This is a genomic window from Rhizobiaceae bacterium (genome assembly GCA_023953845.1).
Classification (GTDB): Bacteria; Pseudomonadota; Alphaproteobacteria; order Rhizobiales; family Rhizobiaceae; genus Arvimicrobium.
Window position 1 is genome coordinate 2,552,501 of record JAMLJC010000001.1, and the last position, 57,671, is coordinate 2,610,171.

The 57,671-nt window shown below is 64.8% G+C and carries 47 protein-coding genes, 1 rRNA gene and 1 pseudogene (2 of these 49 running past the window's edge); 29 read left to right on the plus strand and 20 right to left on the minus strand.

The annotated features are described in order from the left end of the window. From M9955_12405 to cydX, 7 genes are all read left to right on the plus strand, one after another. Positions 1–2,231: ribosomal RNA gene (locus tag M9955_12405) — 23S ribosomal RNA — on the plus strand (it extends 483 nt beyond the left edge of the window). A gap of 1,017 nt (positions 2,232–3,248) precedes the next feature. Then, a complete protein-coding gene (locus M9955_12410; protein MCO5082443.1) occupies positions 3,249–3,821 on the plus strand; it encodes a GbsR/MarR family transcriptional regulator in 573 nt (190 codons plus the stop codon). A 2-nt stretch (positions 3,822–3,823) separates the two neighbouring features. Then, positions 3,824–5,602 (plus strand): thiol reductant ABC exporter subunit CydD, encoded by a 1,779-nt coding sequence (cydD, locus tag M9955_12415; GenBank protein ID MCO5082444.1) that lies wholly within the window; start codon positions 3,824–3,826, stop codon positions 5,600–5,602. Continuing rightward, a complete protein-coding gene (gene cydC / locus M9955_12420) occupies positions 5,599–7,290 on the plus strand; it encodes a thiol reductant ABC exporter subunit CydC (protein MCO5082445.1) in 1,692 nt (563 codons plus the stop codon). The genes cydD and cydC overlap by 4 nt, the downstream gene beginning before the upstream one ends. A gap of 64 nt (positions 7,291–7,354) precedes the next feature. Continuing rightward, positions 7,355–8,932: a cytochrome ubiquinol oxidase subunit I gene (locus M9955_12425; protein MCO5082446.1), complete on the plus strand. Its 1,578-nt coding sequence runs from the start codon at positions 7,355–7,357 to the stop codon at positions 8,930–8,932. Positions 8,933–8,937: 5 nt separating this feature from the next. Beyond that, positions 8,938–10,095, plus strand: coding sequence for a cytochrome d ubiquinol oxidase subunit II (cydB, locus tag M9955_12430; protein MCO5082447.1), 1,158 nt, complete (start codon positions 8,938–8,940; stop codon positions 10,093–10,095). Positions 10,096–10,114: 19 nt separating this feature from the next. Continuing rightward, entirely contained in the window at positions 10,115–10,267 is a 153-nt protein-coding gene (gene cydX / locus M9955_12435) for a cytochrome bd-I oxidase subunit CydX (GenBank protein MCO5082448.1), read from the plus strand. Between the two features lie 361 nt (positions 10,268–10,628). On the opposite strand, the gene M9955_12440 is transcribed toward cydX, so the two are convergent. From M9955_12440 to M9955_12465, 6 genes are all read right to left on the minus strand, one after another. Further along, the gene (locus M9955_12440) at positions 10,629–11,675 is read right to left on the minus strand and encodes a sulfate/molybdate ABC transporter ATP-binding protein (protein MCO5082449.1); all 1,047 of its coding nucleotides are present in this window, start codon (positions 11,673–11,675) and stop codon (positions 10,629–10,631) included. Positions 11,676–11,682: 7 nt separating this feature from the next. Further along, positions 11,683–12,528 carry a sulfate ABC transporter permease subunit CysW gene (gene cysW / locus M9955_12445; protein ID MCO5082450.1) on the minus strand — a complete coding sequence of 282 codons (846 nt, stop codon included), beginning with the start codon at positions 12,526–12,528 and terminating at the stop codon, positions 11,683–11,685. Positions 12,529–12,586: 58 nt separating this feature from the next. After that, entirely contained in the window at positions 12,587–13,450 is an 864-nt protein-coding gene (cysT, locus tag M9955_12450) for a sulfate ABC transporter permease subunit CysT (protein ID MCO5082451.1), read from the minus strand. Next, positions 13,450–14,484, minus strand: coding sequence for a sulfate ABC transporter substrate-binding protein (locus M9955_12455; protein ID MCO5082452.1), 1,035 nt, complete (start codon positions 14,482–14,484; stop codon positions 13,450–13,452). The genes cysT and M9955_12455 overlap by 1 nt, the downstream gene beginning before the upstream one ends. A gap of 253 nt (positions 14,485–14,737) precedes the next feature. Next, positions 14,738–15,901, minus strand: coding sequence for a diphosphate--fructose-6-phosphate 1-phosphotransferase (locus M9955_12460; GenBank protein MCO5082453.1), 1,164 nt, complete (start codon positions 15,899–15,901; stop codon positions 14,738–14,740). 111 nt (positions 15,902–16,012) lie between these two features. Beyond that, positions 16,013–16,753: a L,D-transpeptidase gene (locus M9955_12465; protein ID MCO5082454.1), complete on the minus strand. Its 741-nt coding sequence runs from the start codon at positions 16,751–16,753 to the stop codon at positions 16,013–16,015. A 446-nt stretch (positions 16,754–17,199) separates the two neighbouring features. On the opposite strand from M9955_12465, the gene M9955_12470 reads away from it, so the two are divergent. The 5 genes from M9955_12470 to M9955_12490 all read left to right on the plus strand — a co-directional run bounded on the left by M9955_12470 (position 17,200) and on the right by M9955_12490 (position 23,041). Continuing rightward, complete coding sequence (locus tag M9955_12470) at positions 17,200–17,913, plus strand: MBL fold metallo-hydrolase (GenBank protein ID MCO5082455.1); 714 nt, start codon at positions 17,200–17,202, stop codon at positions 17,911–17,913. 84 nt (positions 17,914–17,997) lie between these two features. Beyond that, positions 17,998–18,621: a LysE family translocator gene (locus tag M9955_12475; protein MCO5082456.1), complete on the plus strand. Its 624-nt coding sequence runs from the start codon at positions 17,998–18,000 to the stop codon at positions 18,619–18,621. Between the two features lie 2 nt (positions 18,622–18,623). Further along, positions 18,624–19,952 carry a tetratricopeptide repeat protein gene (locus M9955_12480; GenBank protein ID MCO5082457.1) on the plus strand — a complete coding sequence of 443 codons (1,329 nt, stop codon included), beginning with the start codon at positions 18,624–18,626 and terminating at the stop codon, positions 19,950–19,952. Between the two features lie 117 nt (positions 19,953–20,069). Further along, positions 20,070–21,524, plus strand: a complete 1,455-nt coding sequence (xylB, locus tag M9955_12485) for a xylulokinase (protein MCO5082458.1) — start codon at positions 20,070–20,072, stop codon at positions 21,522–21,524. 26 nt (positions 21,525–21,550) lie between these two features. After that, complete coding sequence (locus M9955_12490) at positions 21,551–23,041, plus strand: mannitol dehydrogenase family protein (GenBank protein MCO5082459.1); 1,491 nt, start codon at positions 21,551–21,553, stop codon at positions 23,039–23,041. Between the two features lie 15 nt (positions 23,042–23,056). On the opposite strand, the gene M9955_12495 is transcribed toward M9955_12490, so the two are convergent. Then, positions 23,057–24,037, minus strand: coding sequence for a GlxA family transcriptional regulator (locus M9955_12495; protein ID MCO5082460.1), 981 nt, complete (start codon positions 24,035–24,037; stop codon positions 23,057–23,059). 77 nt (positions 24,038–24,114) lie between these two features. Here M9955_12495 and M9955_12500 point away from each other — a divergent pair, with 77 nt between their 5' ends. The 7 genes from M9955_12500 (at position 24,115) to M9955_12530 (ending at position 32,277) form a co-directional block, all read left to right on the plus strand. Continuing rightward, a complete protein-coding gene (locus M9955_12500; GenBank protein MCO5082461.1) occupies positions 24,115–25,032 on the plus strand; it encodes a 3-keto-5-aminohexanoate cleavage protein in 918 nt (305 codons plus the stop codon). A 15-nt stretch (positions 25,033–25,047) separates the two neighbouring features. Beyond that, entirely contained in the window at positions 25,048–26,127 is a 1,080-nt protein-coding gene (locus tag M9955_12505; protein MCO5082462.1) for a carnitine 3-dehydrogenase, read from the plus strand. After that, the gene (locus tag M9955_12510; GenBank protein ID MCO5082463.1) at positions 26,124–27,116 is read left to right on the plus strand and encodes a PfkB family carbohydrate kinase; all 993 of its coding nucleotides are present in this window, start codon (positions 26,124–26,126) and stop codon (positions 27,114–27,116) included. The genes M9955_12505 and M9955_12510 overlap by 4 nt, the downstream gene beginning before the upstream one ends. Then, positions 27,097–28,272, plus strand: a complete 1,176-nt coding sequence (locus tag M9955_12515; GenBank protein ID MCO5082464.1) for an acyl-CoA dehydrogenase family protein — start codon at positions 27,097–27,099, stop codon at positions 28,270–28,272. Before M9955_12510 ends, M9955_12515 begins: the two co-directional genes overlap by 20 nt. Before the next feature lie 125 nt (positions 28,273–28,397). Next, positions 28,398–30,530 carry an acetate--CoA ligase family protein gene (locus tag M9955_12520; GenBank protein ID MCO5082465.1) on the plus strand — a complete coding sequence of 711 codons (2,133 nt, stop codon included), beginning with the start codon at positions 28,398–28,400 and terminating at the stop codon, positions 30,528–30,530. After that, positions 30,523–31,305: a carnitinyl-CoA dehydratase gene (locus tag M9955_12525; protein MCO5082466.1), complete on the plus strand. Its 783-nt coding sequence runs from the start codon at positions 30,523–30,525 to the stop codon at positions 31,303–31,305. Before M9955_12520 ends, M9955_12525 begins: the two co-directional genes overlap by 8 nt. Before the next feature lie 30 nt (positions 31,306–31,335). Beyond that, the gene (locus M9955_12530) at positions 31,336–32,277 is read left to right on the plus strand and encodes an alpha/beta hydrolase (GenBank protein MCO5082467.1); all 942 of its coding nucleotides are present in this window, start codon (positions 31,336–31,338) and stop codon (positions 32,275–32,277) included. A 74-nt stretch (positions 32,278–32,351) separates the two neighbouring features. On the opposite strand, the pseudogene M9955_12535 reads toward M9955_12530, so the two are convergent. The 6 genes and pseudogenes from M9955_12535 to M9955_12560 form a co-directional block, all read right to left on the minus strand. Further along, a pseudogene (locus M9955_12535) lies at positions 32,352–33,188 on the minus strand (alkaline phosphatase family protein). 10 nt (positions 33,189–33,198) lie between these two features. Beyond that, a complete protein-coding gene (locus M9955_12540) occupies positions 33,199–34,863 on the minus strand; it encodes an ABC transporter ATP-binding protein (protein MCO5082468.1) in 1,665 nt (554 codons plus the stop codon). Beyond that, positions 34,856–35,686: an ABC transporter permease gene (locus M9955_12545; GenBank protein ID MCO5082469.1), complete on the minus strand. Its 831-nt coding sequence runs from the start codon at positions 35,684–35,686 to the stop codon at positions 34,856–34,858. The genes M9955_12540 and M9955_12545 overlap by 8 nt, the downstream gene beginning before the upstream one ends. 13 nt (positions 35,687–35,699) lie before the next feature. Continuing rightward, complete coding sequence (locus tag M9955_12550) at positions 35,700–36,659, minus strand: ABC transporter permease (protein MCO5082470.1); 960 nt, start codon at positions 36,657–36,659, stop codon at positions 35,700–35,702. Positions 36,660–36,675: 16 nt separating this feature from the next. Further along, positions 36,676–38,259, minus strand: a complete 1,584-nt coding sequence (locus M9955_12555) for an ABC transporter substrate-binding protein (GenBank protein MCO5082471.1) — start codon at positions 38,257–38,259, stop codon at positions 36,676–36,678. Positions 38,260–38,471: 212 nt separating this feature from the next. Beyond that, a complete protein-coding gene (locus M9955_12560; protein MCO5082472.1) occupies positions 38,472–40,457 on the minus strand; it encodes a CocE/NonD family hydrolase in 1,986 nt (661 codons plus the stop codon). Positions 40,458–40,616: 159 nt separating this feature from the next. Here M9955_12560 and M9955_12565 point away from each other — a divergent pair, with 159 nt between their 5' ends. Continuing rightward, positions 40,617–40,865, plus strand: a complete 249-nt coding sequence (locus tag M9955_12565; protein ID MCO5082473.1) for a type II toxin-antitoxin system prevent-host-death family antitoxin — start codon at positions 40,617–40,619, stop codon at positions 40,863–40,865. Beyond that, positions 40,855–41,136, plus strand: a complete 282-nt coding sequence (locus M9955_12570) for a type II toxin-antitoxin system RelE/ParE family toxin (protein ID MCO5082474.1) — start codon at positions 40,855–40,857, stop codon at positions 41,134–41,136. Before M9955_12565 ends, M9955_12570 begins: the two co-directional genes overlap by 11 nt. A 3-nt stretch (positions 41,137–41,139) precedes the next feature. On the opposite strand, the gene M9955_12575 is transcribed toward M9955_12570, so the two are convergent. From M9955_12575 to puuE, 4 genes are read right to left on the minus strand one after another with little or no spacing between them, the layout of a single operon-like run. Then, on the minus strand, positions 41,140–41,733 hold the full coding sequence (locus M9955_12575) for a nucleoside deaminase (GenBank protein ID MCO5082475.1): 594 nt from the start codon (positions 41,731–41,733) through the stop codon (positions 41,140–41,142). Then, complete coding sequence (locus M9955_12580) at positions 41,730–42,239, minus strand: ureidoglycolate lyase (GenBank protein MCO5082476.1); 510 nt, start codon at positions 42,237–42,239, stop codon at positions 41,730–41,732. The genes M9955_12575 and M9955_12580 overlap by 4 nt, the downstream gene beginning before the upstream one ends. Further along, entirely contained in the window at positions 42,236–43,060 is an 825-nt protein-coding gene (locus tag M9955_12585; GenBank protein MCO5082477.1) for a bifunctional allantoicase/(S)-ureidoglycine aminohydrolase, read from the minus strand. The genes M9955_12580 and M9955_12585 overlap by 4 nt, the downstream gene beginning before the upstream one ends. A gap of 34 nt (positions 43,061–43,094) precedes the next feature. Continuing rightward, complete coding sequence (gene puuE / locus M9955_12590; GenBank protein MCO5082478.1) at positions 43,095–44,528, minus strand: allantoinase PuuE; 1,434 nt, start codon at positions 44,526–44,528, stop codon at positions 43,095–43,097. Positions 44,529–44,689: 161 nt separating this feature from the next. On the opposite strand from puuE, the gene uraH reads away from it, so the two are divergent. From uraH to xdhC, 4 genes are read left to right on the plus strand one after another with little or no spacing between them, the layout of a single operon-like run. After that, positions 44,690–45,055 (plus strand): hydroxyisourate hydrolase, encoded by a 366-nt coding sequence (gene uraH / locus M9955_12595; GenBank protein MCO5082479.1) that lies wholly within the window; start codon positions 44,690–44,692, stop codon positions 45,053–45,055. 1 nt (position 45,056) lies between these two features. After that, positions 45,057–46,538 (plus strand): xanthine dehydrogenase small subunit, encoded by a 1,482-nt coding sequence (gene xdhA, locus M9955_12600; protein ID MCO5082480.1) that lies wholly within the window; start codon positions 45,057–45,059, stop codon positions 46,536–46,538. Between the two features lie 4 nt (positions 46,539–46,542). Then, positions 46,543–48,906, plus strand: coding sequence for a xanthine dehydrogenase molybdopterin binding subunit (xdhB, locus tag M9955_12605; protein ID MCO5082481.1), 2,364 nt, complete (start codon positions 46,543–46,545; stop codon positions 48,904–48,906). Beyond that, positions 48,903–49,751, plus strand: coding sequence for a xanthine dehydrogenase accessory protein XdhC (gene xdhC / locus M9955_12610; protein MCO5082482.1), 849 nt, complete (start codon positions 48,903–48,905; stop codon positions 49,749–49,751). The genes xdhB and xdhC overlap by 4 nt, the downstream gene beginning before the upstream one ends. A 3-nt stretch (positions 49,752–49,754) precedes the next feature. Here xdhC and dps read toward each other — a convergent pair whose 3' ends face one another. Beyond that, positions 49,755–50,243, minus strand: a complete 489-nt coding sequence (gene dps, locus M9955_12615) for a DNA starvation/stationary phase protection protein Dps (GenBank protein ID MCO5082483.1) — start codon at positions 50,241–50,243, stop codon at positions 49,755–49,757. An 88-nt stretch (positions 50,244–50,331) separates the two neighbouring features. Next, positions 50,332–51,252, minus strand: coding sequence for a LysR family transcriptional regulator (locus M9955_12620; GenBank protein MCO5082484.1), 921 nt, complete (start codon positions 51,250–51,252; stop codon positions 50,332–50,334). Positions 51,253–51,538: 286 nt separating this feature from the next. Here M9955_12620 and M9955_12625 point away from each other — a divergent pair, with 286 nt between their 5' ends. From M9955_12625 to M9955_12640, 4 genes are all read left to right on the plus strand, one after another. Continuing rightward, complete coding sequence (locus M9955_12625; GenBank protein MCO5082485.1) at positions 51,539–52,756, plus strand: urate hydroxylase PuuD; 1,218 nt, start codon at positions 51,539–51,541, stop codon at positions 52,754–52,756. A gap of 171 nt (positions 52,757–52,927) precedes the next feature. Beyond that, complete coding sequence (gene guaD, locus M9955_12630) at positions 52,928–54,241, plus strand: guanine deaminase (protein ID MCO5082486.1); 1,314 nt, start codon at positions 52,928–52,930, stop codon at positions 54,239–54,241. Positions 54,242–54,312: 71 nt separating this feature from the next. After that, positions 54,313–54,813 carry a heme-degrading domain-containing protein gene (locus M9955_12635; GenBank protein MCO5082487.1) on the plus strand — a complete coding sequence of 167 codons (501 nt, stop codon included), beginning with the start codon at positions 54,313–54,315 and terminating at the stop codon, positions 54,811–54,813. A 13-nt stretch (positions 54,814–54,826) separates the two neighbouring features. Further along, complete coding sequence (locus M9955_12640) at positions 54,827–56,104, plus strand: glycerate kinase (protein MCO5082488.1); 1,278 nt, start codon at positions 54,827–54,829, stop codon at positions 56,102–56,104. 13 nt (positions 56,105–56,117) lie between these two features. Here M9955_12640 and M9955_12645 read toward each other — a convergent pair whose 3' ends face one another. Next, a protein-coding gene (locus tag M9955_12645; GenBank protein ID MCO5082489.1) for a long-chain fatty acid--CoA ligase crosses the window boundary here: on the minus strand, positions 56,118–57,671 show its 3' portion. 159 nt of this gene lie beyond the right edge of the window; only the last 1,554 of its 1,713 coding nucleotides appear in the window; its start codon lies off the right edge, out of view — the gene reads right to left on this strand; it ends in the stop codon at positions 56,118–56,120.

A 57,671-nucleotide genomic window follows, 5' to 3' on the forward strand; every position in this document is an offset into this window, starting at 1 on the left:
ACCGATAGCGAACTAGTACCGTGAGGGAAAGGTGAAAAGCACCCCGACAAGGGGAGTGAAAAAGTACCTGAAACCGGTTGCCTACAAACAGATGGAGCCCGCAAGGGTGACATCGTACCTTTTGTATAATGGGTCAGCGACTTAGTGTGACGAGCAAGCTTAAACCGATAGGTGTAGGCGCAGCGAAAGCGAGTCTGAACAGGGCGTTCAGTTCGTCGCATTAGACCCGAAACCGAGTGATCTAGCCATGAGCAGGTTGAAGGTAAGGTAACACTTACTGGAGGACCGAACCCATAACTGTTGCAATAGTTCGGGATGACTTGTGGCTAGGGGTGAAAGGCCAATCAAACTCGGAAATAGCTGGTTCTCCGCGAAATCTATTTAGGTAGAGCGTCGACCGAATACCCTGGGGGGTAAAGCACTGCATGGGCTAGGGGTCCTTACCGGATTACCAAACCTAAGCAAACTCTGAATACCCAGGAGTACTAGTCGGCAGACACACGGCGGGTGCTAACGTCCGTCGTGAAAAGGGAAACAACCCTGACCTACAGCTAAGGTCCCCAAGTTATGGCTAAGTGGGAAAGGATGTGAGGATCCCAAAACAACCAGGATGTTGGCTTAGAAGCAGCCATCATTTAAAGAAAGCGTAACAGCTCACTGGTCTAAATAAGGGTCTTTGCGCCGAAAATGTAACGGGGCTCAAGCCATACACCGAAGCTTAGGGTTCGCAGCAATGCGAGCGGTAGCGGAGCGTTCTGTAAGCCTGTGAAGCGGTACTCGTGAGAGGCCGTGGAGGTATCAGAAGTGCGAATGCTGACATGAGTAACGTAAGGGGTGTGAGAGACACCCCCGCCGAAAGTCCAAGGGTTCCTGCTTAAAGTTAATCTGAGCAGGGTTAGCCGGTCCCTAAGGCGAGGCCGAAAGGCGTAGTCGATGGGAATCACGTTAATATTCGTGAGCCTGTGGGTAGTGACGGATCGCATAAGTTGTCCAATCTTATCGGATTGAACGGGCAGCGAAGCGGTTCCAGGAAATAGCTCCCACTTATAGTCCGTACCCGAAACCGACACTGGTGGACTGGTAGAGTATACCAAGGCGCTTGAGAGAACTATGCTGAAGGAACTCGGCAAATTGCACGCGTAACTTCGGGATAAGCGTGACCCTTCTGTACGCAAGTATAGGGGGGTGGCACAGACCAGGGGGTAGCGACTGTTTATCAAAAACACAGGGCTCTGCGAAGCCGCAAGGCGACGTATAGGGTCTGACGCCTGCCCGGTGCTGGAAGGTTAAGAGGAGAGGTGCAAGCTTTGAATCGAAGCCCCAGTAAACGGCGGCCGTAACTATAACGGTCCTAAGGTAGCGAAATTCCTTGTCGGGTAAGTTCCGACCTGCACGAATGGCGTAACGACTTCCCCGCTGTCTCCAGCATAGACTCAGTGAAATTGAATTCCCCGTGAAGATGCGGGGTTCCTGCGGTTAGACGGAAAGACCCCGTGCACCTTTACTATAGCTTTACATTGGCATTCGTAGTGGCATGTGTAGGATAGGTGGTAGGCTTTGAAGCAGGGACGCCAGTTTCTGTGGAGCCTCCCTTGAAATACCACCCTTATCTCTATGGATGTCTAACCGCGGCCCGTTATCCGGGTCCGGGACAATGTATGGTGGGTAGTTTGACTGGGGCGGTCGCCTCCTAAAGAGTAACGGAGGCGCGCGATGGTGGGCTCAGAACGGTCGGAAATCGTTCGCTGAGTGCAATGGCATAAGCCTGCCTGACTGCGAGACTGACAAGTCGAGCAGAGACGAAAGTCGGTCATAGTGATCCGGTGGTCCCGCGTGGAAGGGCCATCGCTCAACGGATAAAAGGTACGCCGGGGATAACAGGCTGATGACCCCCAAGAGTCCATATCGACGGGGTTGTTTGGCACCTCGATGTCGACTCATCGCATCCTGGGGCTGGAGCAGGTCCCAAGGGTATGGCTGTTCGCCATTTAAAGCGGTACGTGAGTTGGGTTCAGAACGTCGTGAGACAGTTCGGTCCCTATCTGCCGTGGGTGTAGGAATATTGAGAGGATCTGTCCCTAGTACGAGAGGACCGGGATGGACGTATCTCTGGTGGACCTGTTGTGCGCCAGCACATAGGCGGCAGGCTGTGCCTCATAGCCGGTTCCGCGCACCGCCTCGACCAACGCTTCAACGCTCGATTGCGCGGGGTCTTGCTCGACCTCGATCTTGCCGGTGTTGAAGCGCACCTCGGCCTTTGCCACACCAGGAAGGGCGTTGAGCGCTTTCTCGATCTTCGGCACGCAGGAGGGGCACGAAAGTTCGTCGCTGCGAAGGATGGTTTTCTGGGTCATGATCGGGTTCCTTTCGATAGTGGGGAGGGGTGTCCCCTGCCTCATTGATCTAAGGGTTCGAACCCGCATTGCGATTGGCGAAACCGGCAAGCCAAGCTTGCACGAATACACAGGCCACTGCCTTGGTTCTGAATCATCGGGCGACCACTTTGGGGTCGGTTCCGGCCGAAGCCGAGGAACGCTATTACGCCATGCTGGAAGCCCAACCCATGGCCGCGTGACTCAAACTAAAACGCCTCCGGCAATCCCTGAGCGGTTCACTTCTTCTGGGGGATGACGAGTAGGTTGAGTTCCCCCGCATCCCTTGATCGGTATTTGACGCGAGCACGTACCAACGCATTCGAATCCGATCCAAGCTGCGGTCGCTTTCTACGCCGCTGTTCGGAATAAGGCTGAAAGAAAGTTACCTCCATCAGCGGCCGTATCCTCGGCGTCAGGTGCGGCGCCAAGAGGCAAATGTCCGCCACTTGATCGCAAGTAAAGATGGTTGCGCCCCCCCGCAACCAAGTTTCATGAAAACCCCGTCAACCGTCAGGTTGGCGGGGTTTTCTTTTGGCCAGAAGTTAGTGGGTCAGGGAAATCGGACATTCCGCATCGGAATGCTTCTCCTCGAAACTCAACTGGGACGAAGCGGGCATCAACGCCCGGCGGATGATGCGTGCCGAAATATTTTGTATGAATATCATATCGACCGCCAACTCGAATCCGCTGTGTGTCAGGCTGCGATTACCGCGTTATCGGTAAGGTTTAAATTACGCAACTTTGAAGCCGTGAGTCGCCGTCCCAACGCGGATCGGGCGTTGTGACCGAAGGCCGCAAGGGCCGCGCTTGTACGAGGCGATCTCCGTACATATAGAAGTTTCAGAAATTTCTGAAACAAGTGATGGACCTGAGATGGATCTCCCGCCTCTCATTCAGGCCTTCGTGCTGCATTTCGGCGAAATGGGCAGCCGGTGGGGTATCAACCGCACCGTCGGGCAGATCTATGCGCTGCTGTTCGTGTCGTCCGAGCCGCTCTGCGCCGAGCAGATAGTGGACTCGCTGGGCATTTCGCGGTCCAATGTGTCGATGAGCCTCAAGGAACTTCAGGCGTGGAACCTCGTCCTGCTGAAGCATCTGCCCGGCGACCGGCGTGATTTTTACACGACGCCGGAAGATGTCTGGCAGATTCTGCGGACGTTGGCCGAGGAGCGGAAAAAGCGGGAGGTCGATCCGACGCTGTCCGTCCTGCGCGAGATCCTGATGAAGACGCCGGACAGCGACAAGGAACGCTTCGCACAACAGCGCATGGGCGAAATGCAGGCTCTGATCGAACGCCTGACCAACTGGTACGATGAGGTGAAGCAGCTGGACACCGATCGGCTGGCCGGCTTGCTCGGCCTCGGTGCCCGCATCATCAAGGTTCTGGAAGCCAAGGACCGGATCGTTTCCATGGGCCGCCGCAAGTCCACCGCCGGGGAGGCGTGACCATGTCGGATGCGGCTGCTATCCCCGCAATTGCGAGCGATACCGGACGGACGCGCAAATCGCGGCGTGGCGCCACGACGGCCAACAGCGTCGACCCGGAAGAAGAGCGTCTGGCGCGTTCCCTCCCGATCTCCGGCAGGTCGTTGCGTCTGGCGACCGTTTTCCAGTCGATCGCGTCGCTTTTGTGGGTTCCGCAGGCGGCTCTGCTCGCCGTGTCGGTCGGCAATATCGCCGCCGAAGACTCCTTCATGAAGGTCGTTCTTTGCGCGATCGGCGTCCTTGCGCTGGGCATCGCGCGCTCCGTTCTGGATGCCTTCGGCAGCCGCATGGCTTTTCGCCACGCGCGGACAGTGCTGTCCGAGCGAAGGCGCGAGACGGTCGCGGCGCTCGCGGCGAGGTCGCCCTTCGATGCCGGCAGGCCGGCTTCCGGGGCGGCGGCCAGCGCGCTTGCCGAGCAGGCGGAAGCGATCGTGCCTTATCTGTCGCGATACCGTCCGACCCGCATGCGCGCTGTGCTCGTGCCTTTCGCCATTCTTCTCTGCGTGCTGGCCTATTCGTGGGCGGCGGCATTCGTCCTGCTTGTCGCCGCGCCGCTCATTCCGATCTTCATGGCGCTCGTCGGGATGCGGGCGAAGGCGGCCAGCGAGGCGCAACTCGTCGAACTCGGCAGCATGAATGCGTTCCTTCTGGACAGGCTGCGCGGGATGACGACGATCCGCTCGATGCAGGCGGTCGATGCAACTGCGAAGAGGCTGAGGGCGGATGCCGAAAGCCTGCGTGACCGCACCATGGCCGTGCTGCGGATAGCGTTTCTGTCGTCGGCCGTGCTCGAACTCTTCGCCGTCCTCGGCGTCGCCATGGTGGCTGTCTATGTCGGCTTCCACCTGCTCGGCCAGTTGTCCTTCGGTGCCTGGGGCGAAAAGCTGACGCTGGCCGAAGGCCTCTTCATCCTCCTGCTGGCGCCCGCATTCTTCGAGCCGTTGCGCGACCTTTCCTCCGTCTGGCACGATCGGGCGGCTGGCGAGGCGGCGCTGGAAGCGCTCGATCGTTTGTCCGCAAGCGAGGCTCGATCGGAGACCCACGAGACGGTTCACGCGCGGGCAAAACCTGCCGGGACATCCGCCACGCATGTCAGGGTGGAGAACCTCTCTTTCCGTCATGCCGCCGAAAAGCCGCTGGTCCTCGACGGCTTCGATCTGGATGTCGCTGGCGGCGAGCACGTCGCCTTGCTCGCGCCGAGCGGCGGCGGGAAATCGACCCTGATCGCGCTGATGGCGGGCCTCGCTTCGCCCGAAAGCGGCCGCATCCTCATCGACGGCACGCCGCTCACCCCCGCCACGGCGGATGGGTTGAGGCGCGGCATGGCGTGGATCGGCCAGCAGCCGCACGTCTTTCCGGGAACGATCGCAGGAAATGTCGCCCTTGGCCGGCCCGAGATTGACATGCGGTCGGCGCGGCAGGCGCTTCGCGACGTTGGACTGGGACCCGTGATCGACAATCGGGGGCCTGCGCTCATCGGCGAGAACGGCGTCGGCCTGTCGGGCGGCGAGGCGTCGCGTCTCGCGCTCGCGCGCATCGCGACGAAGCCCGGCGTCGGCCTGATACTGGCGGACGAGCCGACGGCGCATCTGGATACTATTACGGCAGAGGCCGTCACCGAGACGCTGCTGGCTCTGGCGAAGGGACGCACCCTCATCGTCGCGACGCACGACCCCGTGCTGGCGGCGCGCATGAACCGCGTCGTCCGCCTCACGGGCACGACGCTGGAGGATGCGGCATGATCCGGACGATAAGGCAGCTTCGGCCGGTGGCGGATCTCTTTCTCGCCGGCAATCGGTCCATGCTTTTGATCGGGATGCTTCTGACGGCCGCGACGGCGCTGTCCGGGGTGGCGCTGCTGGGCCTCTCGGGATGGTTCATCGCCGCGACCGGAATTGCCGGGCTCTCCGTGGCGACCGCGCTGGCTTTCGACGTCTTCGCGCCTTCGGCCGGCATCCGCTTTCTCGCGCTGACGCGCACCGCGTCGCGCTACGGCGAGCGGCTGGCGACCCACCATGCGACGCTCGGCGTGCTGGCGGAATTGCGCGAGCGCCTGTTCCGCGCATGGTCGCGGCCGGATGCCGCGCGGGAACTGGCGGGGCGACCGGCGCGGCTGTTGTTCCGCCTCACGCTCGATATCGACGCGCTGGATTCGCTCTATTTGCGCGTCGCGCTCCCCGTTCTCGGCGCGCTCTCCGTCGCGCTGGCAACGGGCGTCGTTTTCGGCATGATCGATCCGCTTCTCGGGCTCGGCGCCTTTGCGCTGCTTGTGACGGTCGGTCTCGGTATTCCGACGCTCGCCGCCATTGCCGCCCGGCGGCCCGCGCGACGGCGGGCTCATGCTCTGGAGACGTTGCGCGCCCGCGTCATCGATCTCGTATCGGGCCAGACGGAGTGGATCATGGCCGGCCGGCTCGCGGCGCAGCGAGAGGAAATCGTCGCAGTCGACCAGTATCTGACACGGGCCGACGATGCGTTGAACCGTATCGAGACGCGGGCTGGCATGGGATTCGGCATCGCCGGCGCGGTGCTTTTGTACGGGGTGCTCGTCGCGGTGGCGTTTCTCGCGCATTCCGGCGCAGCCGGTGCGCCGGCCGCCGCCCTTGGCGTTCTGGTCGCGCTTTCCGTCCTGGAGCCTTTCGTGCCGTTGCGGCGCGGAGCCGTCGAACTCGGCCGCACGCTTCTGTCGGCGCGTCGCATTGCGCCCCGGCTTGCCCCGCCGCCGATAACCGCAACGGTGCTTGCGCCGATGGATGGCAGCGCGGTGCGGTTGGAGGGCGTCTCGGTGCGGCATCCGGGCGCGGCCGGTTTTGCCTTGCGCGACGTGGATTTTTCCGTCGGACGCTGCGAGCGTATTGCGGTGATTGGTGCGAGCGGCGCGGGAAAGTCGACATTGCTCGCTTTGCTTGCCGGCGAGATCGAGGCGGAAAGCGGCCGGGTGGCGCGTTGCGAGGCGACGCTCGTGACGCAGCGGAGCGAACTCTTTCAGGACACCGTCCGCGACAATCTGCGGCTCGCCGATCCGCATGCCGATGACGACCGCCTGCTCGAGGCGTTGGAGGCGGCCGGCCTGCGCGTCGACATCGAGGTTTTGCCGGCCGGATTGGACACGAGGCTCGGCGAAGGCGGCCATGGCCTTTCCGGCGGCCAGGCGCGTCGGCTGGCGCTGGCCCGCCTTTTCCTGCGCGATACGCCTCTGTGGCTCCTCGACGAGCCGACCGAAGGGCTCGACCGCGCCACTGCGCGCGACGTGATGCGCCGTCTGGTCGCGCATTCAGGTGCCCGCGCCGTGGTCACGGCCACGCATATCAGGCGAGAGGCGGAGGCAGCCGATCGGCTGGTCGTCATGAAACAGGCAAGCATTGCTGCCATCGTCGGGCGCGGCGAGCCTGGATACGAGGCCGCGCTTGCGGCGCTGCGTCCCGATTGACTTATCGGAGCGGAACGACAGGTACCGATTCAGCAGGAGACCGGCGCGAGCCGGGATGAGCCAAATGGAACTGGATGTCGTAGACCTCTCCCGGCTGCAATTCGCGATCACCGCGCTTTACCATTTTCTCTTCGTGCCGCTGACGCTCGGCCTTTCTGTCCTGCTGGCGATCATGGAGACGGTTTATGTCATGACCGGCCGGGTGATCTGGCGGCAGATGACGAAGTTCTGGGGCACGCTGTTCGGCATCAACTTCGTCATGGGCGTCGCCACCGGCATCGTCATGGAATTCCAGTTCGGCATGAACTGGAGCTACTACAGCCACTATGTCGGAGACATTTTCGGCGCGCCGCTCGCCATCGAGGGCCTGATGGCCTTCTTCCTCGAGGCGACCTTCGTCGGCCTGTTCTTCTTCGGCTGGGACAAGCTTTCGAAGCTCGGGCACCTGATGGCGACATGGGCCGTGGCGCTGGGCTCCAACTTCTCCGCGTTGTGGATTCTGATCGCCAATGGCTGGATGCAGAACCCGGTCGGCTCTGCCTTCAACCCGCAGACCATGCGCATGGAGGTGACGGATTTCTTCGAGGTCCTGTTCAACCCCGTCGCGCAGGCGAAGTTCGTGCATACCGTCTCGGCGGGCTATGTCACGGCCTCGATCTTCGTGCTCGGCATCTCGGCCTGGTATGTGCTGAAAGGCAGGCATTCCGAGCTTGCCAAGCGCTCGATGACGGTTGCGGCGAGCTTCGGCCTCGCCTCGGCCCTGTCCGTCGTGGTTCTCGGCGACGAGAGCGGATACCTCTCCACCGAGCACCAGAAGATGAAGCTCGCCGCCATCGAAGGCATGTGGGAGACCGAGCCAGCGCCTGCCGCCTTCACGCTGTTCGGCCTTCCGGACCAGCAGGCGCGCGAGACGCACTACGCCGTGCACATTCCCTGGGTCATGGGCCTGATCGGCACACGCTCCCTGACGACGCAGATCCCCGGTATCGAGGAACTGGTCGGGCATGCCGAAACGCGCATCCGTCAGGGGGTGATCGCCTTCGACGCGCTGCAGAAGATCCGCGAGGCCGGCAGCACGACCGACATCGCGCCGGAGGTGCGGCAGGCCTTCGAGGACAACGGCGCCGACCTCGGCTACGCGCTGCTGCTGAAGCGCTACATAGACGATCCGAGACAGGCGACCGACGAGCAGATCGCGCAAGCGGCCTGGAGCACCGTGCCGCATGTCCCGACGCTGTTCTGGTCCTTCCGCATCATGGTGGGTCTCGGCCTCTTCTTCATCGCACTGACGGCGACCTTCTTCTACCTGTCTGCGCGCCGAAGGCTCGACGCCTATCCGATCCTGCTGCGTCTCGCGGTCCTGAGCATTCCGTTGCCATGGATCGCTGCCGAACTGGGCTGGGTGGTCGCCGAATTCGGACGTCAGCCATGGATCATCGAAGGCGTCCTGCCGACGGCGGCGGCTGTGTCCAGCCTCGGCGCATCGACCGTGCTCGCGACCATCGTGGGCTTCGTGCTCATCTATACCGTGCTGTTCGTCATCGAGATGATGCTGATGCTCCGGGCCATACAGAAAGGCCCGGAACCCGACAGCCAGTCGGAAGCGCCGCTCGCGCCGCCCGCGCTCGCTCCAGCGGAGTAAGTACCATGATCCTGCACGACATGATCGACTATCAAACGCTGCGACTCATCTGGTGGCTGCTGCTCGGAGTGCTTCTCATCGGCTTCGCGGTGATGGACGGCTTCGACCTCGGCACAGCGGCCTTGCTGCCCTTCGTGGCGAAGACCGATCTGGAGCGGCGCGTCGTCATCAACGCGGTAGGGCCGGTCTGGGAAGGCAACCAGGTCTGGCTGATCCTTGGCGGCGGCGCCATCTTCGCCGCATGGCCGCCGCTCTACGCGGTTTCCTTCTCCGGCTTCTATCTCGCCATGTTCGCCATCCTCTTCGCGCTGATCCTGCGGCCGGTCGCCTTCAAGTTCCGGTCGAAGCGCGAGAGCGCGGCATGGCGCAGGAACTGGGATTGGGCGCTCTTCGTCGGCGGTTTCGTGCCGGCGCTCATCCTTGGGGTGGCGGTCGGCAACGTGCTCCAGGGCGTGCCGTTCCGCTTCAACCCGGACCTGCGCGTCTTCTACGACGGCACGACGCTGTTCGAGCTTCTCAATCCCTTCGCGCTGCTTTGCGGCCTGCTGTCAGTGTCGATGCTCGTGATGCACGGCGCCGGGTGGCTGGTCGTCAAGACCGAAGGCGAGGTGGCGAAACGGGCGCGTCGCTTCGGCAGCGTCGCGGCGCTTGCCACCATCGTCCTGTTCGCGCTCGGCGGCGTCTGGCTGTGGGCCGGCGTGGACGGCTACCGCATCACCAGCGAGATCGTCACGACGGGGCCGTCCAATCCCCTCGGCAAGACGGTGGAGCAGGCGGCAGGCGCGTGGTTTGCGAACTACGGCGCGCATCCATGGATTATGATCGCGCCGATTCTCGGTTTTGCCGGAGCGCTCGGAAGCCTCGCCTTCCTGCGTTCGCGCCGCGAGGTGCCGGCCCTGCTGTCTTCGGCGGCGGCCGTGCTGGGCATCGTCTCGACCGTAGGCCTGTCGATGTTTCCCTTCATCCTGCCGTCCTCGATCGATCCGCGGTCGAGCCTGACGGTGTGGGACGCATCGTCGAGCCATCTGACGCTTTTCATCATGCTCGTCGTGACCGTGATCTTCATTCCCGTCATCGTCGCCTATACCGCTTGGGTCTACCGCGTTCTCTGGGGCAAGGTGGACGCGAAGGAGATCAGCGACGGCAGCGGTCACGCCTATTGAACGGACAGGGAGAACGGCAATGTGGTATTTCTCCTGGTTGCTCGGCCTGCCTCTCGCGGCAGCCTTCGCCGTGCTGAACGCCATGTGGTACGAACTGATCGACGACGAGGCGAAAAAGAAGGGTGCGCCAGTGGAAAAGCGGGCTCAGGCGAGCAGAAAACGATCCCGCTGACCCGTTATGGGGGAACGATCCGCGCCAGGTAAAAGGGCCGGATCGTCGGGGCCGCGACGATCCGGCCAGTACACCGCAGTGGGAGGGGAAATCATCGATTCCCTGTCATCTCGAGCGGTGAATTGATCTGTATATCGGGAATCCGACGCAATGATCGTGGACAATAGTCCGCGGATCGCCTCATGCAACCCGAAACCACCGCAACGCGGCCCAACACACCCAATTCAAGCCCCGACCGAAGAAATATCGCCTGCCGGGGCGGTCTGTCCATATAGAAAGGCGCGAATAAGACGAATGGTGAATAATATTGGTTCGCCAAGGCTTACCAAAAGTCTGCGCGGCTGACGCATGCTGATGGCGTTCACCCTTCAGTTGGGCGGAAAACCGCCCAACGGCGCGGGCGGAACGCCAGCCGCGATTTCGCCGCCGCCGGATGGTCGACCGGCAGCTCTATCTCCACGCGCTGACGCTCGCCGCCGATTTCCAGTTCGACGCGGCGTGTTCCGGCCACGCGGCGGCTCGCCGCCACGGTGCCGGCGATGCAGCCGCCGCAGCCGTCCAGCAGTTCGACATCGTGCGGGCGCATATAGAGCGTGGCGGGACCATCCGGCACGTCGCGCGCCGAAAGGCCTATGGCGCGATCGGCAAGCCAGATCTCGTTGTGCTCGACCCGGACCGGCAGGCTGCTGGAATCGCCGATGAAGCCGTAGACGAAAGGCGAGTTCGGCCGGTCATAGACCTCGTCCGCCGTGCCGACCTGCTCGATATCGCCCTGGCTCATGACGACGACCCGGTCCGCCAGTTCAAGCGCTTCCTCCTGGTCATGGGTGACGAAGACGGTCGTGTGCCCGGTGGCGTCGTGGATTTCCCTGAGCCAGCGGCGCAACTCCCGGCGCACCTGCGCGTCCAGCGCGCCGAACGGCTCATCGAGCAGCAGCACCCTGGGCTCGATCGCCATGGCCCGCGCCAGCGCGACACGCTGTCTCTGGCCGCCGGAAAGCTGGTTGGGATAGCGGTTTTCGAGGCCGGAAAGCTGCACCAGATCGAGCAGCTCAAGCGCCCGGCGCCGGATCTCGCCCTGCGGCGGGCGTGTCCCGCCCTTTCTGACCTTCAGGCCGAAGCCGATGTTCTCGGCCACGGTCATGTGCCGGAACAGGGCGTAGTGCTGGAAGACGAAACCGACATTGCGCTCCTGCACGGATTTGTGCGACGCGTCCTCGTCGCCGAAATAGATCGAGCCGGCGGTGGGGCTTTCAAGCCCCGCGATCAGCCTCAGCAGGGTCGTCTTGCCGGAACCCGAAGGGCCGAGAAGCGCGATCAGCTCCCCGGACCGGATGTCCAGCGACACGTTGCGGAGCGCGGCGAAACCGTCGAACTCCTTGCGGACATTGCGGATCGAAACCTGCATGGCGGCCTCAGTGCTTTGCGTTGCCGGCGATCTCGTCGCCGAACCTGTATTCGAGAAGGGACTTCAGGACGAGCGTGACCAGCGCCAGCAGCGCGAGCAGCGTGGCGACGGCGAAGGCGGCGACGAAATTGTATTCGTTGTAGAGAATCTCGACATGCAGCGGCATGGTGTTGGTCAGGCCTCGAATGTGGCCGGAGACCACCGACACGGCGCCGAATTCGCCCATCGCCCGCGCGTTGCAGAGCAGCACGCCATAGAGCAGGCCCCATTTGATGTTAGGCAGCGTGACGTACCAGAAGGTCTGCCAGCCGGATGCGCCGAGCGAGATCGCGGCCTCCTCGTCGCCGGTGCCCTGATCCTGCATGAGCGGGATCAACTCGCGCGCCACGAAGGGGAAGGTGACGAAGATCGTGGCGAGAACGATGCCGGGAACCGCGAAGAGAATCTCGATGCCATGGCTCTTCAACCACGGCCCGAGCACGCTCTGTGCGCCGAAAAGCAGAACGTAGACGAGCCCGGAAATGACCGGCGACACGGAAAAGGGCAGGTCGATCAGCGTCGTCAGGAACGCCTTCCCCTTGAATTCGAACTTGGCGATGGCCCACGCCGCCGCCACGCCGAACACGGTATTGAGCGGCACGGCGATCGCCGCGACCAGCAGCGTCAGGCGGATCGCCGCCATGGTGTCGGGGTCGTCGAAGGCGTTCATGAACGCCGGGACGCCCTTGCTGAGCGCTTCGGCGAAGACCGCGATCAGCGGCAGAAACAGGAAAAGCGTCAGAAAAGCGACGGCGATGGTGATCAGGGCCGCGCGCGTGAACGGCGATTCGGTGGTTGGCGGAGGCGAGACCATGCGCTTCTCCGCCTGCTCTCTTTCGATCATGGTCTTGTCCACCATGGCGGCAGCGATATCAAGCGCCATAGCCGTACCTCCTGCGGCTCCAGGCCTGGATGAGGTTGATCAGGAAGAGCATGACGAAGGAGAGCACCAGCATGACCGCGGCGATCGCGGTCGCCCCGGCATAATTGAACTCCTCCAGCTTGATGACGATGAGCAGCGGCGCGATCTCCGAGACATAGGGGATATTGCCCGCGATGAAGATCACCGAGCCGTACTCTCCGACCGCGCGGGCGAAGGCCAGCGCGAAACCGGTCAGCATCGCCGGCGCAAGCCCCGGCAGGATGATGCGGAAGACGGTCTGGAAGCGGCTTGCGCCGAGCGTGGCGGCAGCCTCCTCGACCTCACGATCGATCTCCTCCATGACCGGCTGCACGGTGCGCACGACGAACGGCAATCCGATGAAGATCAACGCGACGACGATGCCGAGCGGCGTGAACGCGACCTTGATGCCGAGGGGCGCGAGGAACTGCCCGATCAAGCCATTCGGCGCATAGATGGCGGCGAGCGAGATGCCCGCCACCGCTGTCGGAAGGGCAAAGGGGAGGTCGACCGCCGCATCGAGGATGCGCCGGCCGGGAAAGCGGTAGCGCACGAGGACCCATGCGACGATCATGCCGAAGACGGTGTTTACGATGGCGGCCGCCAGCGAGGCCCCGAAGCTGATCTGCAGCGCCTTGATCACACGCGGATCGCTGGCGATTGCCCAGAAATCGTTCCAGCCGAGATCGGCCGAGCGCCACGCGATGCCGGCAAGGGGAATGAGGATGATCAGCGTGAGGTAGACGATCGTGAAGCCGAGCGTCAGCCCGAAACCCGGGATGACGCTCGGCTTCCTGAACGCCCAGCCCCCGCGCGTGGCGGCGGCCGTACTCATCAGTTCGACGATGCCGGCTTGTAGATCTGGTCGAAGATGCCGCCGTCACCGAAGTGATAGGGCTGCGCCTTCGACCAGCCGCCGAAGATCGGGTCGTCGATCGAGACCAGTTCCAGCTTCGGCAGGTTCTGCAGGATCTCCGCCGGCACCACCGCCGGGTTGGACGGGCGATAGAAGTGCTTCGCCGCGATCTGCTGGCCTTCGTCGGAGTAGAGATAGTTCAGGTAGGCTTCCGCCACCTTGCGCGTGCCCTTGGCGTCGACATTGCCGTCGACGATGGTCACCGGCGGTTCGGCGAGGATGGAGGAGGGCGGCACGACGATGTCGAACTGGTCCGCGCCGAACTCCGCGCCGGCGAGCGCCGCCTCGTTCTCCCAGGCCAGCAGCACGTCGCCGATCTGCCGCTGCGCGAAGGTGGTAAGCGAGCCGCGCGCGCCGGTGTCGAGCACCGGAGCATGCTTGTAGAGGTCGCCGACGAAGCCCTTGATCTTCTCTTCGTCGCCGCCGAACTGCTTATGGGCCCAGGCCCAGGCCGCGAGATAGTTCCAGCGGGCGCCGCCGGACGTCTTGGGGTTGGGCGTGATGATCTGCACGTCGTCCTTCACCAGATCACCCCAGTCCTTGATTTCCTTCGGATTGCCCTTGCGGACGAGGAAGACGATGGTCGAGGTGTAGGGCGACGAGTTGTTGGGCAGGCGCTTGCGCCAGTCGGCCGGTATCTTGCCGCTCTCCCGGGCGATCGCGTCGATATCGCTTTCCAGCGCGAGCGTCACCACATCGGCGTCGAGCCCGTCGATGACGGCGCGCGCCTGCTTGCCGGAGCCGCCATGCGAGGCCTGGATGGTCACAGTCTCGCCGGTATCGGCTTTCCACTTCGCGGCGAAAGCCGCGTTGAATTCCTTGTATAGCTCCCGCGTCGGATCATAGGAGACGTTGAGGAGCGTTGTGTCCGCGAAGGCGAACCCAAGGCCGCCGAACTGCATGCCGGCGGCGACGATGGAACTGATGAGGACTGATCTGCGTGAAATGGTCATGTCGTGGCCTCCACGTTTTAACGCTGGGACTTTGCGCGAAATGACCTGCCGTGTCGGGGCAGCGAACAATGAAATTTAGGGTACTCCGCACAAATTTTTAGTGCCGGCCGCCGCTTTTCGGGAAATGGTGTGCTACGGGCGGGACCATTGGCTCAGAACCGCGCAAATTTGCTGCCTTTGAAAAGCGCAGGAAATTCTGCGCTTGCCCGCCGTGACGGTCAAGCGTCGCGTCCGGCGACATTCGCGCGCAGTTCTAGACGAAAGGCTTTCCCGTCTCGAACTTGCGCGGGATCAGCCGCTCGAAATAGGCCATTCCCGCCTTGGAGAGATGCGTGCCGTCCTTGTCGAGGAAATTGTCGGGCATATGCCGCGTCTTCGCCGCGACATTGCCAAGGGGCACCCGTTTCAGCACCGTCTTGCCGTTCTCGTATTTCAGCGCGATCGAGGCGCCGCCCTGTTCGGCGGTTGCGACGGCGAAGGCGCCGGCCCTGAAGGCCTCCCGCGCGTCGGTCCTGCTGATCGCGCCGATATAGCCGCGTGGGATGTAGCCGAGCGCGTCGACACGGGCGCGCTTGCCCGGCAGGCCTTCCGCCAGCGCCAGTTCCAGCGCGCGGTTCAGGTCGCTGCCTGAGAGCTTTATGTTGCCATGCGCGTCGCGTTCGAGCCTGTCGGCCGGAACGAGGCTTTCGAGCAGCGCCTTGCCGTCGGCGGTCGTGACGCCCTCCGACACCGCGACGACACAGCGCTTGTGCTTGTCCACCGTGCGCCTGACGTCGTCGATGAATTGTTTCGTCGAGAACGCCCTTTCCGGCACGTAGATCAGGTGCGGGCCGTCGTCCTCGTCGCGCCATGCCGCCGACGCCGCCGTCAGAAAGCCGGCATGCCGGCCCATGACGATGCCGACATAGATGCCCGGCAGCGCGCGGAAATCGAGATCGACGCTTTTGAAGGCCCCGGCGACGAACTCGCCTGCCGAGATGAAGCCCGGCGTATGGTCGTTCTCCATCAGATCGTTGTCGATCGTCTTCGGCGCGTGCATGAACACCATGGAGCCGCCGGCCGCGTCGGTGAGAATCTGCTGGGTGCCGGACGTGTCGTTGCCGCCGATATTAACGAAGACGTCCGCTTTGACCTTCTTCAGGCCTTCCAGCACCTGCGCCGTATAGGCTGCGTCCGGCTTGTCGCGGGTGGAGCCGAGCGCCGCGCTCGGCGTGTTGGCGATGCGTTTGAGGTCGGCCTCGGGGATCTTGTGCAATTCGACGAACTTGCCGTCGCGGATGCCGCGCACGCCATGCAGTGCGCCGAGCACCTTTGATTTCGGATAGCGCTTGCGCGCTTCCAGCGCGGCGCCCACCATCGTCTGGTTTATGACGGCGGTCGGCCCGCCGCCCTGGGCGATCACGAAGGTCTTCGGCATGGTCTCGCTCCCGGAAAACCGATATGCGCCCGCCGGAAGGCTTCGCGGGCGCCGAGTCATATTAATCGGTTTAAAGGAACAGGGAAAGCGAGGAATGCGCTTCGGGCTGCGTCAACCCACCACGATGGGCGTCTTGCCGTTGACCCTTGAATACAGGTCGATGATGTCCTGGTTGATCAGACGCACGCAGCCGGACGACATGGCCTGCCCGATCGACCACCATTCCGGCGAGCCGTGGACGCGATAGCCGGTGTCCTGTCCGTCCTTGAAGATATAGAGAGCGCGGGCGCCGAGCGGATTTTCGAGACCGCCCGGCTGGCCTCCGGCCCATTTGGCGAGTTCCGGCTTGCGCGCGATCATTTCCTTCGGCGGCGTCCATGTCGGCCATTTGCGGCCGTACTGGATGTTGGCGCGGCCGTTCCACTCGAAACCCGCCTTGCCGATGCCGACGCCGTAGCGGATGGCGTCGCCGCCCGACTGCACGAGATAGAGGAAACGCTCCTGCAGCCGCACCACGATGGTGCCCGGCGCCTCGCCGGTCGGATCGACCACCACCTGCCGGCGCCATTTCGGCTCGATCTTCTTGAACGGCACTTCCGGCACCTGAAAGCCCTCGTCCGTCAACGAGGCATACATGAGTTCCGGGCTCTTCACCGCCGCGTCGATGCTGATCTGCGGCCGGATCGAGCCGGTCGAGGCATAGTCCAGATTGAGCGACGGCACCTCGAGCGTGTTGCTGCAACCGGCCGAGAGCGCGGCTGCGCCGAGGCCGAGCAGGGCGGCGCGGCGCGTCAGGGCATGATCGGCGACAGGGGATTCAATGTCTGCGGCAGGCAGCGAGGATTTCGACACGAGAACACACCATCCAGTGTCCGGCGACACAGCCGGGATTTATCCCGCATTGTCTGCATTCATGGTTGAGAAAGGGTAAATACAATGGAATCAATTATTTATTGAAGCATTTCCGGCCTCTCCCGACGATCTGCCGCACAATCTGCACGACCCGCCACGAACTATCCCATTTTGCGTCACAATCTCATCCGCAGTCGTGCTTATCCCTCGTCGGCATCAAGAGGGACATCATGAGCGACCACATCAAATTTGAAGTTATGATCTATTGCGCGGCCCTGCTTGCCGTGGTCGCCGGCATCAGTTCGAACCTCGATCTCGGTACGCTGCTGCAAACCGCGCTGGGCATCCGATGATGCCGGCCGATTCACAGCGGCTCTTGCAGCGCGGCAGCGGACGCGCTCTCATCCTTGGCGATTTTCGCGAGAGATCGAGGCGTGAGCAGCACCATTCCGCATCCGAACTGGTTCTCCAGAACAGACCTGACCGCGGGCGTCGTCAGGTTTACGGAACCTTTCGTGCATGAATATCTGCGCGCCAACATCTATTTCCTGCCGGGCCGCGACGTCGACCTTCTGGTCGACACGGGCATGGGACTGGCCCCGCTCGCGCCGGTCCTGCCGCTGACGCCCGGCAAGCCGCTGCTGGCGGTGGCGACCCATATCCATCTCGATCATGTCGGCTCGCTGCACGAATTTGCCGAACGCGCCGGCCCGCGCGCTTCGGCGGACGCTTTCGCCACGATGCCGGAAAAGCTCACCTACGCCGACGCGCTGCGCAACCTCGTCGATCCGCTCGGCGCGCAACCGTCGGCGGATTTCGACATCGCGGAATACCGGATCGGGCCGGCGCCGCTGACGCGCGTGCTTGCGGAAGGCGACACGATAGACCTCGGCGATCGTGTGTTGCGCGTGCTCGAACTTCCCGGCCATTCCCCCGATTCGATCGGCCTGCTCGACGAGGTGGACGGTCTGTTCTTCTCAGGCGACGCCATCTACGACGATACGCTGATCGACGACCTGCCGGATTCCGACAGGACGGACTATCGCGAGACGATGAAGCGCATTCTGGATCTGCCGGCACGGCTGGTGCTGGGCGGTCATGGCGAGCCTTTCGACGGCGACCGGATGCGCGAGATCGCGCGGGGCTATCTGACGCGCTGACAGGCGGCGCCGGGCGCGAAAAATTCTCTTTACATCCCGTCCGGCCGGGGGATTTATCCTGTCGTTAAACGGTAGGAGTCCCGCATGTCCTTCGAAACCTGGGCAGCCTTCGCGGCCGCATCCGCCGTATTGCTGGTGATACCCGGCCCCACCATCCTGCTGGTCGCCTCCTACGCGCTGGGGCAGGGATGGCGCACGGCGCTGCCCATGGCCGTCGGCGTGGCGCTCGGCGATTTCACGGCCATGACGCTGTCCATGCTGGGCATCGGCGCGCTGCTGGCGGCTTCGGCCACGGTCTTCACGGTCCTCAAATGGATCGGCGCGGCCTATCTCGTCTATCTTGGCATAAAACTGTTCCGCGCCGGCGGCGCGCTCGACGCAAGGCCGCGCACGGACACGGCGTCGGCCGGCAAGATGCTTGCCCACGCATGGCTGGTCACCGCGCTCAACCCGAAGAGCATCACCTTCTTCGTCGCCTTCCTGCCGCAGTTCATCAGCCGGGACGCGGATTTCCTCACGCAGATGGTCGTCTTCGAGGTGACGTTCCTGACGCTCGCCTTCGCCAATGCGTTCGGCTACGCGCTGGTCGCCTCGCGGGCGCGCAACCTCGTCCGCAACCCGCGCGCCATCACGATGTTCAACCGCGCCGGCGGCACGCTGCTGGTGGGCGCCGGCGTGGCGACGGCCGCGATCCGCTCGGGGCACTAGCGATGGCGGCGTTGCGCGACAATCTCGGCCTCGCCGTCACCGGAGCGACGCCTGAAGCGCTCGGCCGCTACGAAGAGGCGATGCACCAGTTGCAATGCTTCATCGGCGATCCGGTCGCATCCATAGACAAGGCGATCGCGGCGGCGCCGGGCTTTGCGATGGCGCATGTCTTCAAGGGCGTCATGTTCGGCCTTTCGACCGAGCGCGACGCCATGCCTGTCGCGCGCGAAGCGGCAGCCACCGCCGTGAGACTGGCCGGGAACGACCGCGAGCGCGCTCACGCGGCAGCCCTCGGCCAGCTTGCGGAAGGCGGCTGGCATCGCGCCGCCGCCATTCTCGAAGACCTGACCATCGACGTGCCGCAGGATGCGCTGGCGCTGCTTGCCGGGCATCAGATCGATTTCTTCACCGGCAATGCCCGCATGCTGCGCGACCGCATCGCCCGCGCCCTGCCGGTCTGGTCTGAAGCCATGCCGGGCTACCATGCCATCCTCTCCATGCAGGCTTTCGGCTTCGAGGAGACGGCGGACTATGCCCGGGCCGAGGCCTTCGGCCGCCGCGCCATCGATCTTCAGCCCCGCAACGGCTGGGCGCAGCATGCGGTGGCGCATGTGATGGAGATGCAGAGCCGGCAGCATGACGGCATACGCTGGATGCGTGACAACGAGGCCAACTGGACGAGGGAGAATTTCCTTCAGGTCCACAATTGGTGGCATCTGGCGCTGTTCCACTACGATCTCGGCGAGACGGAGGAGATGCTGGCGCTCTATGACGGCCCGATCTACGGGGCGCGCTCGACGTTGGCGCTGAACATGGTAGACGCCTCGGCGCTGCTCTGGCGGCTCCATCTCGGTGGCTTCGATGTCGGCGACCGCTGGCAGGCGCTGGCCGCCAACTGGTCGCCCAAGGCGAAGGCCGGAAACTACGCCTTCAACGACGCGCACGCCATGATGGCCTTTGTCGGCTCGGGGCTTTCGGGCGCGGCCGACGGCCTCATCGCCGCCCAGCGCGAGGCAATGGCGGCAGACGACGACAATGCCGGCTTCACCCGCGATGTCGGCCACCCGGTGTGCCTCGCCATCCGCGCCTTCGGCGACGGCAATTATGCCGAGACCGTCCGCCTGCTGCGGCCGGTGCGCGCCATATCCGGCCGCTTCGGCGGCAGCCACGCCCAGCGCGACGTCATCGACCTGACGCTGGTCGAGGCCGCGATCCGCTCGGGGCAGACGCATCTGGCGCAGGCCCTCGCGGCCGAGAGGCATTCCGCGCGGCCGGACAGTCCGCTTTCGGCGCTCTTTGCCCGGCGCGCGGCGCAAATGGCCGTCGCCTGACGCAATCCATGGCGGAAAACACGCATTGCCTGTCTTTCCATATTCGCATCGATTGAATTCTTGATATGAAGCCCTGAGCCGGCTCCCGGAGGGGAAGATGCCGGAAGGGAGGAATGCATGTATCTCGGGCTCGATCTTGGCACTTCCGGCGTCAAGGCCCTGCTTATCGACGGCGAGCAGAGGATCGTCGGCACCGGCCATGGCGATCTCGACGTGTCGCGTCCGCATTCGGGCTGGTCGGAGCAGGCGCCGGCGGACTGGCTGCGCGCCACCGGGGACGCCATTGTAGCGCTGAAAGCGTCCCATCCGAAGGAGCTGGCGGCGGTGATAGGCATCGGCCTCTCCGGCCAGATGCATGGCGCGACCCTGCTCGACAAGGCGGATGCCGTGCTGCGGCCCTGCATCCTCTGGAACGACGTGCGCAGCCATGCCGAGGCGGCAAAACTCGATGCCGACCCGCGCTTCAGGAAGATCACCGGCAACATCGTCTTTCCCGGTTTCACCGCGCCGAAACTCGTCTGGGTCAAGAACAACGAGCCGGACATCTTCGCCAGGGTGGCGAAAGTGCTGTTGCCGAAGGATTATCTGCGCCTCTGGCTGACCGGCGAGCATATCTCCGAAATGTCGGATTCCGCCGGCACGTCATGGCTCGACGTCGCGGGGCGGCGCTGGTCGAGTGAACTGCTCGCGGCGACCGATCTTGATGAAAGTCAGATGCCTTCGCTGGTCGAGGGTACCGACAGGGCCGGGACGCTCCGTTCCGAACTGGCGTCGAAATGGGGCATGACGGGAAGCGTGGTCGTGGCGGGCGGCGCCGGCGACAACGCTGCCTCCGCCTGCGGCATGGGCACGGTCGCGCCCGGCAACGCCTTCGTCTCGCTCGGCACTTCCGGCGTGCTCTTCGCGGCGAACGGCGCCTATCTGCCGAACCCGGAAAGTGCCGTCCACACCTTCTGCCATGCCCTGCCGAAGGCATGGCATCAGATGGGCGTCATCCTTTCCGCCACCGATTCGCTCAACTGGCTGTCGGACATCACCGGCAAGGGCGCGGCGGAACTGACGGGCACACTCGGCGAAGACCTGAAGGAACCGGGAAGCGTCACTTTCCTGCCCTACCTTTCCGGCGAGCGTACGCCGCACAACGATGCCGCGATCCGTGGCGCCTTCGTCGGGCTGGAGCACGAATCCGGCGTGCCGGCATTGACTCAGGCGGTGGTCGAAGGCGTCGCATTCGCCTTCCGGGATTGCCTGGAGGCGCTGGCCGCCGCCGGCACGAAGCTCGACCGTGTCACCGCGATTGGCGGCGGCTCGCGTTCGCGCTACTGGCTCCGTTCGATCGCCACGGCCCTCGGCATTCCCGTGGACATTCCGGCGGACGGCGATTTCGGGGCGGCCTTCGGCGCGGCCCGGCTGGGCCTGATCGCGGCCGAGAACGCGGACCCGTTGTCGGTCTGCACCTCGCCGGCGACCGAGGAGACGATCGAACCCGGGAAGAATCTGCTTCAATCCTATGCCGATGCCTATGCGCACTACCGCGCGCTCTATCCGGCCATCCGTGGAACGATGCGCTGAGATGACGATCCGGGGTGTTATGCATCATGTCTGAGCGAAGGCTGAGCCAGATCACGCTGACGCGTGCGAAGACTGGTGTCGCCCGGCCCGGCTACGACCGCTCGCGCGCTTCCGGTATCGTCCATCTCGGCGTCGGCGCTTTCCACAAGGCGCATCAGGCCGTTGCGACCGACGACGCGATGAATGCGGCCGGCGGCGACTGGATGATCACCGGCGTTTCACTGCGCGCGCCGAAGGTCGCGGAGGAGCTCAATCCGCAGGATGGCCTCTACACGCTCCTCGTGCGCGACACGGAAGGCACCGCGGCGCGCATCGTCGGGAGCATCGGCAAGGTGCTTGTGGCGCCGCAGGGGCCTGTCACGGTGCTGGACGCCATCGCCGCGCCCGCGACCCGGATCGTCAGCCTGACCATCACCGAGAAGGGCTACGGCATCGATCCGAAAACCGGCGGCCTCGACCGCGCGCAGGCGGCGATCGCGGCGGATCTGGAGAATCCCCGTCGCCCGCAAAGCGCGGTGGGCTTCATCGCGGAGGGCTTGCGTCTGCGCCGCGAGCGCGGATTGCCGGCGCTGACCGTCCTCTGCTGTGACAACCTTCCGCACAACGGCGCGAAGCTGCGGCGGCTCGTTCTCGACTTCGCCGGGGCGCTGGATGCCGGCCTCGCCGCCTTCATCGAGGCGGAAGTGCCGTTCCCGTTGACCATGGTCGACCGCATCACGCCCGCAAGCACCGATCGGACGCGCGAAGACGCGCGCGCCCTGACCGGGCTCGACGATCTGGCGGCGGTCGAGACCGAACCTTTCACGCAATGGATCGTCGAGGACCGCTTCGCGTCCGGAAGGCCGGACTGGGAGGCCGGCGGCGCATTGTTCGTGACCGACGTCGCGCCCTACGAGAAGATGAAGCTGCGCATGCTGAACGGCGCGCACTCCCTGCTCGCCTATTCCGGCTTCATCGCGGGGCACGCCCATGTGCGCGACGCCATGGCCGACGAGGAGCTCGCGACGATCGTCGCGCGTCACATGGCGGAGGCCGCGAAGACGCTCGATCCCGTGCCGGGCATCGATCTGGAAGCCTATGCCCGCGATCTGCGCGCCAGATTCGCCAACCGCGCCATCGCGCACCAGACATATCAGATCGCCATGGACGGTACGCAAAAATTGCCCCAGCGTCTGCTCGAACCGGCAATGATCGCCCTCAGCCGGGGCTTTCCGCCGGATAGCTATGCCTTCGCCATTGCCGCGTGGATGCGCTATTGTCTGGGCATGGACGAGAGCGGCAAACCATACGAGTTGCGCGATCCGCGCGAAGCGGAAATCGCTGCGCGTCTGCGCAAGGCGGCCCGCGACTCGAACTCGGTGGTCGACCTTCTTTTCGACCTGCCGGGCCTGTTCGAACCCGCACTGGCGTCGTCTCCGGAATTCCACTCGGCGGTCAATACGCGACTGGAACTGATGCTCTCGCGCAGCATGCGCCACGCGATCTCCGCCGAGGCCGAGAAGGCGCGGGGGGCGTAGTCAGGCATACGGACGTCACCCCCGCCGCATCGCCATCGGCGGTCTGCCGAACGCCTGCGAAAATGCGCGCGAGAATGCGGCTGCGCTCGAAAAGCCTGTGCGTGCGGCGATCTCGGTCATGGGCACGCCGGTGTCGAGCACCAGCCTCCGCGCCGCGTTGAGCCTGAGGCGCAGATAGTAGGCGCCGGGCGTCTCGCCGATGGAGCGGCCGAAGATCAGTTCCAGCGTGCGCGGCGTGATGCCGGCCCTCCGCGCGATTGCCGCGACCGTCAGAGGCTGGTCGACATGCGCCTCCATCAGCCGGATCGCCTGCGCGAAGCGCGGATCGTAGCCGTCCAGCCGGCCGAGCGAGACCAGCGGCTGCGCATCGGTCGCGGCGCGCGCCTGATCGTAGATGAAGACCGATGCGACATCGAGCGCGACGGCCATGCCAAGGCGCGAACGCACCAGATGCAGCATCAGGTCGAAGGCAGGCGAAGCGCCGCCGGAGGTGAAGATCGGGCCGTCGATGACGTAGCGGTCCGGCTTCACGTCCGCGCCGGGAAAGGCGGCGGCGAAATCCTCCAGATCCTCCCAGTGTGTCGTCGCCTTGCGTCCTTCCAGCAGCCCGGCATGACCGAGCAGCCATGTCCCGGCCTCGACGCCGCCCACCGCCCGCGCCGAACGCGCGATGCGACGGATCGCTCCGTTCAAGGCGGGCGTGCCGAGATCGCGTGTGCCGAAGCCGCCCACCACGATCAGCACGTCGGGTTTGCCGGCCGCGTCGAAGCGTCCATCGACCGCGATGGGCAAGCCGGACGTGGTCACCGGCGGCTCGCCGTCCACCGAGACGATGCGCCAGTCGAAATGCCGTTCGCCGACGATGCGGTTCGCCGCGCGCAGCGGGTCGATGGCCGAGGCGACGCACATGATGGACGTGCCGGTCAGCACCAGAAAGGTGACCGCGAGCTTTGAACGTTCGGGCCGAAAGATGGTTGGTTTTTCGCTTTTCATCAAACGCTGTTCGTAAAACGTAAAGCAGCGTCCGGCAAGTCGCGCGATGTTGCGCCCGTACTTGCTAGGAGGAGGACGTCATGCCGCTCGAGATGAACCGCGAGGTCTTTATCACCTGCGCCGTCACCGGTTCCGGTGGCACGCAGGATCGCAGCCCGCACGTGCCGCGCTCGCCGAAACAGATCGCCGAGTCGGCCATCGATGCGGCGAAGGCCGGCGCGGCCATCGTCCACTGCCATGTGCGCGATCCCGAGACCGGCAAGCCGCGCCGCGACGTGCATCTCTACCGCGAGATCACCGAGCGCATCCGCGCCGCGGATGTCGACGTGGTGCTGAACCTCACCGCCGGTATGGGCGGCGACATGGTGTTCGGCGACGTCGAGAACCCGCTGCCGCTGAAGGCGCAGGGCACCGACATGGGCGGCGCGTCGAACCGCGTCGAGCATGTGCGCCAGTGCCTGCCGGAAATCTGCACACTCGACTGCGGCACCATGAACTTCAACGAAGCCGACTATGTGATGACCAACACGCCCGGCATGCTGCGCGCCATGGGCGGCATGATGACGGCCATGGGCGTCAAGCCGGAGATCGAGGCTTTTGACACCGGCCATCTCTGGTTCGCTAGGCAACTGGTCGAGGAAGGCGTGCTTAAGCCCGGCGCGCTGGTGCAGCTCTGCATGGGCGTGCCGTGGGGCGCGCCGGACGATTTGAACACCTTCATGGCGATGGTCAACAACGTGCCGAAGGAGTGGACCTTTTCCGCCTTCTCGCTCGGCCGCAACCAGATGGCCTATGCCGCGGCCGCCGTGCTCGCCGGCGGCAATGTCCGCGTCGGGCTGGAGGACAATCTTTGGCTCGACAAGGGCGTGCTGGCGACCAACGCGCAACTGGTCGAGCGCGCGGCAAACATCGTCACCAATCTCGGCGCCCGCGTCATCGGACCGGAGGAAGTGCGCAGGAAGCTGGGCTTGACCAAGCGCGCGCCGGTGGCGGCTTGAGGGGGAGACACGGAGATGGCGATCACGAAAGCAGCATGCATCGGCGGCGGGGTCATCGGCGCGGGCTGGGTCGCGCGACTGGTGCTCAACGGCATCGACGTCGCGATCTTTGATCCGGACCCGGAGGCGAAGCGCAAGGTCGGCGAGGTCATGAAGGGTGCGAAACGCGCCTACAGGAAGATGGCGACGAAGGGACTGCCGAAGGAAGGCAGGATCACCTACGCGAAGACCGTCGCGGAAGCCGTGACCGGCGCGGATTTCATTCAGGAAAGCGTTCCCGAACGCCTCGACCTCAAGCACAGGGTGCTGGCCGAGATCGATGCCCACGCGCCGAAGGACGCGCTGATCGGCTCCTCCACCTCCGGCATCAAGCCGTCCGACATGCAGCCGGCGATGAAGCGGCCGGAACGGCTGGTCGTCGGCCATCCCTTCAACCCGGTCTATCTCCTGCCGCTGGTCGAGATCGTCGGCGGCGAGAAGACGACGAAGAAATTCATCGAGAAGGCGCGCGAGATCTACACGGCGATCGGCATGAAGCCGGTCGTCATCCGGAAGGAGATCGAGGCCTTCGTCGGCGATCGTCTGCTGGAGGCCGCGTGGCGCGAGGCGCTGTGGCTGATCAAGGACGGCATCTGCACGGTCGAGGAACTCGACGACATCATGCGCTATTCCTTCGGTCTGCGCTGGGCGCAGATGGGCATGTTCCAGGTCTACCGCATCGCAGGCGGCGAGGCCGGCATGCGCCATTTCATGGCGCAGTTCGGGCCGTGCCTGTCCTGGCCGTGGACCAAGCTCATGGACGTGCCGGAATTCAACGACGAGCTGGTCGATCTCATCGCCGGCCAGTCGGATGAACAATCCTCGCAATGGTCGATCCGCGAGCTGGAAAAGATCCGCGACGACAATCTGATCGCCATCTACGAAGGTCTGGCGAAGCAGAATGGCGGCAGGGGCTGGGGCGCGGGCGAACTGCACAAATCCTATGTGGCGCAGCTCGGGAAAGGCGGCGCGAAGGCGTCTCCCGCTGCCGTCAGGTCGAAGGCGACGAAGCCGAAGAAGACGGCTAAGGTCGGGTCTGCGAGGAAGAAGGCTTGAACGCACCCTTCCCGCAGAGGATTGCAGGCGAGGGCAGGCGCGACGTGGCAGGAAGACCCATCCTTTGCGTCGGCGCGCTGATCGCCGACCTCGTCATGTATATGGCGAAGCTGCCGGTGACGCCGGGCAAGCATCTCCCCGCCGGCGCGCAACTTGTCGTGGCCGGCATGGCGACGAGCGCCGCCACGGCGGTTCTGCGGCTCGGGCATCCTGCGTCGCTATGGGCGTCCGTGGGCGACGACGTCATCGGCAGTCTGCTGCTCGGCGAGATGACGCGCGAAGGGCTCGACATGCGCCATGTGCGGCGCGTTCCGGGCGCTATGTCGGCCATGTCGACGATTCTGGTCGATGACAAGGGCGAGCGCCTTGTGGTGCCCTACTATGCCGACGAGCTTCTGACGGCCCCGTCCGCGCTGCCGCCATTCGCGGATTTCGGCGCGGTTCTGGTCGATGTGCGCTGGCCGCGCGCAGCCGCGATTGCGCTCAGGCAAGCGCGTGCGTCCGGCGTTCCGGCCATTCTCGATCTCGATGTCGGCCGTGAGGAAATCCTGCGGGAACTGCTGCCGCTCGCCACGCATGTCGTCGCATCCATCGACGGCGCGCGGATCGTGACCGGCCATGACGAGCCCCGCGCCGCGGCGCGGGCGATTTCCGCCACGACCGACGCAGCCGTAGTGGTGACTGCCGGCGAGTGCGGCGCGGTGTGGATGGAACATCCCGGCGCGCCGCTGCGTCACTGCCCGGCATTCGAGGTCGCGGCGGTCGACACCAATGCGGCGGGCGATGTCTTCCACGGTGCATTCGCAGTGGGCGTGGCCGAGAACATGCCGTTCGCCGATGTCATCCGGTTCTCGAGTGCCGCCGCCGCCATCAAGTGCACGCGCTACGGAGGCCGGCTCGGCGCGCCCGCACGTGCCGAGGTCGATGCATTTCTGTCCGAGCGGGAAATCCTGAAAGCGAGGGACGACCATGAACTTCGGCCTGTCTGAAGAGCAGCAGCTTATCGTCGACACCACGCGGAGCTTCGTCGAGAACGAGCTCTATCCGCATGAGCAGGAAGTCGAGCGCACCGGCCATCTGCGCATGGACCTGATCAGGGAGCTTCAGGCGAAGGCGATGGCCGCGGGCCTTTACGCCGCCAACATGCCGGCCGAGGTCGGCGGCGCGGGGCTCGATACGCTGACATGGCTTCTCTACGAGAAGGAACTCGGCAAGACGAACTACGCGCTGCACTGGACCTGCGTGGCACGGCCTTCGAACATCCTTCTGGCAGGCACGGACGCGCAGAAGGAAAGGTACCTCTATCCCTGCATCCGCGGCGAGAAATGGGACTGCCTCGCCATGACTGAGCCCGGCGCCGGCTCCGACCTGCGCGGCATGAAGGCGAGCGCCGTGGAGAAGGGCGGCGACTGGGTACTCAATGGCACCAAGCACTTCATCAGCCACGCCGACATCGCGGATTTCGCCATCTGCTTCATGGCGTCCGGCGAAGAAGATTCGCCGAATACCCTTGGGCGCGGCAAACGCAAGAAGATCACCGCCTTCTTCGTGGACAAGGGCACGCCGGGCTTCACCGTGCGCGAGGGATACCGCAACGTCTCGCATCGCGGCTACACCAACGCCATCCTCGAATTCGACGACTGCCGCCTGCCGAAGGAGCAGATCCTCGGCGAGGTCCACAAGGGCTTCGAGGTGGCGAATTCCTGGCTCGGCGCGACCCGCCTGCAAGTTGCCGCGACCTGCCTTGGACGCGCCGAACGGGCGCTCGGCCATGCCATTTCCTATGCCGCCGAGCGCAAACAATTCGGTCAGCAGATCGGTAAGTTCCAGGGCGTGTCGTTCAAGCTCGCCGACATGGCGACCGAGCTGAAGGCCGCCAATCTCCTGACCTTCGAGGCCGGCTGGAAATACGACGCCGGCACCGTCACCGACGAGGACATGGCGATGGCCAAGCTGAAGGCGACGGAGGTGCTTGCCTTCATCGCCGACGAGGCGATCCAGATCCATGGCGGCATGGGCCTGATGGACGACCTGCCGCTGGAGCGCATCTGGCGCGACGCCCGCGTCGAGCGCATCTGGGAAGGCACCAGCGAGATCCAGCGGCATATCATAAGCAGGGCGCTGCTCAGGGCGGTGGGTGGATAATTGGAGATGCTCGCGCTTTGCCGAACCCCCACCCCCAACCCCTCCCCACAAAGGGGAGGGGAACTTGGCGTGCGGCAGCTTCCCCTCCCCTTTGTGGGGAGGGGTTAGGGGTGGGGGTATCGTTCATGACCAACCGTCTCGAACGTCTGCTGCGCCCGAAATCCGTCGCCATCATCGGCGGCGGGGCCTTCGGCACCAATGTCGTCAGGCAATGCCTGAAGATGCAGTTTTCAGGCGATATCTGGCCCGTGCATCCGACGAAGGGCACGGTCGAGGGATTGACGGCCTACAAGACCATCGCCGATCTCCCCGGCGCGCCGGACGCCGCCTTCGTCGCCGTCAACCGCAACCTGACCATCGAGATGATCCGGCAGCTTCGCGAAAAGGGCGCCGGCGGCGCGACATGCTTCGCCGCCGGATTTCGCGAGACAGGCAGCTACGACGCCGATGGCGAACGCCTCCAGCGCGAGTTGATCGAGGCGGCCGGCGACATGCCCATCATCGGTCCCAACTGCTACGGCCTCATCAACTATGCCGACGGCGCGCTGCTGTGGCCCGATCAGCATGGCGGCGCGCGGCTCGCGCCGGGCGCGCGCGGCGTCGGCATCATCACGCAGTCGTCCAACATCGCCTGCAACCTGACCATGCAGCAGCGCGGCCTGCCGGTCGCCTTCCTGATGACGGCCGGCAATCAGGCGCAGACCGGCCTGTCGGAAATGGCGCTCGGCCTGCTGGAGGACGATCGCGTTTCCGCGCTCGGCCTGCACATCGAAGGTTTTGACAGCGTTGCCGGCTTCGAGCGTCTGGCCGCGCGGTCGCGTGAGCTGAGAAAGCCCATCGTCGCCATGAAGGTCGGCCGCTCCGAGCAGGCCCGCGCCGCGACCATCTCCCACACCGCGTCGCTGGCCGGTTCGGATGCGGCGTCCGACGCTTTCCTCAAGCGGCTCGGCATTCCCCGCGTCGACACGATCCCGTCCTTCCTCGAAACGCTGAAGCTGCTACACGCCGTGGGTCCGCTCGACGGCCGGACGCTCTCGTCCATGAGCTGTTCCGGCGGTGAGGCATCCGTGATGGCGGATACGGCCGAAGGGCGGAAGGTCTGTTTCCCGAAACTCGGCAACGATCATCGCGAGCGGCTGTCCGCGTCGCTCGGGCCGCTCGTCGCCGTCGCCAATCCGCTGGACTACAACACCTACATCTGGAACAACGAGCCGGCCATGACCGAGGCCTTTTCGGCTATGGTGTCCGGCGGCTTTGCGCTGAACCTTCTGGTGCTCGATTTTCCGCGCATCGATCGCTGCTCGGATGCGGACTGGTGGGCGACGGTCAACGCTTTCGAAGCGGCGTTGAAGCGCCATGGTGCGAAAGGCGCCATCGTCGCCTCCATGCTGGAGAACCTGCCGGAGAGCCATTCGCTCGATTTGCTCTCGCGCGGCATCGTGCCGATCCACGGCATCGCGGAAGCATTCGACGCGGCGGAAGCTGCGGCGCTCGTGGGAGAGGCGTGGAAGCTCGGCTTGCCCTCCCCCCTTGCGGGGGAGGTGGCCGCGCAGCGGTCGGAGGGGGTAGGCAAAGGAAGCGCGCCGACATCATCCTACCCCCCACGAGAGCGGGAGTTGCAACCCGACGAAGCCGCTGCCAAATCTCTTCTGCGCGAGCGCCGGCTTCCCGTTCCCGCCGGTATCCGCGCCGATGATCCTGATGCCGCCGTTGCAGCCGCGCAAAAGCTCGGCTTTCCGGTCGCGCTGAAGGCGCTCGGTGTTGCCCATAAGAGCGAGGCGGGTGCCGTGGTGCTCAACCTTCGCGATGCGGGCAGCGTGCGCGAGACCGCCGCGCGCCTCGCATCGCTCGGCAATGGTCTTTATGTCGAGCGCATGGTGACGGGCGGCGTTGCCGAATTGATCGTCGGCATCACCCACGACCCACTGTTCGGACCGGTGATGACCCTCGGTTCGGGCGGCGTGCTGGTCGAACTGCTCAAGGATTCCGCCACGCTTCTCTTGCCTGCGTCGCGTGAAGAAATCGAAGAAGCGCTGCGTGGGCTAAAACTCTTCCCGCTGCTCGATGGTTTTCGCGGCCGGCCGAAGGCCGATCTTCGCGCGGTGATCGAGGCGATCCAGGGCATTGCGGATTTCGCGCTGGAAAACGCGGATCGGTTCGAGGAACTGGACATCAATCCGCTGATCGTTTGCGCCGAAGGGCATGGCGCGTGGATCGCTGACGCGCTGATGGTCATGAAGGAGGAAGACAATGGCTGACGTCATCACCACCCGGCGCGAGGGCGCGATCCTGGAAGTCACGCTCGACCGGCCGAAGGCGAACGCCATCGATCTCGCCACGTCGCGCCTGATGGGTGAGACATTCAAGGCTTTCCGCGACGATCCGGAACTGCGCGTCGCCATCGTGAAGACTGCCGGCGACAAATTCTTCTCGGCGGGCTGGGACCTGAAGGCGGCCGCCGCGGGCGACGCCGTGGACGGCGACTATGGCGTCGGCGGCTTCGCCGGGCTGCAGGAACTCATCGGCATGAACAAGCCGGTAATCGCCTGCGTCAACGGCATGGCTGTCGGCGGCGGCTTCGAGTTGGCGCTCTCCTGCGACCTGATCTACGCCTCCGATCATTCGAGCTTCGCGCTGCCGGAAATCCGTGCGGGCACGCTCGCCGACGCGGCGACGATCAAGCTGCCGAAGCGCATCCCCTACCACGTCGCCATGGACCTGCTGCTCACCGGCCGCTGGATGGACGTGGCCGAGGCGCATCGCTGGGGCCTCGTCAACGAAGTGCTGCCGAAGGAAAGGCTGGAGGACCGCGTCTGGGAGATCGCCCGCATGCTGGCAGGCGGTCCGCCGCTGGTCTTCGCCTCGATCAAGGAAGTTGTCCGCGAGGCGGAATCCATGGGTTTCCAGGAAGCCATGAACTGGATCACCAAGCGAAAATTCCGCACGGTCGACACGCTCTACGGTTCGGAAGACAATATGGAAGGTTTTCGGGCCTTCGCCGAAAAGCGCGAACCGGTCTGGAAAGGGCGGTAGCCGCCCCTACCTTTCTCGCAGGAGGCCGAGATGGCGGACTACAAAAAGCTGATCGACGCCGAAACATGGGCTTTCATCGAGCGGACGAACGCCTTCTATCCGCCCGACGCGGTCGATCAGACGATCGAGGACCATCGCCGCGTCTATGACGCCATGTGCGAAGGGTTCCGCACTCCCTATCCCGAAGGCGTGACGGCGGAGACCACGGCCATCGAGACGCCGACGCACCGCATCCCGATCCGCATCTACCGCACGATCGCGCCGGAAGCCGCCGCCATGGTGCTCTACTTCCACGGCGGGGGTTTCGTGCTGGGCGGCCTGGAAAGCCACGATTCCATCTGCGCCGACATCGCCCACCGCACCGGCTACGAAGTGGTTTCGGTGGATTACCGCCTCGCGCCCGAGCATCTGCATCCCGCCGGCTTCGACGACGCGATGAGCGCTTTTGAATGGGCGGCGACCGCCTATACGCGCGCCATCGTGCTCGTCGGGGATTCCGCCGGAGCCAATCTGGCGGCCGCCGTCAGCCATGCCACGCGGGGCCACAACCGCAAGCCGGCGGGGCAGGTGCTGGTCTATCCCGGTCTTGGCGGCGATTCGAGGCGCGGCTCCTATGTCGAGCATGCCGAGGCGCCGATGCTGACGCTGAAGGACGTGACCGCCTATCGCGGCATCCGCACCGGCGGCGCCGACAGCACGGGCGATATCACGCAGTGGCCGCTGGCCGATGCCGACTTCGCCAATCTGCCGCCGACGGTTCTCATCACCGCCGAGTGCGATCCGCTGTCTTCGGACGGCGAAGCCTATGCCGCGCATGTCGCGGCCGCGAGCGGGCTGGCCTTCTGGCATGAGGAGAAAGGCCTCGTGCACGGCTATTTGCGGGCGAGGCATACGGTGGCCCGCGCCCGATCGAGCTTCACGCGCATCGTCGATGCGATCAGCGCGCTTGGGCGCGGCGAGTGGCCTTACTGAACGGGCTGGCTCCAGTCATGATGACAGGCTGGCCATCGTCGCCGGACAGAGGCGGATAGCGCCCGGAAGGATGCTCAGGCGAGAAACGGCGCGGCCGTCATCGTGTCCGGCACGGGAACGCCCAGGCGCGCAAGCACCGTGGGCGCGAGCTGCAACTGGTCGAGCAGCGTGTCTTCCGACAGGCCCTTTCCGCCGCCGAAATAGTAGAGTGCCACGTCCTGCATCTCCTCGTCATGGCCGCCATGGTGGCCGCGATGCGTCTGGCCGTGGTCGGCGGTGACGATCACCTCGCAGCCTGCGTCCAGCCAGCGCGGCAGGAAACCGGCCAGCGAGGCGTCGAGCGCATAGAGCGCGTTGTCCATCTCGACGCAGTCCTGCCCGTAGCGATGGCCCATCGAGTCCACCGTGCAGGTGTGCAGTATGCCGTAATCGATGCCGTGACGCTCGACCAGACGCGTCAGGGTGGCGAAGAGATCGACGTCGCTCGGCGTCATCTGGTTGGTGTGGTTGTAGCCGGACATGGTGTGGAAGCGTCCGTGCGTGATCGGTCCGTCCGGCTCGTCATATTCGATGTCGCGGACAGGATCGAACGGATGGCGGTTGAAGAATTCCGACCAGTAGGAATGCGTCACGGCGCCGGTGCGCCCGCCGGCTCTCGTCACCTCGGAGAAGATGTCGGGCTGCGTCACGCGCTTGCGGAACTCGTTCGAGCCGATGCCGTGCGCCTGCGGGCTGACGCCGGTGTGGATCGACGCGTAGCAGCACGCCGAGGTCGACGGCAGCACCGAGCGCATGCGCCATTTCCGCGCCGCGCCGGACTGCGCCTAGCCTTCGAGATTGCCCATGAAGGGCTTCCAGTTGCGCCATGGCAGGCCGTCAAGGATGATGAGCAGAAGCCGGGACTTCAAGATGCGGCGATCCTCAATTCCCCGCCGCGGCCATGCGCCGGCCGGCGATCGCCTTTTCGAGCCAGCCCATCTCCATTTCCGGCACGGAGGAAAGAAGAAGGTCCGTGTAGGCGTCGAAAGGCGGCGTCAGCACCTCGCTCTTCGGCCCGTAGCGCACGACCTCGCCGCGATACATCACCGCGATGGAATCGGCGATCGACTTCACCGTCGCCAGATCGTGGGTGATGAACATGTAGGCGACGTCCTCCTCCGCCTGCAGGTCCAGCAGCAGCTTCAGGATGCCGTTCGCCACCAGCGGGTCGAGCGCGCTCGTCACCTCGTCGCAGATGATGAGCTTCGGCTTCGCGGCGAGCGCCCGCGCGATGCAGACGCGCTGTTTCTGGCCGCCCGAAAGCTCGGCCGGATAGCGGTCGATGAAGCCCTTGCCCATTTCGATCTTCTCGAGCAGTTCCGCCACGCGGGCATCGCGCTCGCGGCTCTTCATGCCGAAATAGAACTCCAGCGGCCGGCCGATGATCGTTCCGACCGTCTGGCGCGGGTTCATGGCGACATCGGCCATCTGGTAGATCATCTGCAATTCGCGCAGGTCGTTCTTGGTCCGGTCTTTCAGCGCGTTCGACAGCGTGCGGCCGGCGAAGGTCACCGCCCCCTGTTCGGGCGGCAGCAGGCCGGTGATGGCGCGCGCCAGCGTCGACTTGCCGGAGCCGGACTCGCCCACCACGGCCAGCGTCTGGCCCGGATGGATGTCGACCGAGACGTTCTTCAGGACTTTCACCTTGCCGCCCGCATAGGCCGCGGTGACGTTCTTCACGGACAGCACCGGCTTGGCGGAGGGCGCCTTCTCCGTGTGCTCGATATGGTGCACGGAAACGAGCTGGTTGGTGTATTCCTGCCGCGGCTCCTTGATGATCTGGCGCGTGCCGCCCCATTCCACCAGCTTGCCGTGGCGGAGCACCATGATCTCGTCCGAGACCTGCGCCACCACGGCGAGATCGTGGGTGATGTAGAGCGCCGCCACGCCCGTGTCGCGGATGGCGTCCTTGATGGCGGCCAGAACGTCGATCTGCGTCGTCACGTCGAGGGCGGTGGTCGGCTCGTCGAAGACGATGAGATCGGGTTCCGAGCAGAGCGCCATCGCCGTCATCACGCGCTGGAGCTGGCCGCCCGACACCTGATGCGGATAGCGGTCGCCGATGGTCTCGGGATTGGGCAGGCTGAGCTTCCTGAAGAGGTTCACCGCGCGCTTTTCGAGTTCGGCGCGCTTGCCGGTTCCGTGCTCCAGCGCGGCCTCCACCACCTGGTCCATCAGCCGGTGCGCGGGGTTGAAGGCGGCGGCGGCCGATTGCGCGACATAGCAGACCTCTCGCCCGCGCAGCGCGCGGATGCCGCTCTTGCCCGCCTTCAATATGTCGCGGCCGTTGAGGATCACCTCGCCGCCGGTGATGCGGACGCCGCCGCGGCCATAGGCCATGGAGGACAGGCCGATGGTCGACTTGCCGGCCCCGGATTCGCCGATCAGGCCGAGCACCTTGCCCTTCTGCAGCGTCAGCGACACGCCGTGCACGATGGTCACCCGGCGCGGGTCCTCGCCGGGCGGGTAGACGGTCGCCTCGATCTTCAGGTTGCGGATGTCGAGCAGCGGTCCGTCATGCGGCTTCCTCGCCGTTGCCTTAGCCATTGCCGCGTCCTCCCTTGAGGTCGGTGGTGCGGTTCAGGACCCAGTCGGCGACCAGGTTGACGGAGATGGCGAGCGCCGCGATGGCGCCGGCCGGGATGAGCGCCGCCGGAATGCCGAAGACGATGCCTTCCTTGTTCTCCTTCACCATGCCGCCCCAGTCCGCTTCCGGCGGCTGCACGCCCAGCCCGAGGAAGGAGAGCGCCGAGAGGAAGAGCACGGCGTAGATGAAGCGCAGGCCGAGTTCGGAGACCAGCGGCGAGAGCGCATTGGGCAGGATCTCGCGGAAGATGATCCAGCGCGTGCCTTCGCCGCGCAGCTTGGCGGCTTCGACGAAGTCCATGACGTTGATGTCGACCGCGACGGCGCGCGCGAGGCGGTAGACGCGGGTCGAGTCGAGGATGCCCATGACGAGGATCAGCGTCACCAGCGTGGTCGGCAGGACCGACAGCACGACCAGCCCGAAGATCAGCGTCGGGATGGCCATCAGGAGGTCGACGATGCGCGACATGATCGTGTCGAACCAGCCGCCGATGACGGCGGCCGCGAAGCCCAGCACCGAGCCGAGGATGAACGAGATCGCGGTGGCGGCGGCGGCGATGAAGATCGTCGTGCGCGCGCCGTAGATCATGCGTGAGAGCAGGTCACGCCCGAGATTGTCGGTTCCGAGCAGGAATTTCGACGAGGACGGCTCCCACACCTGCCCGGCGATCTCGCTGAGGGAGTAGGGCGCGATCAGCGGCGCGAAGATCGCCGCGATCAGGAACAGGCTGGTGAGGATAAGGCCGATCAGGGCGCCGATGGGGATGCGTCGCAGGCTGAGCATTGGCGCGTCCCCCTTACTTCGGATGCCTGAGGCGCGGATTGGTCAATATGCCCGCGACGTCGGCGATGATGTTGAGCGAGATATAGACGGCGGCGAAGATCAGGCCGACCGCCTGCACCACCGGAACATCGCGTTTGGCGACGTGGTCGACGAGATACTGGCCCATGCCGGGATAGACGAAGATGACCTCGACCACGACGACGCCGACCACGAGGAAGGCGAGGTTGAGCATCACCACGTTGATGACCGGCGCGATGGCGTTGGGGAAGGCGTGCTTGCGGATGATGTCGAACTGCGACAGGCCCTTGAGTTCCGCCGTCTCGATATAGGCCGACTGCATGACGTTGAGGATCGCCGCGCGCGTCATGCGCATCATGTGCGCGAGCACGACCAGCGTCAGCACCGTCGCCGGCAGCACGATGGCGTTCAGCTTGGCGAGGAACGGCATGCCGTCGAAGACGGTCGAGATCGACGGGAACCATTGCAGCTTCACCGCGAAGAAGAAGATCAGCAGGTAGCCGATGAAGAATTCCGGCAGCGATGTGGAGGCCAGCGCGAGGCCCGAGATGAGCTTGTCCACGGGTCCGTTGCGGTAGCGCACGGCCAGAAGGCCGAGCAGGATCGCCAGCGGCACCGACACGATCGCCGCCCAGAAGGCGAGGAAAAGCGTGTTCTTGAGGCGCGGGCCGATCGACGTGGCGATGTCCTGCCCGCTGGTCAGCGCCGTGCCGAGGTCGCCGGTGAGCACGCCGCCCAGCCAGCGCAGGTAGCGCATATAGGCGGGATCGTTGAGCCCGAGTTCCGTGCGCAGGTTTTCCAGCGCCTGCGGCGTGGCCGACTGGCCGAGAATGGCTTGCGCGACGTCGCCGGGCAGCACCTGCGTACCGGCGAAGATCAGGACCGAAACGGCCAGCAACAACAAAAGGCCCAGCGCAATGCGCTGGGCCACGAGCTTCAGAACCGGTGACGACATGGTGCCGGAGCCATGATCAAGCCATGACCCAGCACTTGGACAGCGCGTAGCCGCCCATCATTTCCTGATTGCCGTCGGGCGTCCAGCCGCCGACCTTCGGGCCGGTGGCGTCGATGAAGTCGTTGAACATCGGCGTGATGACGCCGCCTTCCTGATTCACCATCGCGCCCATGTCGGCGTAGATCTGCCTGCGCTTGGTCTCGTCGAGCTCGGAGCGCGCGGCGAACAGCATCTTGTCGAAGTCCTCGCGCTGGAAGCGCGTATCGTTCCAGTCGGCCTTGGAGTAATAGGCCGTCGAGTACATCTGGTCCTGCGTCGGCCTGCCGCCCCAGTAGGAGGCGGAGAAGGGCTGCTTGTTCCACACTTCCGACCAGTATCCGTCGCCCGGCTCGCGCTTGATCTCCAGCGTGATGCCGCACTTCGCGGCGCTTTGCTGGTAGAGCTGGGCGGCATCCACGGCGCCCGGGAACGCGACTTCCGAGGTGCGCAGCAGGACCGAGCCGCTGTGGCCGGACTTTTTGTAGTGCTCGGCCGCCTTTTCCGGATCGAACTTGCGCTGCTCCATCTCGGTGAACAGCGGGTAGGACTTGTTGATGGGCGTATCGTTGCCCACCGAGCCGTAGCCGAACAGGATCTTCTGCACCATCTCCTCGCGGTCGAGCGCATATTTCAGCGCGAGCCTGAGGTCGTTGTTGTCGAACGGCGCGGTGTTGCAGTGGGCGATGAAGACGTAGTGGCCCTTGCCGGCGACGTTCTGGATGGTGACGCCCGGCACGCGCTTGATGAGGTCGACGATCTTCGGCTCGACGCGGTTGATCATGTCGACCTGGCCGCCCTGCAAGGCTGAGGTGCGCGCCGTCGGGTCGTTGATGACGATAATCTCGATCTGATCGGCGAAGCCGCGATCGTCGCGCCAATAGCCGGCGAACCTTTCGGCGCCGAGGCGCACGCCGGCCTCGTTGACGGTTATCTTGTAGGGACCGGTGCCGACGCCTTCCGTGGGATTGTCCTTGCCGCCGTTCGGCTGGATCATCAGGTGGTAGTCGTCGAGCAGGTATGGCAGGTCGGCATTCGCCTCGCTGAGCGTGAACACGACCGTGTCGCCGTCCGCCTTGACGTTCTGGATGCCGCCGAGAATGCCCAGGGCGCCCGATTTGGAGTTCGCGTCGGCATGGCGCTCGATCGTCCCGACGACGTCGGCCGGCGTCATTTCCTTGCCGTTGTGGAACTGCACGCCCTTGCGGATCTTGAAGGTCCACACCTTGGCGTCATCGGAGGCGCCCCATTCCTCGGCGAGCGCCGGGCTCAGGCTTCCGTCCGCCTGGATCTGCACGAGCTGCTCGGCCCACTGGCGGCCGAAGAAATAGGGGACCTGGCTCGACCAGCTTGCCGGATCAAGGCTGTCGGTCGCCGCGCCGCCCTGCATGCCCGCCCGCAGGATGCCGCCCTTTTGAGGGCTCTGCGCCTTCACGGCCGTGGAGAACATGGAGTTTGCCAATGTCGCGGTGACGCCGAGAGCGGCCGCGCGCCCGAGGAAGTCGCGGCGGCTGAGTTTCCCGAGCGTCACGCGCCGGCTGAGATAGTCGAGTTCGCTGGTCATGCTGTTCCTCACTCCGTTTGCGCCTTGAGGCGTTTTGCTTATTTAAATCGATATTGACGGCATGTTAGCCGGCGCGGTGGGGTCATTTGCGACACGTCGTGGCGCAAATGACACGGGCGTATTGGACCAACCCTAGCGCGCAAATCGCCGCTGCGCCAGACGGTCGTGAGCCGAGGACCAAGTGAGTCCGCTCATGCCGCGAGGCGAGCCTTTCACAGATGATCGCGCGGAACGGACTCGCGGAAATCGCGCTCGAAGACCAGACGGTCCCCTTCATAGGCCTCGATGCGCGCCTGAAGGTGGAAGGCCTTCTCATCGGACCACATGCGGCTGGTGGTTTCCGTGCGCACCGACCACGCATCGCGCGAAAAGGTCTGCGTCCAGCGCGTCTCCATGCTCGCCGAAAGCGGATCGTCCGGTTGGATCGACCAGGTCTCGTGCACGATGCTGCCGTTGACCAGCCCGTGCGCCAGATCGCGCACCTCGCCGAAATCGTCCGATATGGTCAACGTCGTGACGCCCGTCTTCTGGTCGATGCCGATGTGGCGTTCCGACCGCGCCGGCCGCAGCGTCTCGGTGCGCCACGGCGTCGCCGTCTCGGAGTCGGGGAACGATACCTCGTCGCCGGTTGCGAGCGGACGCACCGGCAGTTCCAGCGTGGCCGCTTCCAGCGTCAGCGTCGCGGCGTGCGGCGAGGGCCAGATCAACGGCCAGTAGGCGGTCGACACCGCCACCCGCAGGCGATGGCCGGCCGGCACGCGATAGGCGCACTGGTCGAGGGTCACGCGGGCCTCGAAGACCTTGCCGGGTTCGAGTCTCGTCGGGTGCTCGTGCGAGGTGCGGTGCGTCAGGTTGAGCACGCCGTAGCTGATGAGTTCAGATGCTCCGTCCGGATGAACGTCGCAGAGCCGCACGCAGACATTCGCCTGCGGCTGGTCGGACGAGAGCCGCAGCGAGACCTCCGGCGCGCCGAGGATATCGATCGCCCCGGCAAGGGGCGGCTGATCGAAGCAGACCGACAAGGCGTCGTCCGGGCGCTGGTCTCCGGGGAGTTCGGGGCCGAAGGTGAACGGGAAATACTCGCCGCCGGCAAGCCCGCATGTCTGCGGCGTGGCCACGGTCGCCGGCGCGCTTCCCGACGCCAGCAGTTCGATCCTCTGGCTCGTGACGCGCGGCGGCGGCCACGCGCTTTCCGCCACCCAACGGCCGGGCCGCGTGTCGTGCCAGCGCGCCGGTCGCACGTTGTCCATCAGCCAGGCGCGGTAGGCGGGATCGTCTTCGACACCCGTGTCGATGCCTTTCATCCAGCGGTCCCACCAGCGCAGCGCTTCCTGCAGGAAGCCGATCTTCGGCTCCGGCGCGGCATAGTGCGGATATTTGTGTATCCACGGGCCGACGATGCCCTTCACAGGCGCTTCGATATTGGCGACGAGATTGGCGATGGTGTTGCGGTAGCCGTCGTGCCAGCCGCCGATCGACAGCACCGCCGTCTTGATCGCCGAAAAATCCTCGCAGACCGAGCCGCGCTTCCAGTAGGCGTCGCGGTGCTGATGGCCGAGCCAGAGCGGCGCGAGATAAGGCTGGTTGTGCAGGCGCTGCATCCAGAGTTCACGCCAGCGGTCGGTGCCGGCGATGACGGGGTCCGGCGGCCGCGACGAATAGGACAGCATGGTCGCGGCCCAGCCGGCATTCTCGCCGAGCAGGCAGCCACCCTTGTAGTGGATGTCGTCGGCATAGCGGTCGACGGTGGAGCAGAGCGTGATGATCGCCTTCAGCGCCGGCGGCTGCTTCGCCGCGACCTGCAGCGAATTGAAGCCGCCCCAGGAAATGCCCATCATGCCGACATTGCCGTTGCACCAGGGTTGCGCGGCCGCCCAGGCGATGACGTCGCAAGCATCCTGAAGTTCCTGTTCGGAGTATTCGTCCTCCATCAGCCCTTCGGAATCGCCGTTTCCGCGCATGTCGACGCGGATACAGGCGTAACCGTGCCCGGCGACGTAGGGATGCGTGAGTTCGTCCCGGAAGATGGTGCCGTCGCGCTTGCGGTAGGGCAGATATTCGAGGATCGCCGGCACAGGGCTTGCTTCGGCATCGGCCGGCATCCAGATGCGCGCGGACAGGCGGCACCCATCCGGCATGACGATGCCGACATCCGGCGTTTCGACGACCTGACGGGGAAAGCTTGTGACGGTTTTCATTCTATAGCCTTGGCGAGTCTGCCTATCTGACGGCGATTGTGCATGGTTCGCAATCTACAATGGCGTCACGCATGCTGCTATTCGCGACCAGCCTCATACCTTGCATTGAACGGACTGATTGAAGGTGCTATTTAAGGCACTCGAAATTGGTCTTGAAACATGCCGCACACCGTCCTTGCCGAAGTGACCGCCAGCGTCTCGGAGCTCAAAAGGAATCCGATGGCCACCGTCGCCGCGGGTGACGGCTTTCCGGTCGTGATTCTCAACCGCAACGAGCCCGCTTTCTATTGCGTCCCCGCCAAAGCGTTCGAAGCGATGATGGACAGGCTTGAGGATATCGAACTCAATGCCGTCGCGGATGCCCGTTCAGGAGAAAAGCGCATCCGCGTGACCCTTGATGAGCTATGAGCTTGAGTTCCTCGAATCCGCTTTGAAGGAATGGAAGGCGCTGGACGCGAATACGCGCGAGCAGTTACGCAAGAAGCTCAGGGAGCGCTGCGAAAATCCTCACGTCCCTTCGGCGAAGCTTCGAGGCTCATCCGATCGCTACAAGATCAAGCTGAGAAGCGCCGGGTATCGTCTGGTTTACACGGTCGAGGACGATCGCCTCGTTGTTCTGGTCATCGCGATCGGCCGGCGCGACAGGTCCGAGGTATATGAAAAGGCAAAACTTCGCTGAGTTTCAGTTCAGCGGGATGTCGTTGGCTTCCTTGCTTGCCTGATAGACCTCGGAAAGCCTGTCATATTTCGACTGGATCGCGTCGATGCGGTGCTCCAGCCGCTCGCGCTCCGATACTTCCAGACCGCGCACGAGCCGGCGCAGCCCGAAGCTTTTCCAATAGGCGTTCTCGGCATTGTAGCCGCCGGGATCGAGGGTGAAGACCTCTTTCAGGATTTTCAGGTCGTGCGGGATGGCAAAACTGTCGCGCGAATCCTCGTGGCTGAAGAGATAGTGGAAATTGTCGAAGCCGGCCCATGTGATCGCCGAAAGGCAGAGCGAGCAGGGCTCGTGCGTGGCGAGGAAGATGCAGTCCTTCGTGTCGGGGCGATCCGCCTTCGGCATCTCGTAGAAGCGCTTCAGGCAGTGGACCTCGCCATGCCAGAGCGGATTTTCCAGCTCGTTGTTGGTCTCGGCAATCACCAGCGACAGGTCGTCTTTCCTGAGGATCGCCGCGCCGAACAGCTTGTTGCCCCGCGCCACGCCCCTGGCGGTCAGCGGCACGATGTCGTGCTCGATCACGTCGAACAGGCGGTCGATCAGCGAAACGTCGGTCATGGCTGGAATCCGGCGGGCAGATGGATTTCGTAGGGCTCGGGGAAATGAAACTCCTCGAGATTGTTCCCGTCGCCGCCGCGATCCACCACGACGAAATCCTGCGCCGCGCCGATCGGCGTCAACACCCCGTGCCACAGGTTTCTTGGATAGTTCACGCCCTGTCCGGGTTTCGTCAGGAAGACATGCGGGGTGCCGGGTCCGTCATCCGCGCCGTGGCAAACCACGACGAGGAAAGGCCGCGGCGAAAGCGGCACAAAAGCCTGGCTGCCGAACGGGTGCCGCTCGACCATCGTCAGCTTGAGCGGGAAGGCATAGGGCATTCCCTTGAAGATCGAGATCAGCACGCGCGCATTCGGGCCGGCCGCCTCCACGCGTGCGAGATCGTGGAAGCGCTCGCACATGCCGCCATTGATCGGATAATGATGCGCGCCGTCCGTCTCGATGACGTCGCCGAAAGTCGCGAACGCCTCGCGGGTGAGCGGTACGGCGGTGATGACGCGGCTCATCGCTTCCACAGCTTCATGTGCCGGTTGACGTCCTTGTAGAGCAGGTAGCGGAACTTGCCCGCGCCGCCGGCGTAGCAGGCCTGTGGGCAGAACGCGCGCAGCCACATATAATCGCCTGCCTCCACCTCCACCCAGTCATTGTTCAGCCGGTAGACGGCCTTGCCTTCGAGCACGTAGAGCCCGTGTTCCATGACATGCGTCTCGGGGAAGGGGATGATGCCGCCCGGCTCGAAGGTGACGACGGTCACATGCATGTCGTGGCGCAAATCGGCGGGGTCGACGAAGCGCGTCGTCGCCCAGCGTCCGTCCGTATCCGGCATGGGGATGGGGGCGATGTCGTTCTCGTTGGCGAAGATCGCCTCCGGCACGGCGATCCCGTCCACCTGCTCGTAGGCCTTGCGTATCCAGTGGAAGCGCGCGGGCGCGCTGCCGGCGTTGCGCGCGGCCCATTTCGCGCCGGGCGGCAGGAAGGCGTAGCCGCCGGGCGTCAGCACATGGTCCGCGCCGCCGAACGTCACCGTCAGCTCGCCCTCGACCACGAAGAAAACGCCTTCCGCGCCTTCGTCCGGTTCCGGCTGATCACTGCCGCCGCCGGGCAGCACCTCCATCACATATTGCGAGAAAGTCTCGGCGAAGCCCGACAGCGGCCGCGCGATCACCCACGCCCGCGTCGCCTCCCAATGCGGCAGATAGCTGGCGACGATGTCGGAGAATTCGCGTCGGGGAATGACCGCATAGGCCTCTGTGAAGATAGCCCGGTCGGTGATGAGATCCGTCTGCGGCGGCAGCCCGCCATGCGGTGCGTAGTAGCTGCGGGTCATGGTTCTCGATCCGGCACGAATGTTGTCCATCGTCCTATTCCGGCAGCAATGCGTCGAGGCGAAGCCGTGCGATGCGCTCGACCTGCTTGCAGGCCGTCTCGAATTCGACCTCGCGACCGTTCTCCAGCCGGTTTTCGAACGCGGCCAGGATGCCGGCCTTGGTGTTGTCGCGCACGGCGATGATGAACGGGAAGCCGAATTTCTTGACATAGGCTTCGTTGAGCGCCGTGAACCTCTCCCGTTCGGCATCGGTCAGCGCGTCGAGACCGGCGCTGGCCTGCTCCGCCGTCGATTCCGCCGTCAGCCGCTTCGCCTGCGCCAGCCTGCCGGCAAGGTCGGGATGCGCCTGCAACACGCCGAGCCGCTCGTCGGGACTGGCCGAGCGGAAGATGCGCGCAAGCGCATTGTGCAGCCCGCCCGCGCTGTCATGGGCCGGGCCAAGCTCCAGCTTGAAGGCGCGTTCGGCGATCCACGGCGAATGCTCGAAGATGCCGCCGAATCTTTCGACGAATTCCTCCCCGCCCATGCGGGAGGGGCGCAGGGCCGGCGCCTCGTAGGGATGCGTCCGGCGCCAGTGCTCGGCGATGTCGATCCGCCGCGCGAGCCACACGCGGTCATGGCTTTTCACATAGTCGATGAACCGCTTCAGCGCCGCAGCGCGGCCCGGCCGGCCGACGAGGCGGCAATGCAGCCCGATGCTCATCATGCGCGGCCGGCCTGCCTTCCCTTCGGCATAGAGCGTGTCGAAGGAATCCTTCAGATAGGCGAAAAACTGGTCGCCGGAGGGAAAGCCCGCCGCCACGGCGAAGCGCATGTCGTTGGCGTCGAGCGTATAGGGGATGATGAGTTGCGGCGGGATCGCGTTGCCGTGCCCGTCATGGTCGAGCCAGTAAGGAAGGTCGTCGTCATACGTGTCGGAACAATAGGCGAAGCCGCCTTCCTCGGCGACCAGCCGCGCCGTGTTGGCCGAGGTGCGCCCCGTATACCAGCCGGTCGGCCGCGCGCCGACCACTTCCGTGTGCAGGCGTATGGCCTCGATCAGGTCGCGGCGCTCGTCCTCGATGCCGTGCTCGCGATAATCGATCCACCTCAAACCATGCGAGGCGATCTCCCAATCCGCCTTCTGCATCGCCTCGACCTGGTCGGGCGAGCGGGCGAGCGCCGTGGCGACGCCATAGACCGTCACCGGCACAGCGGCCTCGGTGAACATATGGTGGAGCCGCCAGAAGCCGGCGCGCGCGCCGTATTCGTAGATCGATTCCATGTTCCAGTGGCGCAGGCCGGGCCATGGGGTCGCGCCGACGATCTCCGAAAGAAAGGCCTCCGACGCCTTGTCGCCGTGCAGGATGCAGTTCTCGCCGCCTTCCTCGTAATTGACGACGAACTGCACGCAGACATGCGCGCCGCCCGGCCATTGCGGATCGGGCGGGTTGGCGCCGTAGCCTCGCATGTCCCTGACGTATCGCATGTTTCCCCCAGCGTTCATGCCGATGATAATCCAGCCCTGCGGCGTGCATTCCACTGAAAATATTGAAACTGCTTTTCGCCCGCCTCGGCTACCTTCGGTCTTGGCATCCGCCCTGGTTTCCCGCAAGCTGGTTCGGACCGAGCAGCAGCCAGGGGAGAAGTATGTCGAAATCCGGTGGCGGTCGCCTGACGACGCATGTGCTCGATACGGCATCCGGAAAGCCTGCCGCCGGGCTGAAGATCGCGCTCTACCGGGTGAGTGGCAATTCCCACAAAAAGCTCAAGGACGTCGTCACCAACGCCGACGGACGTTGCGACGCGCCGCTGCTGGAAGGTGGGGATTTCCGCACCGGCCAGTATGAGCTTGTCTTCTTCGCGGGCGACTATCTGCGCGCCTCCGGCGTGAAGCTGCCCGATCCCGCCTTCCTCGACGAGGTGCCGATCCGCTTCGGCATGGCGGAAGAAAAGCATTATCACGTGCCGCTGCTCATCTCACCCTACGGCTACTCGACCTATCGGGGCAGCTAGAATGGCTGGCCCGGCGATCCGCGACCACATCCGCTTCCTGCTGAACGGCGAGGAGGTGCGGCTCGCCGATGTCGCGCCGGACGAGACGCTGCTGGACTGGCTGCGTCTGCGCCGTTCGCTGCGCGGCACCAAGGAAGGCTGCGCCGAGGGCGATTGCGGCGCATGCACAGTGCTGGTCGGCCGGCTTTCGGGTGGCAGGCTGGTTTATGAGAGCGTCAACGCCTGCATCCGCTTCCTCGGCTCGCTCGACGCGACCCATGTCGTGACTGTCGAGCATCTCGCGCCGCATGAGGGCCGGCTGCATCCGGTGCAGCAGGCGATGGTCGATTTCCACGGCTCGCAATGCGGCTTCTGCACGCCGGGCTTCGTCATGTCGCTTTATGCGCTGTGGATGCGCGATCCCCAGCCTTCCGACGCCTCCATCGAAAAGGCGCTGCAGGGCAATCTCTGCCGCTGCACCGGCTACGAGGCGATCATGCGCGCCGCACGCGCCATCTCGTCCTATGGCAGGGCCGCGAAGGACCCGCTCGCGCTGGAGCGGAAGCATGTCGCGAAACGGCTTGCCGCGATGAAGGACGGCAGCCGCGTCGAGATCGGCGCGGGCAAGGCGCGCCTCATCGTGCCGGCGGACGCCGACGACTTCGCGATCATCCGCGAGAAATTCCCTGAAGCCACCGTGGTCGCTGGCTCGACCGATGTCGGGCTCTGGGTCACGAAATTCATGCGCGACATAGTGCCGGCGATCTTCATTCCGAACCTCGAGGGGCTGTGCGACATCCGGGAGGAAGGTGGCGTCATCACCATCGGCGCGGGCGTCACCTACACGGATGCCTTCGCCATCCTGTCGCAGCGCATTCCAGCACTGGGCGGCCTCATCGACCGCATTGCCGGCGAGCAGGTCCGCAACATGGGCACGATCGGCGGAAACATCGCCAACGGTTCGCCCATCGGCGATACGCCCCCGCCGTTGATCGCGCTCGGCGCGACGCTGACGCTGCGCAGAGGCAGCGAGCGGCGCACCATCCCGCTCGAGGATTTCTTCATCGCCTATGGCAGGCAGGACCGCCGGCCCGGCGAATTCGTCGAGGCGGTGCATGTGCCGGTGCCGCCGAAGAACGCGCATTTCGCCGTCTACAAGGTCTCGAAACGCCGCGACGAGGACATTACGTCTACGCTTGGAGCGTTCCGCCTGACGCTGTCGAAGGCGGGCACTATAGCGTCCGTGCGCATCGCCTATGGCGGCATGGCGGCGACGCCGAAGCGGGCGAAGGCCGTCGAGGCGGCCTTGCTTGGCAAAGCGTGGACCGAGGAGATCGTGACGGCCGCGATGGAGACTTTTCCGCAGGATTTTTCACCGCTGACCGATATGCGCGCCACGGCGGAGTATCGGGCGCTGGCGGCCCGAAACCTGCTCATGCGCTTCTGGCTGGAGACGACCGGCACGAAAGCGCCGGTCACGGTGACGCGGAACGAGGCGGCGTGATGCGATGAACAAGCACGCGCCCTCCCTGAAGGCGGCAAAGATCGCCGGCGGCGTCGCCACCAGCCAGCGGCACGATTCCGCGCACAAGCATGTCGCCGGAACGGCGATCTATATCGACGACATGCCGGAGCCGGCCGGCACGCTGCATGGCTGCCTCGGCCTCTCCACCGTCACGCATGGCACGATCAAGAATATGGATCTGTCGGCGGTGCGCGCCGCGCCGGGCGTGGTCGACGTGCTCACGGCGGCCGACGTGCCGGGCGAGAACGACATCTCGCCGACGGGCCGCCACGACGAGCCGATCCTCGCGGAAGGCAAGGTGCAGTTCTTCGGCCAGCCTGTCTTCTGCGTTATCGCCGAAACGCGCGAACAGGCGCGCCGCGCGACAAGGCTGGCGAAGATCGACTATGAGGAACTGCCCTTCGTCATCGACGTCGCCGGTCTCGATCCGAAGAAGGACAAGCTCGTCACGCCGCCGCTGACGCTGAAGCGCGGCGATGCCGCCAAGGCCATCGCGGACGCGCCCCGAAAACTGAAGGGCAGGATGCGCGTCGGCGGGCAGGAGCATTTTTACCTCGAAGGCCATATCGCCTTTGCCGTGCCGGGCGAGGACCACGACGTCACGATATACTGCTCGACGCAGCATCCGAGCGAGGTGCAGCATATGGTCGGCCACGCGCTCGGCGTGCCGAGCCATGCGGTCACGGTCGAAATCCGCCGCATGGGCGGCGGCTTCGGCGGCAAGGAGACGCAGGGCAACCAGTTTGCCGCGCTCGCCGCCATTGCCGCGAAGAAGCTGAAGCGCGCGGTGAAGATCAGGCCCGACCGGGACGACGACATGACCGCCACCGGCAAGCGGCACGATTTCGTCATCGACTACGAAGTCGGGTTCGACGGCGACGGCAACATTCTGGGCGTCGACTTCATCTATGCCGCGCGCTGCGGCTTCTCCTCGGACCTTTCGGGGCCGGTGACCGACCGCGCGCTTTTCCACTGCGACAACGCCTATTTCTATCCCGCCGTGCATGCGCAGTCGGCGCCGCTCTACACCAACACCGTCTCGAACACCGCCTTCCGCGGCTTCGGCGGGCCGCAGGGCATGATCGGCGCGGAGCGCGTCATCGAGGAAGTGGCGTTCGCGGTCGGAAAAGACCCGCTCGACATCCGCAAGCTCAACTTTTACGCGCCGGAGGACGACGCTTCGGGCGGGCGCAACGTCACGCCCTACCACCAGAGGGTCGAGGACAACATCGTCCAGAAAATCGTCGCGGAGCTGGAGGAGAGTGCCAGCTACGCACGCCGCCGCCGCGAGATCGCCGCGTTCAACGCCAACAGCCGCATTGTGAAGCGAGGCATCGCGCTGACGCCGGTAAAATTCGGCATCTCCTTCACCGCCACCCATTTCAACCAGGCCGGTGCGCTGGTGCATGTCTACACGGACGGCTCGGTGCATCTGAACCATGGCGGCACGGAGATGGGGCAGGGCCTCAACACCAAGGTCGCGCAGATCGTCGCGGAAGAATTCCAGATCGACCTCGACTGCGTGAAGATCACTGCCACGACCACCGGCAAGGTGCCGAACACGTCGGCGACCGCCGCCTCGTCCGGCTCGGACCTGAACGGCATGGCGGCGCAGAACGGCGCGCGCCAGATCAAGGACCGCCTGATCGACTTCGCGGCGGACAAATACTCCGTGCCGGCGGACCAGATCGTTTTCCTGCCCAACCGCGTGCGCATCGGCAATCAGGAGATAGCCTTCGCCGAACTGGTCAGGCAGGCCTATATGGCGCGCGTCCAGCTCTCCGCCGCCGGTTTCTACAAGACGCCGAAAATCCACTGGAACCGCGACAAGGGCGAGGGGCATCCCTTCTACTACTTCGCCTATGGCGCGGCCTGCTCGGAAGTCTCGATCGACACGCTGACCGGCGAATATGCGGTCGAGCGCACCGACATCCTGCACGAGACGGGCCGCTCGCTGAACCCGGCCATCGATCTCGGGCAGGTGGAAGGCGCCTTCGTGCAGGGCATGGGCTGGCTCACGACGGAGGAACTGTGGTGGGACGAGAAGGGCCGGCTGCGCACGCATGCGCCCTCGACCTACAAGATCCCGCTGGCTTCCGACCGGCCAAAAATCTTCAACGTGAAGCTCGCCGACTGGGCGGTGAACCGCGAGGCGACGGTGCACCGCTCCAAGGCGGTGGGTGAGCCGCCCTTCATGCTCGGCATGTCCGTGCTGCACGCCCTGTCGGACGCGGTCGCGAGCGTCGCGGACCACCGCATCTGCCCGCGCCTCGATGCGCCGGCCACCCCGGAGCGCGTGCTGATGGCGGTGGAGCGGCTGAAGCAGGAGGCGAAAGACCTTCCGTGACCCGCCTCGCGCCCAGCCTTCGCGCTTTTCTCCATGCCTGGCCGGACGTGGCCATGGTGGAGGTGGCCGGAGCGAAGGGGTCGACGCCTCGCGAGCAGGGCGCATGGATGCTCGCCTCGCCCGGCGCGATCTTCGGCACGATCGGCGGCGGCCAGCTCGAATATATGGCGATAGACGAGGCGCGGCAGACGCTGCGTGAGGGAAAGCGCCCCCCGCTCACCCTATCCATTCCGCTCGGCCCCGAGATCGGCCAGTGCTGCGGCGGACGTGTGGAGGTCGCGATCCGCCCGCTTGATGCGGCTTCACGCAGGCGCCTGCTGCAAGCGGCCGAGGCGGCGGATAACGCGCTGCCCCGGATCTTCATCTTCGGCGGCGGTCATGTCGGTCACGCGCTTGCCAGTGCTTTCGTGCTACTGCCAGTCAAGACGATCATTGTCGAGACCCGGCCAGACGCGGTCCAAGACATGCCGGTCGGCGTCGAGACCCATGTGGTTCCGATGCCGGAGGAACTGGTGCGGGACGCGCCTGCCGGCTCGGCTTTCCTCATCCTCACCCATGACCACGCTCTGGATTTCCTGATCGTGGCGGAAGCCCTGAAACGCGTGGACGCGGCCTATGTCGGCATGATCGGATCGGAGACGAAGAAGGCGACGTTCCGAAGCTGGTATCTCAAGACCGCCGGAGGCGACGAGAAATCGTTCCGGCGGCTCGTTTCGCCCATCGGCGGCAGCGCCGTGAAGGACAAGCGCCCCGCCGTCATCGCGGCACTCGCGGCGGCCGAAGTGATGACGGCGCTGGCGAATGTGCCCGCCGGCGCCGCCGCGAAATCCGACAAGGTAGGCTGACGCCTATTCCTTTTCCTGCGTGTGCGCTTCCAGGAACCACAGCGACTTGTCGAGCGTGCGCGAATAGGCGGTGAAGATGTCGGCCGTGTCGGCGTCGCCGGCTTCATCCGCCTCGTCGATCGCCGTGCGCGCCGCCTTGGCCGTGTCGGCGAAGCGGTCGATCAGGGCGGCGAGATGGTCCTTGGTCGTATAGATATCCGTGGGATAGGCTGCGAGCCTGCTGTCCGCCGCCACCACCTGCGAGGTGCCGAGCGCGGTGCCGCCGAGTTGCACGGCGCGTTCCGCAATGGTGTCGACATGCCCGTCAAGATCCTTGCGGAAGCCGTCCAGCATCTCGTGCACGGCGATGAAATGCGGCCCCTTGATGTTCCAGTGCGCCTGCTTGGTGATGAGCGAAAGGTCGATCGCCTCGGCGAGACGCGCGTTGAGAAGCTCGATCGAAGCCTTCCGCGTGTTGGACTTCAGATCGTTGCGGGTCTTGTGGTCTTTCATAATGCGACTCCGAAAAGCGCGGCGGCCGCACCCCGCAGCCGCACCGGCTCTCAGCAATGTAGCTCCCGCGTCGATGAATCCAAGGTCGTCAGCGCCCGGCCAGAATGTCGCGGATCATTTTCTGGCAGCGCTCGGCCATGAAATCGAGCAGGAGGCGCACCTTGGGGTCCTGAAGCTTCTTGTGCGGATAGACGGCCGCGAGTTGCACCGGCACCGGTGGCGTCTCCGTCATGATGATTTTCAGCCGGCGGTCGCGGATGAAGGGCTCGATCTCGAAGCGCGGCTTGTTGACGATGCCGCGTCCCGCCAGCGCCCAGCCGGTCAGCACGTCGCCATCGTCGGAATCGTAGGGTCCGTGCACGTCGATCTTCTGCGGGCCGTCCGGCGTCTGCAGCAGCCAGTAATGTTCGCGAAGGCCCGGATAGCGCAGCATCAGGCAATCGTGCCGGCTGTCGACGAGGTCGCGCGGACCTGACGGCTCGCCGCGCTTTTCGAGATAGGCTGGCGAGGCGACCAGCACGCGCTCGCATTCCATGATGCCGCGCATCCTGAGGCTCGAATCCTCGATGATGCCGAGCTTGAAGGCAAGGTCGATGCCCTCCTTGAGGATATCGACATTGTGGTCGGAAAGGCGCAGCCGCACCTCGATGTCGGGATATCTGTCGTGGAAATCCGGAATGCCGGACGCGATGAAACGCCGTCCGAGCCCGAGCGGCGCGGTGACGCGGATCGAGCCGCGCGGCTTGCCGGAAAGCGCCGCCACCGCCGCTTCCGCCTCGACCACCGCCTCCAGCACCCGCTTGGCGCCCTCATAGAAGGCGCTGCCATGCTCGGTCGGCATCAGCTGGCGCGTGGTGCGGTTGAACAGCCGCACGTTGAGGTGCTTCTCCAGTTCCTTGATGCGGTTCGACGCGACGGCCGGCGAGATGCGCATGTCGCGACCGGCGGCGGACAGATTGCCGAGCTCCACCACCCGCACGAAAACCGCGATATTGTCGAGATAGGCCATCGCTTTTTTTCAAGCTCCGAATTATCGCGCCAGCACGCAACGCCGTCATCCTCGGGCTTGTCCCGAGGATCTGCCAACGATCGATCGTGTCGTAGCTCCCGTTTGCCTACCCGGGCAGCAGATCCTCGGGACAAGCCCGAGGATGACGACAATCGCGCCCTGACGGCGTCCGCGTTCAGTAGCGTTCCAGCCTAGTATTCTTCCGAAATTTTTGAAAGTGATCGAGAACTACGTCCCTTTCGGTTTGCAGTCATTGCCGTAAGATCGCACCCGCAAGGGGAACTCCATGAACGAATTCGCGATCTTCTGGGATTGGCTGAGCTTTGCCGCGCGCTGGCTGCATGTCATCACCGGCATAGCGTGGATCGGCTCGTCCTTCTATTTCGTGGCGCTCGACCTCGGCCTGCGCCAGCGGCCCGGCCTGCCTGCCGGCGCGCATGGCGAGGAGTGGCAGGTGCATGGCGGCGGCTTCTACCACATCCAGAAATATCTGGTGGCGCCGGCGGAACTGCCGGAGCACCTGACCTGGTTCAAATGGGAAAGCTACGCCACCTGGATGTCGGGCTTCGTCCTGCTCGCCATCGTCTACTATGCCGGGGCCGACCTTTTCCTGATCGACCGCAACGTGCTGGACATCCCGGTCTGGGCCGGCATCGCCCTGTCGGCCGGCTCGCTGGCGCTGGGCTGGATCGTCTACGACCAGCTCTGCAAGTCGCCGCTCGGGAACCACGATACGCTCCTGATGATCGTTCTCTACGCCATCGTCGTGTTCATGGCGTGGGGCTACACGCAGCTTTTCACCGGCCGCGCCGCCTTCCTGCATCTCGGCGCCTTCACCGCCACCATCATGTCTGCAAACGTCTTCATGATCATCATCCCCAACCAGAAGATCGTGGTGACGGACCTGATTGCCGGCCGTAAGCCCGATCCGAAATACGGCAAGATCGCCAAGACGCGTTCGACGCACAACAACTACCTGACCCTGCCGGTCCTGTTCCTGATGCTGTCGAACCACTATCCGCTGGCTTTCGGCACCCAGTTCAACTGGGTCATCGCCGCGCTGGTGTTCCTGATCGGCGTGCTGATCCGCCACTACTTCAACAGCAACCATGCGCGAAAAGGGAACCCGACCTGGACATGGCTGGTGGCGGCGATCCTGTTCGTCGTCATCATGTGGCTCTCGACCGTGCCGAAGGTGCTGACCGGCGAGCCGGCGGCCGCCTCCGCGCAGGCGCAAAAATTCGTCGCCTCGGCGCATTTCCCGGCGGTGCGTGACACCGTGCTCGGCCGCTGCGCCATGTGCCACGCGGCCGAGCCCTCCTATGAAGGCGTCTACCATGCGCCGAAGGGCGTGATGCTGGAGACGGACGCCGAGATCGGCGCGCATGCCCGCGAGATTTATCTGCAGGCCGGCCGCAGCCACGCCATGCCTCCCGCCAACGTCACGGCGATCTCGCCGGAGGAGCGCCGGCTGCTGGTGGCATGGTTCGAGGAGGCGCGGTGAATTGGATATGACAGCTTGGCTTACCCCCACCCCTAACCCCTCCCCACAAGGGGGAGGGGGACTTTGCCGCGTATGCGCTGCGTCTCAGTTGCCGCCAGAAGCGGTGCGGTTCGCTGCAGGCGCGTTCCCCTCCCCCTTGTGGGGAGGGGTTAGGGGTGGGGGTATCGACGCATGACCTCCCTCCTCTTGCGCGGGCGCACGCTCTCCTTCCACCGCTGGCCCGAGATGCTCGATGACACCGCCGCCTATGCCTACGAGGAAGACGGCGGCGCCCTGATCCGCGACGGGAAGATCGCGGCCGCCGGCGGCTTCGCTCATGTCCGCGCCGAAGCGGGCGAGGACGTGAAAATCATCGACCATCGCCCGAATCTCATCCTGCCCGGCTTCATCGACTGCCATGCACACTATCCGCAGATGCAGGTCATCGCGTCCTACGGCGCGGAACTGCTCGACTGGCTGAACAAATACACTTTTCCTGCGGAATCGAAATTCGTCGACGCCCAGCATGCACGGCGCATCGCACGGCTCTTCCTCGACGAACTGATCCGCCACGGCACGACGTCCGTCGCCGCCTACTGTTCGGTGCACCGGCAATCGGCCGAAGCCTTCTTCGCCGAGGCCCACGACCGCAACATGCTGACCGTCGCCGGCAAGGTGATGATGGACCGCAACGCCCCGCCTTCCGTCTGCGACACGCCGCAATCGAGCTATGACGACACCAGGGCGCTGATCGCGGAATGGCACGGCAAGGGCCGGCAGCACTACGCCATCACGCCGCGCTTCGCCATCACGTCCTCGCCGGAGCAGATGGAGATGGCGGGCGCGCTCTGCCGCGAGCATCCCGATCTCCACATGCAGACGCATCTTTCGGAAAACCACGCCGAGATCGCCTTCACGCAGGAGCTTTATCCGTGGTCGAGGGACTATACGGATGTCTACGAACGCTACGGCCTTCTGGGGCGGAAGGCGCTGTTCGGCCACTGCATCCACCTGTCCGAACGCGAGGCCGACGCCCTGTCGGCGTCGGGCTCCGTCGCGGTGTTCTGCCCGACCTCCAACCTTTTCCTCGGCTCCGGCCTGTTCGACTACCAGCGCTATCGCCGCCGCGAAAAACCGCTGCGCATCGCTGCCGCCACCGATGTCGGCGGCGGCACCAACTATTCCATGCTGCGCACTATGGACGAGGGCTACAAGGTGATCGCGCTGAACGGCGAGAAGCTGAATCCTCTCCAGTCCTTCTGGCAGATCACGCGCGGCAACGCGGAGGCCCTGTCGCTGGCCGACCGCATCGGCACGCTGGAGCCCGGCACAGACGCCGACATCACGGTGCTCGACACGCGCGCGACGCCGGTCATGCGGCTCAGGATGGAGGTGGTCGAGACGTTGGCCGAGGAGCTTTTCCTGCTCCAGACCCTTGGCGATGATCGCGCGGTTGCCGAGGTCTACGTCGCCGGCCGTCCCGCCAGGAGCGATCTTTCCCTGTGATTTTTCTCCCGCCCGCTCGCCTTCGTGCTCAAATCCGGTAGTGTGCGGCCGATTTCAGCAGGTGGGACAAAATGAGCGCCGACGAGGATATCGCCAGACTGGCCGAGCAGGAAAACGCGCTCGTCTTTCCGGCCTTCGACGAGGCGGCAGCCTTCGCCATCGGCGCGGCGATTCGCGAGGACGCGCTGGCGCGGGACCTGCCGGTCATCATCGACATCCAGCTTTGGGACCGGCCGCTGTTCTATGCCGCGCTTCCCGGTTCGACGGCCACCAACGCGAACTGGGCCCGGCGCAAGCGCAACGTCGTGAAACTGCTGCACAAGAGCACCTATCGGCTCGTGCTGGAAAAGAACCGTCCCGACCGCACCTTTCCGCCGGGCGAGGGGCTTGACCCCGCCGACTACGTGCTGGCGGGCGGCGGCTTTCCGATCCGCGTGACGGGCATCGGCGTCATCGGGGTGATTGCCGTATCCGGCCTGCCGGAGCGGCAGGATCACGAGGTGATCGTCGCAGCCCTCTGCCGTCATCTCGGGCTCGACCCCGCGCGGTATGCGCTCCCCGCTATAGCGTAGTCGCGAGTCGTCCATGATTTCCGACCCCAAGACCTTCCTGACAGCCATCTTCGACGCGGCCGTGGCGGCTGCCGATCCGGAAAAGGTGATCCGCAACTTTTTGCCGGCAAGGCCCCAAGGCCGCACGGTCGTCGTGGGCGCCGGCAAGGGCGCGGCGCAGCTTGCCTGTGCCTTCGAGCGTGCCTGGGACGTCCCAGTCGAAGGCGTCGTCGTCACCCGTTACGGCTATGCCATGCCATGCGAGCGCATACGCGTGCTGGAGGCGGCGCATCCAGTGCCGGACGAGGCCGGACTTGCGGCCTCGCGCGCGCTGCTCGATCAGGTGAAGGGACTGACCACCGACGATCTCGTCGTGGCGCTGGTCTGCGGCGGCGGCTCGGCGCTGCTGCCTTCGCCGCCGGACGGCTTGACGCTGGCCGACGAGATCGCGGTGAACGAGGCGCTGCTGGCGTCCGGCGCACCGATTTCCGCCATGAATGCCGTGCGCAAGCATGTCTCGACCATCAAGGGTGGCCGGCTGGCGGCTGCCGCCGCGCCGGCGCGGGTGGTGTCGCTCATCGTCTCCGACATTCCCGGCGACAATCCGGCGCTTGTCGCATCCGGCCCGACCGTGCCGGACGGTTCGACGCGGCAGGACGCGCTGAAGATCGTCGAGGCCTACGGCATGAAATTGCCGGCCTCGGTCATGGCGCATCTCGGCTCGGCGAATGCCGACGCCCCGTTGCCGGGCGCCACCGTTTTCAAGGCCAACGAGATGCATATCATCGCCTCCGCCGCCGTCTCGCTGGAAGCAGCGGCGCAGGAAGCAAAACGGCACGGCATCGAGGCTGTCATCCTGTCGGACGCGATGGAAGGAGAGGCGAGGGAGGTCGGCTCGGTCCATGCCGCAATCGCCCGCGAGGTCGCCACGCGCAACCGCCCGTTCGGGAAGCCGGTGCTCATCCTCTCCGGCGGCGAAACGACCGTGACGCTGCGTTCGCGCGCCGATGGCCGAAAAGGCAAGGGCGGCCGCAACAGCGAGTTCCTGCTGTCCTTCGCCATCGGCATCGACGGCGTCGGCGGCATTCATGCGCTGGCCGCCGATACGGACGGCATAGACGGCTCCGAGTACAATGCCGGCGCGTTCGCCGATGGCGGTTCGGTCGCGCGCATGCGTGCTGCCGGCGTCGATGCGAAGGCGATGCTCGCCGGCAACGACGCCTGGACCGCCTTCAACGCTGTCGGCGACCTGTTCGTGCCCGGCCCGACCGGCACGAATGTCAACGATCTCCGGGCGATACTGGTGCGGTAAGACGAGCCTTCGCCTATCCCCTCAGTTCACGCCTCAATATCTTGCCGACCGGAGTCTTCGGCAGGTCCTTGCGGAACTCGATATGCCGTGGGCGCTTGTAGCCGGTCAGATTGTTGCGGCAGTAGGCGAGCACCTGATCCTCGGTGAGGGCCTGGTCCTTCTTGACGATGAAGAGTTTCGGGATTTCGCCGGAATGCTCGTCCGGCACGCCGATCGCCGCCACCTCCAGCACGCCGGGCATCTGCGCCACCACCTCTTCCAGCTCGTTCGGATAGACGTTGAAGCCGGAGACGAGGATCATGTCCTTCTTGCGGTCCACGATCTTGGTGAAGCCGCGCTCGTCCATGAAGCCCATGTCGCCGGACTTGAAGAACCCGTCCTTGGTCATCACTTTCGCCGTCTCGTCGGCTCGGTTCCAGTAGCCCGTCATCACCTGCGGTCCCTTGATGCAGATCTCGCCGACCTCGCCGAGCGGCAGGTCGTTGCCGTCGTCGTCGCGGATGGCGATCTCCGTGGAAGGCAGCGGCAGGCCGATCGTGCCGGTGAATTCTGCGCCGTTGACCCGGTTGGCGGTCGCCACCGGAGACGTCTCGGAAAGACCGTAGCCCTCGGTGATCGAGCAGCCGGTCAGCTCCTTCCAGCGTTCGGCGACGCCGCGCTGCACCGCCATGCCGCCGCCCAGCGTCAGCACCAGCGGCTTGAAGTCGATCTTGCGGAAATCCTCGTTGTTGAGCAGCGCGTTGAACAGCGTGTTGAGACCGGGGAATATGTGGAACGGTTGCTTGGCGAGTTCCTTCACGAAGCCCGGAATGTCGCGCGGATTGGGGATGAGCAGGTTCTGCGCGCCCTGCTGCATGCCCATCATCGCGTTCACCGTCAGCGCGAAGATGTGATAGAGCGGCAGCGCGCAGACATAGACGAGGTTTTCGGGCTTCGGCTTCACCGTGTAAGCGTCTTCCACCCAGATCGCGAGTTGCTCGACATTCGCCAGCACGTTGCGATGGATCAGCGTCGCGCCCTTGGAGATGCCGGTCGTGCCGCCCGTATATTGCAGGAAGGCCACGTCGTCGGGCGAGACATCCGCCGGCTTGAAGACGCGCGCCGCGCCGTCCTTCAGCGCCGCCGGGAAACTCGTATGGCCGGGCAGGGACCACGCGGGCACCAGCTTCTTCACGCGGCGCACCACGAAGTTGACGATCGTCCCCTTCACGAAGCCGAGCAGGTCGCCCATCGTGGCCACGACGACATGCTTGACCGATGTCTTGCCGATGACGGCCTGCAGCGTCGTCGCGAAATTCTCCAGGATGACGATCGCCTCCGCGCCGGAATCCTTCAACTGGTGCTCGAGCTCGCGCGGCGTGTAGAGCGGATTGACGTTCACCACCGTATAGCCGGCCCGCAGCACGCCCATGATCGCGACGGGATATTGCAGCACGTTCGGCATCATGATGGCGACACGCGCGCCCTTTTTGAGACCCTTGGACTGGAGGTAGGCGCCGAAGGCGGCGGACATCTTCTCCAGCTCGGCGTAACTGAGCGACTTGTCCATGCAGGTGAAGGCCGGACG

What these genes read in the sequence shown, in the direction of transcription:
- M9955_12410 (MCO5082443.1), top strand. Translation starts at nt 3,249, where the DNA reads ATGGATCTCCCGCCTCTCATTCAGGCCTTCGTGCTGCATTTCGGCGAA.
- M9955_12460 (MCO5082453.1), bottom strand. Translation starts at nt 15,901, where the DNA reads ATGCCGAAGACCTTCGTGATCGCCCAGGGCGGCGGGCCGACCGCCGTC.
- M9955_12580 (MCO5082476.1), bottom strand. Translation starts at nt 42,239, where the DNA reads ATGAGCCGCGTCATCACCGCCGTACCGCTCACCCGCGAGGCGTTCGCG.
- M9955_12515 (MCO5082464.1), top strand. Translation starts at nt 27,097, where the DNA reads ATGAACTTCGGCCTGTCTGAAGAGCAGCAGCTTATCGTCGACACCACG.
- cysT (MCO5082451.1), bottom strand. Translation starts at nt 13,450, where the DNA reads ATGAGTACGGCCGCCGCCACGCGCGGGGGCTGGGCGTTCAGGAAGCCG.
- cydD (MCO5082444.1), top strand. Translation starts at nt 3,824, where the DNA reads ATGTCGGATGCGGCTGCTATCCCCGCAATTGCGAGCGATACCGGACGG.
- M9955_12520 (MCO5082465.1), top strand. Translation starts at nt 28,398, where the DNA reads ATGACCAACCGTCTCGAACGTCTGCTGCGCCCGAAATCCGTCGCCATC.
- xdhB (MCO5082481.1), top strand. Translation starts at nt 46,543, where the DNA reads ATGAACAAGCACGCGCCCTCCCTGAAGGCGGCAAAGATCGCCGGCGGC.
- puuE (MCO5082478.1), bottom strand. Translation starts at nt 44,528, where the DNA reads ATGCGATACGTCAGGGACATGCGAGGCTACGGCGCCAACCCGCCCGAT.
- M9955_12550 (MCO5082470.1), bottom strand. Translation starts at nt 36,659, where the DNA reads ATGTCGTCACCGGTTCTGAAGCTCGTGGCCCAGCGCATTGCGCTGGGC.
- M9955_12635 (MCO5082487.1), top strand. Translation starts at nt 54,313, where the DNA reads ATGAGCGCCGACGAGGATATCGCCAGACTGGCCGAGCAGGAAAACGCG.
- M9955_12560 (MCO5082472.1), bottom strand. Translation starts at nt 40,457, where the DNA reads ATGAAAACCGTCACAAGCTTTCCCCGTCAGGTCGTCGAAACGCCGGAT.
- M9955_12490 (MCO5082459.1), top strand. Translation starts at nt 21,551, where the DNA reads ATGTCTGAGCGAAGGCTGAGCCAGATCACGCTGACGCGTGCGAAGACT.
- M9955_12425 (MCO5082446.1), top strand. Translation starts at nt 7,355, where the DNA reads ATGGAACTGGATGTCGTAGACCTCTCCCGGCTGCAATTCGCGATCACC.
- M9955_12505 (MCO5082462.1), top strand. Translation starts at nt 25,048, where the DNA reads ATGGCGATCACGAAAGCAGCATGCATCGGCGGCGGGGTCATCGGCGCG.
- cysW (MCO5082450.1), bottom strand. Translation starts at nt 12,528, where the DNA reads ATGGTCTCGCCTCCGCCAACCACCGAATCGCCGTTCACGCGCGCGGCC.
- M9955_12585 (MCO5082477.1), bottom strand. Translation starts at nt 43,060, where the DNA reads ATGACCCGCAGCTACTACGCACCGCATGGCGGGCTGCCGCCGCAGACG.
- xdhA (MCO5082480.1), top strand. Translation starts at nt 45,057, where the DNA reads ATGGCTGGCCCGGCGATCCGCGACCACATCCGCTTCCTGCTGAACGGC.
- cydB (MCO5082447.1), top strand. Translation starts at nt 8,938, where the DNA reads ATGATCCTGCACGACATGATCGACTATCAAACGCTGCGACTCATCTGG.
- M9955_12640 (MCO5082488.1), top strand. Translation starts at nt 54,827, where the DNA reads ATGATTTCCGACCCCAAGACCTTCCTGACAGCCATCTTCGACGCGGCC.
- M9955_12555 (MCO5082471.1), bottom strand. Translation starts at nt 38,259, where the DNA reads ATGACCAGCGAACTCGACTATCTCAGCCGGCGCGTGACGCTCGGGAAA.
- M9955_12570 (MCO5082474.1), top strand. Translation starts at nt 40,855, where the DNA reads ATGAGCTATGAGCTTGAGTTCCTCGAATCCGCTTTGAAGGAATGGAAG.
- M9955_12620 (MCO5082484.1), bottom strand. Translation starts at nt 51,252, where the DNA reads ATGGCCTATCTCGACAATATCGCGGTTTTCGTGCGGGTGGTGGAGCTC.
- M9955_12525 (MCO5082466.1), top strand. Translation starts at nt 30,523, where the DNA reads ATGGCTGACGTCATCACCACCCGGCGCGAGGGCGCGATCCTGGAAGTC.
- guaD (MCO5082486.1), top strand. Translation starts at nt 52,928, where the DNA reads ATGACCTCCCTCCTCTTGCGCGGGCGCACGCTCTCCTTCCACCGCTGG.
- M9955_12480 (MCO5082457.1), top strand. Translation starts at nt 18,624, where the DNA reads ATGGCGGCGTTGCGCGACAATCTCGGCCTCGCCGTCACCGGAGCGACG.
- cydX (MCO5082448.1), top strand. Translation starts at nt 10,115, where the DNA reads ATGTGGTATTTCTCCTGGTTGCTCGGCCTGCCTCTCGCGGCAGCCTTC.
- M9955_12625 (MCO5082485.1), top strand. Translation starts at nt 51,539, where the DNA reads ATGAACGAATTCGCGATCTTCTGGGATTGGCTGAGCTTTGCCGCGCGC.
- M9955_12575 (MCO5082475.1), bottom strand. Translation starts at nt 41,733, where the DNA reads ATGACCGACGTTTCGCTGATCGACCGCCTGTTCGACGTGATCGAGCAC.
- M9955_12440 (MCO5082449.1), bottom strand. Translation starts at nt 11,675, where the DNA reads ATGCAGGTTTCGATCCGCAATGTCCGCAAGGAGTTCGACGGTTTCGCC.
- M9955_12565 (MCO5082473.1), top strand. Translation starts at nt 40,617, where the DNA reads ATGCCGCACACCGTCCTTGCCGAAGTGACCGCCAGCGTCTCGGAGCTC.
- M9955_12540 (MCO5082468.1), bottom strand. Translation starts at nt 34,863, where the DNA reads ATGGCTAAGGCAACGGCGAGGAAGCCGCATGACGGACCGCTGCTCGAC.
- M9955_12500 (MCO5082461.1), top strand. Translation starts at nt 24,115, where the DNA reads ATGCCGCTCGAGATGAACCGCGAGGTCTTTATCACCTGCGCCGTCACC.
- uraH (MCO5082479.1), top strand. Translation starts at nt 44,690, where the DNA reads ATGTCGAAATCCGGTGGCGGTCGCCTGACGACGCATGTGCTCGATACG.
- dps (MCO5082483.1), bottom strand. Translation starts at nt 50,243, where the DNA reads ATGAAAGACCACAAGACCCGCAACGATCTGAAGTCCAACACGCGGAAG.
- M9955_12475 (MCO5082456.1), top strand. Translation starts at nt 17,998, where the DNA reads ATGTCCTTCGAAACCTGGGCAGCCTTCGCGGCCGCATCCGCCGTATTG.
- M9955_12545 (MCO5082469.1), bottom strand. Translation starts at nt 35,686, where the DNA reads ATGCTCAGCCTGCGACGCATCCCCATCGGCGCCCTGATCGGCCTTATC.
- xylB (MCO5082458.1), top strand. Translation starts at nt 20,070, where the DNA reads ATGTATCTCGGGCTCGATCTTGGCACTTCCGGCGTCAAGGCCCTGCTT.
- M9955_12455 (MCO5082452.1), bottom strand. Translation starts at nt 14,484, where the DNA reads ATGACCATTTCACGCAGATCAGTCCTCATCAGTTCCATCGTCGCCGCC.
- M9955_12530 (MCO5082467.1), top strand. Translation starts at nt 31,336, where the DNA reads ATGGCGGACTACAAAAAGCTGATCGACGCCGAAACATGGGCTTTCATC.
- cydC (MCO5082445.1), top strand. Translation starts at nt 5,599, where the DNA reads ATGATCCGGACGATAAGGCAGCTTCGGCCGGTGGCGGATCTCTTTCTC.